Raw genomic sequence first — 57290 nt, 5'->3', positions numbered from 1 at the left:
CCCTCCACTGTCAGTCCCACGATCGGCCCGGCCTCCACGGTCTTGCGCAGCAGGCCGTAGATACCGAAGCTCGTTCCCAGCAGCAGGCTTAGCCAGAGCGTCGTGAAAGCCCCCGTTGCCAGCGCCGCTACCCCCACAGCTGCCAGCCCCACCGCCAGCCACTGCACCCGCGTCAGCCGCTCGCCCAGGAACAGCATCCCCAGCAGCATCATGTTGAGCGGCAGGATGTAATAGCCGAGGCTGGCGGCATAGACATTGCCGTTCTGGATCGCCCAGACATAGAAATACCAGTTGATCGCGATCATCGCCGAACTCGCCACCAAGGTGCGCAAGGCGCGCGGATTGCGCATGCATGCGCGGAGCTGGTCGAACTGGCCGAGTCGCCAAATGAACAACAGGCACAGCGGCAGCGTGAACAGCGTGCGCCAGGCGACATATTCCAGCGCCGGAACCTTATCCACCAGGATCAGGTAGAGCGGCATCGAGCCCCAGACGCAGTGGCACATCAGCGCATAAAGCAGCGCCCTGCCGCGCCCGGTTTGCCTGCCATCCATGCCGGCCCCGCTAGTCGCTCGGCGGCTTAGCGGCAAGCTTTCGGAACAGTTGTGCGGGGTTCAGCCTGACGGCGCTAAACTAGGGGTAAATCTCCGCAGAAGAGAGAAACAATGCCGAATTACGGCTCCGGGCGGCCTCCCCCTGTTGGGCCGCCACGGCAGCGCGGCCCCTTCGGGTCGTGTAAGTGAGGGGTCGCGCCAGGGCGTTCGTGCTTAGCGGCACGGACGCCCTGAAACGTTTAACTGCCCGTAAACCCAACGCCCACGCTCGCGCGCGGTTGCACCACCTCGGTGCTGGTAACCGGATAGGCGCAGTAATCCGCCGCGTAGAAGGCCGCCGGGCGATGGTTGCCCGAATAACCGATCCCGCCGAACGGCGCGGCGGAAGATGCGCCATTGGTCGGGCGGTTCCAGTTGACGATCCCGGCGCGGATATTGGCCCAGAAGCGGTTGTACTGCTGCGGCGTGCCGCCGATCAGCGATGCCGACAGGCCGAACCGGGTGGCATTGGCTTCGGCAATCGCGGCGTCGAAATCGTCCACCTTGATGACCTGCAACAGCGGTCCGAACAGCTCGACATCGGGGCGGTCGGCCATGGCAGTAGTGTCGATGATCGCCGGGGTCAGGAACGGCAGGTCGTCCTGCAAGCGGCGCATATGCTTGATCGCCTTGCCGCCATGCGAGAGCAGGTAGACGAAGCTTTCGGTCAACTGGTCGGCGGTGCGGTTGTCGATCACCGGGCCCATGAACGGGGCGGGCTCGTCAAACGGCGCGCCGACGATGATGCGGTCGGCCAGCTTGCGCACTTCGGCGACTACTTCGTCGTACATGCTCGCCTTGACGATCATCCGCCGCGCGGCAGTGCAACGCTGCCCGGCGGTGGTGAAGGCGCTCTGCACCACCAATGTGGCAGCATCGACGATACTCGGCGTGTCCCACACCACGATCGGATTGTTGCCGCCCATTTCCAGCGCCAGGATCTTGCCCGGATCGCTGGCCAGCTTCTTGTTGATCGCAATGCCGACCTGCGCCGAGCCGGTGAACAGCACGCCGTTGATGTCGTCGTGCGCGACCAGCGCCTTGCCTTCTTCCGGCCCGCCGATCAGCAACTGGACCACACCTTCGGGGATACCCGCGCGGTTGAACAGTTCCACCAGCCGTTCGCCCACCGCCGGGGTCTTTTCCGATGGCTTGAGAATTACCGCATTGCCTGCGAGCAGGGCCGGAACCATGTGGCCGTTGGGCAGGTGCGCGGGGAAATTGTAAGGGCCAAGCACGGCCATCACCCCATGCGGCTTGTGCCGCAATGCGCTCGTTCCTTGGAGGGCGCTGTCCAGCTTGCGCTGGCCGGTGCGTTCGGCATAGGCGCTGATGGAGATATCCACCTTGGCCATTACCGCTTCCACCTCGGTACGCGCTTCCCAAAGCGGCTTGCCGGTCTCGCGCGCGATCAGCTTCGCAAAGTCTTCCTGATCGGCACGCACTTCGTTGACGAAGCGTCGGAGCAGCTCCATCCGGTTGGCGAGCGGTAGGGCCGCCCATTGCGGCCAGGCTTCGCGTGCGCGGGCCACGATCCGGTTCACACTACCATGCGCTCCGCGCCACAATTCGGCGCCGGTCGCGGGTTCGAACGAGATCAGTTCCTGCGTGGCTGGCAATGTAAGTCCGCTTTCGTCAGATGGGTTGCGGCTCCTTAGAGCCTGTTGCGCGCGGGTGCAAAGTTACGTTTGTGACCATGCGCGTCAGTCGCCGCGATGGCCCGCCGGGGTGGGCGGCTCGCCCAAGGCGTGCCCCATCTTCCGGATCGCGGTGATCTTCACTTCGAGGGGCTGCCAGTCGTCACCTTGGGCTATTGCATCCCACAGCGTTTCGACCTCGTCTATCAGCATGGTTACGGGCAGACTCTCTTGCCAATAGGGGTCCTCCCCGGCGGTCGGCGCAAAGCCATCCAGCGCCTCGGCCAGCTTGCCCTCCGCCGCGCGGCCGCCACGGTGCCTGTAAAAGAATGCATCAGGGCCGATGCCGGCTTCGCGCATGGTCACTTCCGCCGCGCCGACCAGCGCCGAATCGCTTTCCGGCCCGCGCTGCTCCACCCCCAGCCTCCAGCAGAACCGCCGCATCATCGCTTCCCCGTAGAGAGGCCCGAACCGTTCGAGCGCGGCGATCAGCGGAGCGGAATCGGCTAGCGGGCGCAGCGCAATGGCAAGTTGCCCCAGGTTCCAGCGGATCGCCTCAGGCTGGCGGCCGAAGGCATAGAGCCCGTTCTGGTCGAAATAGGCGGCGGTGAAGGCCGGGTCCCATTCGGGCAGCCAGCGCCATGGCCCGTAATCGAAACTTTCCCCGGTGATATTGATGTTGTCGGTGTTGAGCACGCCGTGGACGAACCCGGCCACCATGTAGCTGGCGGCCAGATCGGCCAGCCGCTCGGTCACCTGATGCAGCAGGATCACTGCCGGCTCATTCCGCCCCGGAGCATCTGGGGGCGGAGGCGGACCGGGATAGGTGGCGAGGCAGTAATCGACCAGCTGGGCCAGCGCGGCGTGTTCCTCCAGCGCCATCAACCGCTGGAAGCTGCCGATGCGGATGTGGCCGTGGCTCAATCGCACCATCACGGCAGAGCGGGTGGGCGAAGGTTCGTCCCCGCGCCACAGTTCCTCGCCCGTCTCGATCACCGAGAATGTCTTGGAGGTGTAAACGCCTAGGGCCTCGAGCATTTCGGTGGCAAGAATTTCCCGAACCGCGCCCTTCAGTGTCAGCCGCCCGTCCGCCGTGCGGCTGTAGGGCGTGGTGCCGCTGCCCTTGGTACCGCAATCGAGCAGGCGACCCGCTCCGTCGCGCAACTGCGCAAACATGAACCCGCGCCCGTCGCCGATTTCCGGATTGTACACCCGGAACTGGTGGCCGTGATAGCGCAGCGCCAGCGGCTGCGGCAGGTTGCCAGGCAGCGGCTGGAACTGGCCGAAATGCTCCGCCCATTTCGCATCGGTGAGACTTTCGAGCCCCACCGCCTTGTCCCAGCGGCGGTTGCGGAAGCGCAATTCGTGGCGCGGAAACTCCGCTGCCACCACCGGATCGGCGATGAAATGCGCGATTTCGGCGATTTTCGGGTCCGGGCGATAGGGTGCAGGTTGCGGTTCGTTGCGCATCCTAGCATTAGTGGCCATCGACACCGCTCACCGCAAGGTGACGGCAATTTTCAGGAGCATCTGTGGTCGCAATTCCCTATCGGGACGGGAGCTGGAAAAGCGGTGACGGCTTGACGCTGCATTATCGTGACTATGCAGGCCGCGATGATCGCCCGCCGATCCTGTGCATACCCGGCCTGACCCGCAACGCCCGCGATTTCGAACCGGTTGCTGATGCCTTCGCGGGCGAATGGCGGGTGATCTGCGCCGACCTGCGCGGGCGGGGGGACAGCGACTACGCCAAGGATTCCGCCAGCTATACGCCTGCGAACTATGTCAGCGATATCGCTGCGCTGTTCGAGCAGGTTGGGCTGGAGAAAGTGGTGGTGATGGGCACGTCGCTGGGCGGGATCGTCACGATGCTGCTCGCCGCGCAGGATCCAGGCCGGTTCGCCGGAGTGGTCCTGAACGATATCGGCCCGGATATCGAGGAGTCGGGGCTGGAGCGGATTCGCGATTACGTGGGGCAGGGGCGCAGCTTCCCGACCTGGATGCACGCCGCGCGCTCGCTCAAGGATACCAGTGCGCTTGCCTATCCCGATTTCACGATGCCCGACTGGCTCAGGCTCGCCAAGCGGCTGATGGTGGTGGGCGGCAGCGGGCGCATCGCCTTCGACTACGACATGCACATCGCAGATCCCTTTGCCCATGCCGGGCCGGTGGAAGGCGAGGCGGCAGGGGCGAATATGTGGCCTGCGTTCGAAGCACTGGCGGGCCGGCCGGTGCTCGCTCTGCGTGGCGAGCTGTCGGATATTCTTTCTGCTGCCACCCACAGCCGGATGGCCGCTACCTTGCCCGACTGCGAAGCCGTAACCGTGCCCCGCGTGGGCCACACGCCGACGCTGGAGGAGCCCGAAGCGCAGTCAGCCATCGCCCGGCTGCTGGGGAGGGTCGCATGACCAAGGCGAAACCGCCCAAGATACTCCACCTGCATTCGACCTTCGATGCGGGCGGCAAGGAACTGCGCAATGTCCGCCTGATCAACGCCTGGGGGCGCGAGGTCGATCATGCGATCGTTTCGGGCGATCTGGAGAAGCGCGGCGCGGCGCGGTTGATCGGCAGCAAGCCGCGCGTTAGCTGGCCCAAGTTCCCGCTGCTTTCGGGCAATCCCACGCCCGGACGGCTGGCCAAGCTGGCCAAGGCGATGGCGGGGTACGACCTGATCTGCACCTACAACTGGGGCGCGATCGACGCGGTGATAGCGCACACGGTGTTCGCCGATGCCTTCAAGCTGCCGCCGCTGGTCCACCATGAGGATGGCTTCAACGAGGACGAGGCACAGCGGCTCAAGAAGCGCCGCAATTGGTATCGCCGCATTGCGCTCGGTCGCGCGGCGGCGCTGGTGGTGCCGTCCACGACGCTGGAGGATGTCGCGCTCAACGTCTGGGACCAGCCGCGCACCCGCGTGCGGCGCATTCCCAACGGTATCGACACCCGCGCCTGCGCCGCTCCGCCCAAGCGCGACATCCTGCCGCGCCTGCTCAAGCACAAGGGCGAATACTGGATCGGTTCGCTGGCCGGTCTGCGCAAGGTCAAGCAACTCGAAGTGCTGATCCGCGCCATGCCTTCGCTGCCGGAGGAGTGGCAACTGGTGATCGCGGGCGAAGGGCCGGAACGCGAATTCCTGCTGGCCGAAGCCGAACGGCTGGGGCTGGAAGACCGCGTGCATCTGCCCGGCTTCGTTGCCGAACCGCACAAGCTGATCGGCCATTTCGATATTTTCGCGCTGTCCAGCCAGTCCGAACAGTTTCCCATCTCGGTGGTAGAAGCGATGGCGGCGGGCCTGCCGGTGGTGGCCCCGCGCGTGGGCGATGTCGGCAGCATGGTGGCAAGCGCCAACGGGCCGCTGCTGGTCGATGCGGGGGACGCCGACGGGCTGGCGCGGTCGCTGGCCCGGCTCGCGGGTGACGCCGAGGAACGCCACCGGATCGGCACCGCCAACAAGGCGAAGGCGCGCGAGGAATTTGACGAGGCAAAGATGATCGAACGCTATCGTGCGCTCTACTGGGGCCTGATGGCGAAGTATCCGCGCCCCGCCACGTAATCACCTGCTTCATCCACCATTCACCGCAACGGGGACAGGTGTGCCTCTTCGATTGAAAAGGGCAGGCTTGCGCCCTAAGAGCGCAGCCTGTTCGATCGAAACCAGAAACAAGATATAGACATTGGCCCTACCTCCTACTCCGATAGACCCGTCCGCACCGGACAAAGTTGCCCCCCGCCGCGATGCCGAGCAGGACATGCTCATGCGCGAAGTGGACGAGGCGGTGCGGCAGGACCAGGCTGCCAGTTTCGCCAAGCGCTATGGCGTGCCGATCGGCGGCGCGGTTGTGCTGGCATTGGCGGCATTCGGCGGATTTCTCTGGTGGCAGGAAAGTCGCGAGAACGCGCTGGAAGAGCAGTCCGAAGCGCTGGTGCAGGCGATGGACGAACTCGATGCGGGCAATGTGACCACAGCTGACGAGGAACTGGCCGCGCTTTCGGAAGGCACTGATGGCGCAGCTGCTGTTGCGGCCATGCTCCGTGCGGGGATCGCTTTACAGCAGGATCGCCCGGCCGATGCCGTCGTTCTGTTCGACAGGGTGGCGAACAATGCCGAGCTACCGCAGGAACTGCGCGATGTCGCCGCAATCCGCTCGGTCAGCGCGCAATATGACGATCTCGATCCGCAGGCGGTGATTGATCGGCTTGGCCCGCTGGCGCAGGCGGACAGCCCTTATTTCGGCAGCGCGGGCGAACTCGTGGCCCACGCTTACCTGGCGCAGGGCAAGAACGACCAGGCCGGGCCGTTGCTGGTGGCGATCGCCCGCAGCGAGGACGTTCCGCAATCGATCCGCGGGCGCACCCGGCAACTGGCCGGGCTGCTCGGTTTCGATGCGATCGAGGATGTCGACGCCGCGCTGGCGGAAATTACCGGCGAAGAACCGCAGGATGCGGCAGTCGAGCTGGCGGAATGAAGGCGAACGGACCGAATATGAGCAAGACCAACTTCCGCATGAAACCGCGCTTCCGCCTCGCCGCTACCCTGCTTGCAGGCGCGCTGGCGCTGGCCGGATGCGAAACGCTGGGCATAGGCGGCGGCGGCAGCGACGAGGATGAGACGCCTACGGTCGGCAATCGCCAGCCGATCCTCTCGCGCATTGCCACCGAGATCGTCGCCGATCCGCAGCTCGCCAATGTCGCGGTGGTCGTGCCTCCGGCGCAGCCCAATACCGACTGGCCGCAGGGTGGCGGGAACGCTGCCAAGGTTTCCGGCCACGTCACGCTTTCGGCCACCCCGTCGCAGGTCTGGACCGCTTCGATCGCCGGGACGACAAACACCCGCCGCCTCGCTTCCGCACCCGTGGTGGGCAACGGGCTGGTTTATGCGGTCGATACCTCTGCTGTGATCCACGCTTTCGATGCCGCCACCGGCGCGCGCCGGTGGGAGCATCGCATTGCCGTTTCGCGCAATCTTGAGGATGCGACCTTCGGCGGCGGCGTGAGCTTCGATGCGGGGCGCGTCTATGCCACCAACGGTGTTGGCGATGTCGTCGCGCTCGACGCTGCCACCGGCACCCAGATCTGGCGCGTCACCCCCGCAGGCCCGCTGCGCGGCGCGCCGACCGTGGCCTTCAACACCGTGTTCGTGATGACGCAGGACAACCAGATCTTCGCGCTCGATTCGGCCACTGGCGAAGTGAACTGGCAGAAGGCCGCCGCTTCGGGCCAGCAGGGCGTGTTCGGCGTGGCCGCTCCCGCAGCCGGGCAGGGCACCGTGCTGGCGGGCTTCTCCAGCGGTGAGCTGGTCGCCTATCGCTATGAGAACGGCCGCGAATTGTGGTCCGACGCGCTCGCGCGCACCTCGATCTCCACGCAGGTCGGCACGCTGAACGATGTCGACGCCGATCCGATCATCGATCAGGGCCGCGTCTATGCGCTGGGGCAGGGCGGGCGCATGGCCGCCTACGAATTGCTCACCGGCCAACGCATCTGGGAACTGACGGTGGCGGGGATTTCCTCCCCCACAATTTCCGGCGAGTGGATTTTTACCCTGACCGACGATGCCCGCCTGCTGGCAATCCAGCGCAACACCGGGCGGATTCGCTGGATGACCCAGCTCGAACAATGGCGTGAGCCGGAAGACCGCGAAGGGCCGATCTTCTGGACCGGCCCGGTGCTCGCCAGCAACCGGCTGTGGATCGCCAGCTCGCGCGGAGCAGTGCGCTCGGTTGACGTGATGACCGGTGAAGCGACCGATTTCACCCGGCTCGATGCAGGTGTCTCGCTGCCGCCGGTGGTGGCGAACAACACCATGTATATCCTCGACGATCGCGGACAACTGACCGCCTGGCGTTAACAACTTTCCACTTCAGTCAGCCCGGACCTGTTCCGGGCCAGTGCTTCCTTTTTCCTTCCACTGAGAAGAAAAGCACCGGGCCCGGAACAAGTCCGGGCTGACAAGAGGGAGAGGGCCGCGCGTTTCCTTGGCTTTAACCCTCAAGGGTTATGCAAGGAGGGCAATGAGCGCCGATCAAATCCGGTCGCGGCCCCCCGCCAGCGACGTTTCCCCGTGGGTAGGCGTGGTGGGCCTTGTCACCCTGCTCGCCTACGTGCTGTTCGCGCGTTCCTTTCCGGAGCTTTCCGCCGCGCTCGGCTACCCCAACGATTTCGGGCGCCTCTCCGGCCCGCACTCCGCCTTGCTGGCAATGGTGCTGACCGGCGCGGCGATGGCGGCGTGGTCGGTGCTGGTGGACAAGGTTCACCGCAATCCCACCACCGGGATCGACTGGGACAAGCCCCGCAAGTGGGGCGAGATGACCGATGTCTCGATCACCAAGCTGGCGGGCCTCTGGGCGACCTGGTTCCTGATCGGCGGGCTGTACTGCCTCGGGCGCTGGTACTGGGACGGCAATTACCTGTTCGCCATGCAGGTGCTCGGCGCCTGCGCGGTGCCGCTGGTGGTGCTTTCCGTCCCCTATGTGCTGTGGTTGGACCGGGTGCTGGTCAACCCGCGCGATCAGGCGTGGCACTTCGGTGCAATGCTGATCGGGCGGGATGCCTATGATCTGGAGCAGGTGAAGAAGCACTGGCGCGCGTGGATCATCAAGGGGTTCTTCACCGCCTTCATGATCTCGATCCTGCCGATCGGCTTCGCCACCGTGGTGAATGCCGATGTAACTGACATCCTGAACGACCCCGTGCGGCTGGGCGTGTTCCTGTTCGAAGTGCTGTTCGTGATCGACGTGCAGGTGGGCACGGTGGGATACCTGCTCACCATGCGCCCGCTCGATGCGCATATCCGCAGCGGTAATCCCTATCTCGCGGGCTGGCTGGCGGCCTTCGCCTGCTATCCGCCGCTGGCATGGGGCGTGCTCGGCAATATCCTGCAATACGAAGTGAACACGGCCGACTGGGCCTTCTGGTTCGCCGACTTTCCCGCGCTGCTGTGGCTCTGGGCGGCCTGGCTGGTGTTCCTCACCGCGATCTACGCCTGGGCGACCATGGCCTTCGGCATCCGCTTTTCCAACCTCACCTATCGCGGGGTGCTGACGAACGGCCCGTACCGCTTCACCCGCCACCCGGCCTATGTGGCGAAAAACCTGTTCTGGTGGTGCTCCACCCTGCCGTTCCTCGTCACCAGCCATTCGCCGGTGGACATGATCCGCAATACGGCGTTTCTGGGGGTGGTGAGCGCGATCTACTACTGGCGCGCGCGGACCGAGGAAGCGCACCTGCTGGCCGAGGACGCGAAGTATCGCGAATACTACGACTGGATGGAAGAGCACGGCCTGCTGACATCGCGCCTCTCGCGCCTGCTGCGTTGGGCGAACCCGCGCAAGGGCCGGGCGATGGAACCGCAAGCGGCGGAGTAAGTCACTTCTCCCCTCCTCTTCAGAGGAGGGGCCGGGGGTGGTGGGCGAGCGAAGCGAGCCTCACTCTGTCGGGCAGGTGCGACCTACCGGTCGCAATACCACCCCCAACCCCTCCCTTGAAAAGGAGGGGGGTTCGACTTCCCGCTTTCCTACTGCACCAGCCTTGGCCTAGCGCTGCTGCGCCTGTCCGCTCGGTGGTTCGGGCCTGCTCTTTCTCCTCGTCGATCTCCGCCTGCAACAGGCGATAGTTGGTGGCCAAAAACGCAATCCGAGATTTCCTTCGCTTGCCAGTGGGCTACGGGGAAATCGCCTTGTTGCGTCAGCTTTCGGGATAACATTCGCATTCCGCCAATGGCCGACTTTGGGGTGGAAAGCTGACTCGGCGGTTACAGACTTTGAACGTCTAAGTAAGACGCTAGATCCGCTGCGTTGAGGAAAGCGCAGCTCTCCGAGGATTGCGCATTGTTGATCTCCGGCGTTACGCTTTACTCGACACGGGAACCCGCCCAGAGCTTCCTGCATGAATGGCCTGCGCGATCCGATTCGTCTGATACCGGTCCTGTTCTTGTGTGCGATCGGGATTGGCACCCTTTTCCTGAGCTTGCCAATTGCGACAGCGGAGGGGGTTCGCGCGCCCGTCCTTACCGCGCTTTTCACCTCGGCGTCTGCTGTATCGGTCACCGGCCTGATTGTCGTTGACACCCCCACCTACTGGTCTTTTTTTGGACAAGTCACGATCCTGTTGCTGTTTCAGATCGGCGGCTTCGGGATCATGACTGCCGCCACGTTGTTCGGCTTGATGGCGGGGCGCGGCTTCGGCCTTCGTGAGCGGATGGCGACCCAGGTCGAACGCAGCAGGTTGGAAACAGGTGATGCGGCCTCGGTCCTCAAGCTGGTTCTGAAAATCACCATTGCAGTGGAAGTGGTAGTCGCACTTGTGCTCACAGTCCGTATGATGACCTTCTACGATATGCCGCCGGGAGAAGCGATTTGGCATGGAGTTTTCCACGCGGTCAGCGCTTTCAACAATGCAGGCTTTTCGTCTCATTCTGACAGCGTAATGGGATACCAGACCGATCCGGTAATTCTCATCCCGATCATGCTGGCAGTGATCCTTACGGCGCTTGGGTTTCCGGTCATGCAGGATATTCGCGCCAATCGCTTACGCTGGCGACGATGGTCTCTCCACACGAAGGTAACGCTGGGCGGCACCGGCGGGCTGCTAATGGTTGGCTTCTTCGCAATGCTGGCCATGGAGTGGCAGAACCCGGCAACGCTTGGACCTATGGATTTTGGGGCCAAACTTCTCAATGCCGCTTTCCATTCAGTGATGCCTCGCACGGCGGGCTTTAACAGTCTGGACGTAGGAGCATTCCACGATCAGACGCTGATGACGAATTATATACTCATGTTCATCGGCGGCGGCAGCGCGGGAACTGCCGGAGGAATCAAGGTAACCACCTTTTTCGTCCTGTTCGCCATCGTTCTTTCCGAAATTCTGGGGCGTCGCGACGCAGGGCTTTTCCAGAGGCGGTTTGGTCGTGCAGTCGAACGACAGGCGTTGTCGGTTGCAGTGCTGGCTGCGACGATGATCATTGTGGCAACCATGTATATCGCGTCGATAACGACCTTGCCGCTTGAAGAAATTCTCTTCGAGACGATTTCTGCGTTTTCGACCGTTGGTCTTTCGACCGGCATTACCGCCGATCTGCCCCCTACCGGTCAACTCGTTATCGTCGCGTTGATGTTCGTCGGGCGGGTCGGAACGATAACCGTTGCCACTGCACTTGCATTAGGTGGTCGCGAGCGACCTTATCGCTATCCAGAGGAGAACCTCATTGTCGGCTAAGAAACGCAGGCCCGTAATCGTCATTGGCCTCGGTCGCTTCGGCGGTGCCATAGCCCACACGCTCGAGCGCATGGGCCATGAAGTGCTTGGTGCCGATACCGATCCCCGAATAGTCCATGAATTTGCCCCGGGCCTTACCAGAGTGGTTGAAGCTGATTGCACAGACACAACGACCCTTGAGAAGTTGGGGATAGCCGACTTTGAAGCTGCCGTGGTTGCGATCGGCACAGATATTGAAGCCAGCGTTTTGACTGTGCTGGCTTTGGCCGATCTTGGAATTACGAATATTTGGGCCAAAGCGACAAACGAGAAACACGCGCGAATCCTTGAGCGCACTGGTGCGCACCATGTCGTCTTTCCCGAACAGCGAATGGGTGAACGTGTCGCGCACATGCTCAATGAGCGGTTGCTCGATTTCATCTCCTTTGGCGACGAATTTGCCATCGCTCGATTGGCGGCCCCGGAGGTAATTGTTGGGCTACCATTGGTAACAAGCGAGTGCCGCAGAAAGTTCAGCGTGACCGTTGTCGGAGTGAAGCGTGAGGGCGAGGATTTTATTCATGCGGTGCCCGACACGATCATTTTCCCGAACGACGAGCTGGTGGTGTCTGGACGGATTGCCGATATTGAGAAGTTCTCGGCTATCTGACTTATCAGTATGGCTGCGCCTGCGTCCTGCTTTGCAGGTGGTGTGAACGGCAAGTAGGGGGTCGCTAGCCGAATGGCGGCTTTTACCGCCGAAACCACCATAGCTGCCTCAGGATTTTACGGCCATCGCGTCTGCACAGCGAGAAATTGCCCAATTTTTCGACGGCCTGAGAACTCCCTGTCCAGCAAGGGCGCAAAACGGCGAACGCGATTTTGGTGTCACCTTTGTGTAAACTTTCACCCTGCACCGCCGCCAGCCACCCCCAGCTTCCCGACCCTCAACTCCCCGCATTCCCCACAATAAAGCACGCCGCCGCCACCAGCGCCCCGGCAAAGCGGTTCGAACGGAACCGCGCCAGCGGATTGGCTCCATCGGCCGGATCGAGGCTCACCACCTGCCAGGCCAGATGCAGCGCCGCCGGAACCAGCGCCAGCAGCGCCAGCAGGTCGCTCCGCAGCAGCCAGAAGGCCAGCGCCCACAGCGCCACTGCCAGCGCATAGAACAGCGCCACCCCGCCGCGCACATGGCTGCCGAGCCGCAGCGCGGAACTCTTGATGCCGACCAGCGCGTCATCCTCGCGGTCCTGCAGCGCATAGATCGTGTCGTAGCCCATGCACCAGAAGAACGCCCCGCCCCACAGCGCGAACATCACGTCGAGATTGTCGGGCCGCAGCGCCGTCCACCCCACCAGCGCGCCCCAGGTGAACACCAGCCCCAGCCACGCCTGCGGCCACCAGGTGATCCGCTTCATGAAGGGGTAGGCGGCCACCAGCCCGAGGCTCCCTAGCGCCACATATTGCGAGAGGCGCGAAGGCAGCGCGAGCAGCACTGCCAGCCCGGCGAGGCACAGCAGCACCAGCCACACCCACGCCGCCGTGCGGCTCACCCGCCCGCTGGCGACCGGGCGCGCCGCGGTGCGCGCCACCTTCCGATCCAGATCGGCATCGACGATGTCGTTGTAAACGCATCCCGCGCCGCGCATCGCCACGCTGCCGAGCAGCAGCAGCAGGACCAGTTGCCACTGCAATCCCGCGCCGGTCAGCCAGACGCCCCAGGCGCAGGGCCAGAACAGCAGCCACCAGCCGATGGGCCGATCGAACCGCGCCAGCAGCGCATAGTCGCGCAGCGGTTGCGGCAGGCGTTCGGCGAGGCTGCGGTGTTCGGTGTCCGGGGTAAGCGTTTCGGCGGTCATGACTTGCCTGTTAGCCTCCACTGGCCCTAGTGGAAAGCCATGCCCGCAACCCCCGCCTGGCCCCCGCGCTCCGCCCCGCGCCTGTTTGTCGAGCAGGAGCTTTCAGCCGAGGCGCAGATCGTCCTTGAAGGCCCGCAGGCGCACTATCTCGGCCGGGTGATGCGGGCAGGGCAGGGCGATGTGGTCCTGCTCTGTGATGACCTGACCGGCGAATGGGCCGCCGAGGTGGTCGAAGCGGGCAAGCGGTCCGTCGTGTTGCGCGTGGTCGAGCACCTGCGCCCGCGCGAGCAGGTGCCCGATCTCTGGCTGGTCCCCGCGTTGCTCAAGAAGGACCGCTTCGACTGGGTGCTGGAAAAGGCGACCGAACTTGGCGCGGCGCGGATCGCCCCCGTCATCACCCGCCGCTGCGTGGCCGACAAGCTGAATGCCGAACGCGCCCGGAGCATTGTCACCGAAGCCGCCGAACAATGCGCCCGCACCGCGCTGCCTGAAGTGGCCGAGCCGGCGAAACTCGACACCCTGCTGCGCGACTGGCCCGCAGACCGCACCCTGTTCTTCGCCGACGAACTGGGCGGAGAGCCCGCCGCGCAGGCCTTCACCGCCCATCCGCCGCCCGCCGCGATCCTGATCGGCCCCGAAGGCGGCTTCGACGACAGCGAACGCGAACTGATCCGCGCACACCCGGCGGCGAAACCGGTCACCCTCGGCCCGCGAATCCTGCGCGGAGAGACCGCCGCCGTGGCCGCACTGGCGCTATGGATGGGCACGGCAGGCGATTGGCGCAAACAAGATTGATCCGCACCATTTATGGTGATGGGGGCACAAGCTTTTTTACAGGTGGCAGCTTGCAACCCATCGGCTAAAGCGCGGCGACTAAGGGAGAGACTATGAGCACGCGCAAGGCATCGGCGGCAGACCTGATCCGCATCGAGAGTCGCGACCAGCTGGTCGAGCCGATGCAGCGCGGCGAAAAGCCGGAGAGCCAGTGGCGCATCGGCACCGAGCACGAAAAGCTGGTCTACAAGACCGACGATCACCGCGCTCCGTCGTATCACGAAGAAGGCGGCATCCGTGACATCCTGATGGCGATGCGCCAGTTCGGCTGGGAACCCGTCGAAGAGGCAGGCCCGGACGGCCTGGTGGACGTGATCGCGATGTCGGGCGAGGACGGCACGATCAGCCTCGAACCCGCGGGGCAGCTGGAGCTTTCGGGCGCGGCGGTGGAAACCCTGCACCAGACCTGCGCCGAAACCGGGCGGCATCTGACGCAGTGCAAGACCGTGGGCGAGAGCTGCGATGTAGGCTTCCTCGGCCTCGGCATGTGGCCGGACAAGACCCGCGCCGAACTGCCAGTGATGCCCAAGCAGCGCTATGCGATCATGATGCGGCATATGCCGCGCGTCGGCACGATGGGGCTGGACATGATGCTGCGGACTTGTACCATCCAGGTTAATCTCGATTACTCATCTCAAGCGGATATGGTGAAGAAGTTCCGTACCGGCCTCGCGCTGCAGCCGCTCGCGACTGCGCTGTTCGCCAATTCTCCGTTTACCGAGGGCAAGCCCAACGGCTTCCTCTCCTATCGCAGCCACATCTGGTCGGACACCGATCCGCAGCGCACCGGGATGCTGCCCTTCGTGTTCGACGGGGAGTTCGGCTACGAACGCTATGTCGACTACATGCTCGATGTGCCGATGTACTTCGTCTATCGCGACGGCTTGTACATCGACGCCGCCGGGCAGAGCTTCCGCGATTTCATGCGCGGGGAACTGCCCGCGCTCCCCGGCGAACTGCCCACGGCGAGCGACTGGCAGGATCACCTCTCCACCGCCTTCCCCGAAGTGCGGCTCAAGAGCTTTCTCGAAATGCGCGGTGCCGATGGCGGGCCGTGGAACCGCATCTGCGCGCTGCCCGCGCTGTGGGTGGGCCTGCTCTACGATCAGACCGCGCTCGATGCGGCTTGGGACCTGGTGAAGCACTGGACGATGGAAGAGCGCGAGGCGCTGCGCGATGCCGTGCCTGCGCAGGCGCTCGCCGCGCCGATCCCCGGCGGCGGGACGCTGCGCGATCTGGCGCGCGAAGTGCTCGATGTCGCTCACGCCGGCTTGGTCGCGCGCGGGCGGCTTAACAGCATGGGCGACAACGAGACGGGCTTCCTCAACCCGCTGCGACAGATTGTCGAGAGCGGCAAGGTTCCCGCGCAAGTTCTGCTCGACAAGTATCACGGCGAATGGGCCGGAGACATTTCGCGGGTCTATGAAGAGAGCTTCTAGGCCCCGACTAGCGTGTAGCTGACCACTTCGAACTCGATCCCATCCCAGTCGAAAAAGTAGAAGGTGCGCGGGCCGGGTTCGTAGGTGCCGTGGCTAAACGGTTCGAGGCCATGCGCCTTCACCACCGCTTCCGCCGCATCGAGATCGGCGACCTGCAGCCCCAGGTGATTGAGCGGCTGGCCCTTGCTGTAATCCCCCGCCACATCCTCGCGCGAATAGAGCGAGACGTAGCAATGGGCTGAACCGACATGCGCGGTTTCTCCGCCCAGATGGTGCGGCCCGCGCCAACGCACCTGCCAGCCGAGCATTTCGCACAGCAGTTTCGCCAGCCGATCGATCTGCGTGACCGACAAGTTGGCGTGTTCGAGTGTTCCTGAATTTTGCATTCCAAGCTCCTGTTTCAATGCGCATTTGCTCGCTCGGCCAGTCGCCCGCGAATCAACACGCTTGCCCCTTGTGCAACCTCAAGCTAAGTTGAGGTCAAGCAATTTGGGAAAAACTGTTCACAGGTAGGGGATTGGCCGTGGGGAAGTGGCGAGCATGACCGAGGCCCGCTTTGTTACTATTGGCGAATTGTCCCGCCGCACCGGAGTCGCGGTCTCGGCGCTGCGGTTCTACGAGGAGAAGGGCCTGCTCGATCCGGTCCGCACCGGGGGCAACCAGCGGCGCTTCCTGCGCGGCGATATCCGCCGGGTCAGCTTCATTCTGATCGCGCAGAAACTGGGGCTGGGGCTGGCCGAAATCGAGGAACAGCTCGCCGGCCTGCCGCACGGCCGAAATCCGACGCTGGCTGACTGGCAAAAGATCAGCCGCTCGATGCGCGCCTCGATCGACGCGAAGATCAAGCTGCTCAACCGCACCCGCAACCAGCTCGACCAGTGCATCGGCTGCGGCTGCCTGTCGCTGACCAAGTGCCAGCTCTACAACAAGGACGACAAGCTTGGGTTGAAAGGGCCGGGGCCGAGGGCGGTGCTGGATTGATCGAAAGCGGCTGGCGTCGAATTTGCGAACATTGGCGAATTGGTTGAAAATGCCTCGTATGAAACAGATCACCGAAGCCGAAGCACTTTCCGAGGCAGAGCGTCATTCTATAGGTAATCGTCACGAAATAGAGGTGAGCCGGTATGCCGGTTGCCTCTCATGTTGCGCTACGTTTGAAGCCAATGAGATTGTAAATTGGCGGGACGAATGGACTGAACCAGAGAAGCAGAACCGATTGAAGCGGTGGACCGCAAAGTGCCCAAGGTGCGAGCAGCCGACTGTCATAGGCAGTGCTTCAGGGCTCCTCGACAACCAAGCGTATCTTCCGATCGTGAGTGGAATGCTGGCGCGCATACCGAAGAAGAGGAGTTGAGGTCCACTCCCCACTCCAATCGGACGCTCCTTTCACTCCGCCACAGAACGTATCACTCCGCCGCCAGCGCCTCAGCCTCGCCCAGGTCCACGCTCACCAGCCGTGAGATCCCCTTCTCCACCATCGTTACGCCGAACAGGCGGTGCATCCGGCTCATGGTGACGGCATTGTGGGTGACGATGAGGTAGCGGGTCTGGGTTTCGCGGACCATTGAATCGAGCAGGTCGCAGAAGCGCTCGATATTGGCATCGTCGAGCGGCGCATCCACTTCGTCGAGCACGCAAATGGGTGCCGGATTCGTTAGGAACAGCGCGAAGATAAGTGCTGTTGCGGTTAATGCCTGTTCGCCCCCAGACAGCAAGCTCAGCGACTGCAACCTCTTCCCGGGCGGCTGCGCGTAAATCTCCAGTCCGGCTTCCAGCGGATCGTCCGAATCGACCAGCGCCAGATGCGCCTGCCCGCCTTCGAACAGCCGGGTGAACAGCCGCCGGAAATGCCCGTCGACTTCCTCGAACGCCGCGCGCAGCCGTTCGCGGCCTTCGCGATTGAGGTTGCCGATCGATCCCCGCAGCCGGTGCACGGCTTCTGCCAGTTCGGCCTGCTCCGCCGCGCTGGTGCCGTGGTCGGCCTCCATTTTCGCCAGTTCATCGGCGGCAACCAGATTGACCGGGCCGATCCGCTCGCGGCTGGCGGTGAGCGCGTCCATCGCCTCGGATTCCAGCCCCGCATTGCGCACGCCCTCGGCATCGAATTCGAATCGCGAGGGCAACAGGACCGGCGGGCACTGGAACCGTTCGCCCGAAATGCGCGCCATTTCCTCGCGCCGCTGCTCCTCGTTTTCGGCCCGCGCGGCAAGAGTCGCCCGCGCCTCACGGATCGTGGCGAGAGCCTCGTTTACCTCAGCCAGGGCGGAATCGGCACGCCGCGCTTCGTCCCCGGTCTCAGCCACCGCCGCTTCCGCCAAGGCCAGTTCGGCCCCCAATCGCGCGCGCACCGCTTCGCCGCCTTCGATCTCGCGCAGCAGGCCCGCTGGCTTCGCGGCGATCACCGCGCGTTCCTCGGCAATTTCGGCGAAGCGCGATTCCATCCCGGCGAGGCGATTGGCGGCATCGCCCGCGCGCGCCTGCCAGCCGCGGATATCGGCGCGCTGGGTCGCCACCCGCTCGCGCAGCACCGCCAGCGACTGGTCGTGCGCGGCGAGCCCGGCAGTCGCGGCCTGCAAGGCGGTGCGCGCTGCTTCATGCCGCGCCCGCGATGCTTCAAGCGCCGCGCGCCCCACTTCGGGATCGGGCAACGCCGCCAGCCGCGCCTGCGCCGCCTTGAGTTCGCCCGCCGCCAGTTCGCGCTGCCTGGACTGATCCGCCAGCGACGCCGCCAGTTCCTCGTGCCGCGTCGCCAGCCGCTCGCGCCGCGCCTCGGCCTGATCAAGCGCCCGCAATGCTGCACGCTCTAGCTCCGACGCTTCGCCCAAGGCCCGCTCGCGCGCCACCAGATCGCGTTGCAGCGCCCCGAGTGCTTCCTGCGCCACGCCCTGTTCGTTCTCCGCCGCTGCCGAAGCTGCACGCAAGGCAGGGAGCGAAGTCTCCAGTTCCTTCAGCCGGTTATCCGCCTCCAGCCGCGCCGCTTCCGCCGCGCCTTCGCCGCGAGCAACGAAACCGTCCCACCGGCGCAGGAAGCCCTCGCGCGTCACCAGCCATTCGCCCGGAGCCAGCGCCCGCCCGTCATCGGCATCGGCAACGTGCACCAGCGCCAGCCGAGCGGCCAATTGCGGCGGGCAATCGCGCACGTGCTTTCCCAGACTGTCCGCCACAGGGGAGGGGGCGGGTGATCCGGTCCAGAACCGTCCCTCCGCCTTGCCTTCCGGCGCACCCAAGGGGGACTTGGCATCGCGCCCCAGCACCGCTGCCAGCGCGCGCTCGTACCCCGGTTCCGCCGCCACCCGGTCGAGCGCGGCGGGCAGGCCGTGCTTGTTCGCCTGTTGCCGCGCGCGCGCCTGCCGGTCGCGGTCGAGCGCGAGGAACTCGCGTTCCACTCCGGCGAGCTCGGCCTTGGCGGTGGAATGCGCCGCCGCAGCCGCATCGCGCGCTTCGGCCAGCGCATCCTTACGCGCGCGTTCGGAGTCCAGCGCGGCGCGAAGCTCAGCCAGCCGCGACTGCGCCGCGCCAACCGCCGCCTGTGCCGCCAGCACATCCGTCTCGGGATCGCTCTCTCCCACCAGAGCCGCCTGCGCCGCCACGGTCCGCCGCGCCTCGCCCTCCAACCGCTCCAGCCGCGCCTGCGCCTGCGCTATTTCGGACTGCGCCACGCGCCAGTCGGCTTCCACCCCGGCATGGTCCGCCGTCGCCCGCGCCAGTGCCAGTTCCGCCGCGCGACCGGCACGTTCGGCATCCTCCGTGCGGGCGTGGAGCGCAGGCCGCGCCGCTTCGTCCGCCGCCAGTGCCTTCTCACCAGACGCAAGCGCGCTTTCGAGGTCCTGCAAGGCCTTTGCCGCGTCCTGCGTCATCCGGTCGGCTTCGAAGCGATCCTCTTCCAGCCGCGCCTTCTGCCGGTCGAGATCGCGCAGCCTTTGCTCTGCCGCTTCAAGCTGGGTGGCGAGCGAGGCCATGCGGTGGCCATGCGCGCTGGCATCGTCGCGCCGGTCGGCGAGGTCATCGCGCAGTTCAGCAAGCTTGGCGGCCAGTTCGTGCTGCGCCTTCTGTGCCAGCCTGGCTGCTTCCTGCGCCGCGCCGACCTGAGCGTCGGCCACCTTGGCCTCCTCGCGCGCCTTCTCCGCCGCCGCCGCCGCATCGCGCCAGCGGGCAAACAGCAGCCGCGCTTCGGCGACACGAATCTGGTCGGACAGCGCGCGATACCGTTCGGCCTGCTTGGCCTGCCGCCGCAGGCTGGCGATCTGCGTATCGAGCCCCGCCATCAGGTCCTGCAACCGTTCGAGGTTCTTCTCGGTCGAGCGCAGCTTTGCCTCGGCATCCCGGCGACGGACGTGCAGGCCCGCGATCCCCGCCGCTTCCTCCAGCATCATCCGCCTCTCGGTGGGGCGGGCAGCGATTACCTGCGCGATCTTGCCCTGGCTCACCAATGCGGGCGAATGAGCGCCGGTGGCGGCATCGGCGAAGATCAGCGAGACGTCCTTCGCGCGCACATCGCGACCGTTCAGGCGGTAGGCACTGCCCGCGCCGCGCTCGATCCGGCGGACGACATCGAGCTCCTCGCCCTCGTCATCGCGGGCGTAGAGCACCACTTCGGCGAAGTCGCGCGGCGGGCGGGTGGCGGTGCCCGCGAAGATCACGTCCTCCATCCCGCCCGAACGCATCGATTTGGGCGAGTTTTCGCCCATCACCCAGCGGATCGCTTCGAGCAGGTTGCTCTTGCCGCAGCCGTTGGGGCCGACAACACCCGTCAGCCCCGGCTCAATGCGCAGTTCGCTTGGCTCGACGAAGCTCTTGAAGCCGCTCAGCCTGAGCTTGCGAAACTCCATTCTGCCTCGCCCCCAGCCCTGACTTTACTCGGTCCGCGCGCCGGCGCGTTGCAGCACCGGTTCGAGATCTTCCCAGTTGATCCCGTCCACTTTGGTGCCGTTGACGAAGAAGGTGGGCGTCCCGGTAACCTCGAATTCCTCACTTTGCTGGTCCGAACGGTCGCCGATCGCATCGACCGAAGCGGCATCCGCAAGGCAAGTGGCGGCCTGATCGCGGCTAATCCCGCGCGCGGCGAAGAAATCGTAGAAGCCGGATGCCTCGGCCACCAGCGGATAGAGCTGTTCGGGCGGCAGGCCCTCCGCCCCTTGCAAGGCCTGACTGCCAGCCTGCATCTGCTGCTGCAACGGGGCGAGGTTCAGCCACACCTGCTGCGATAACGGGTGGAAGCTTTCGGGGGCACCGCAGCGCACCAGCCGCGCTAGCGTGAGGTCGAACACGTTGTGCACCTGGTTACGCAGCTCGAAGGAGACGACGCCGGTGCTGACATATTCTTCCTTCAGCGGATCGGCACCGGTCTGCGCAAATGCCGCGCAGGCAGGGCAGGTGAGCGAGGCATATTCGACCACCTTGATCGGCGCTTCGGGATTGCCGAGCACGTAGCCGTCATACTCGCTGACGGCGACCGTCTCGGTCCAGCTGCTGCCTTCGGGCGCAGCGATCGCGGCGATCGGTTCGCTTTCAGCGACTTCGCCTTCCCCGCCGTTGCAGGCGGCAAGCGCCAGCGGCGCGGCGAGAGCGAAAAGAGCGAGGCGGGGCGAAATGGTCATGTCAGCAAGATTCCCGGTAGAAGGCGAAACCCGAGGTTAGACGTGTGTGGGGGAGCGGGCAAAGCGCCGGGGTTCGCGAAACGGCGCTTTTGCACAGGCTTTCCCCCTATTGGCCCCCTATTGTGTGGACTCGACGGGCATTTCCCGCGCGGCGGATAGGATCGGCTGCAGTGCAGACCAGCTGTGCACTTCCGGCAGCAGCGCGCCGTTGAGCGCGAAGCTGGGCGTGCCCGGCACGCCGAATTCCTGTCCGCTGGCGTTGGAAGCGGCGACAATCGCCTCGGCGCGCGCCTGATCGGAAAGGCAGGCGTCGAGTTCGGTGACCGAATAGCCCTGCGGCTCCATCAGCTCGTAAAAGTCGAGATCGCTGGCAATGGCGCGCAGCCGCTGGGGTATCCCCCCGGCGTTCCAGCGCGCCTGCTGCTCGGGCGACATTTCCTGCGCGCGGGTGAGCCAGGTGTCCTGCGAATGCAGCAGCACGCGGTGGTTGGCGAAGAAGTTCTCCTCCGGCCCGCATTCGGCCACCAGCGTTGCGGCGATATCGACTATGTTGCGGATGAACGGTCGCACTTCGCGTGCGGCGCGGCCTTCATGGACGTAGACGTAGCGCAGCTCGGCCTCGGCCTCCTGCTCGAAATGGGCGCAATGCGGGCAGGTGTAGCTGATGAATTCAATCAGTTGCAGCGGTGCTTCGGGATTGCCGACGCGGTGGCCGCTTTCGGTGGCGACATATTCGGCGTTCCAGTCCTGTGCCAGGGCGGGCGCAATGGGCAGGGCGAGTGCGGCGAGCGCAGCAGCCAAAGCCAGTCGTTTCATCACTCGTTTTCCTCCTTGTTCGCCACGCTGCGGGCGAGCGATTCCAGCACCGCGCGCAATTCCGGATCGCCGATATCGCGCAAGCCTTCGCCAAGGTCCATCGGAATGGGCTTGAGCGAGGGCGGAATGCCGCGCTTCTCTCCAGCAGGGGGTGGCTTAACCGCGCCTTGCCGCATCTTGATTTTCGCCACGGCCTTGTAGCCGAAAAAGCGGTTCACCCGCTCGATGATTTCGGGGATCACGTGCTGGATCAGCGGCGCGTGGGCCGGCAGCACTACCAGTTCGAGAATGCCGTCGGTCTTTTCGCCCATCGGGAAGCGGATGCATTCGGGCGCGCAGACCTTGGCGTGGTGCGGGCCGACGATCTCGGGCCAGCGGGTGACGACGCTCGACTGCACGAAGCCGAAGCGGCGGAAAGCGGCACGGCCGATCTGCGGCACGAGGTCCGCCACCGCCTTCGCCGGACCACCGCGGGGGCGCTCGTAAGGTTTGGCAGTGCGGCGCGGGCGGGCGGGGCTGCTGTTCCCCGGTTTCGGTGTGTCATCGCGTGGCATGGGAGGACGCTCCATGCCATAGGCGGGGCGTGTCCGCCACAGAGTCTTCAATCTCGTCATTGCTGCTGGAATGGTACGACGCCCATGCGCGCCGCTTGCCGTGGCGGGCTGCGCCGGGGGCAGCGCTGCCCGATCCCTACCGCGTGTGGCTGTCCGAAGTGATGCTGCAACAGACCACCGTGGCTGCGGTTGCGCCCTACTTTGGCACATTCGTGGGACGCTGGCCGACCGTTCAGACGCTCGCTGCGGCGCCGGAGGAAGAGGTGATGGCCGCCTGGGCGGGGCTGGGCTACTATTCGCGGGCGCGAAACCTTGTGCGCTGTGCGCGCGAGGTGGTGGATCTGGGGGGATTTCCATCCAGTGAGGCGGAACTGCGCAAGCTGCCAGGTCTGGGCGATTACACGGCGGCGGCGGTGGCCGCGATTGCCTTCGGCCAGCGCGCGGTGGTGGTGGACGCCAATGTCGAGCGGGTGGTCGCGCGATTGTTCGCCATTGCCGAGCCGTTGCCCGGCGCGCGCAAGGCGATCCGCGCGAAAGCCGATTCGATCACGCCGGAGACCCGCGCGGGCGATTTTGCCCAGGCCATGATGGATCTCGGCGCAACCATCTGCACCGCGCGCGACGCGAGGTGCCTGCTGTGCCCCGTGAGCACCCACTGCCGGGGGCGGGCGAGCGGCGATCCGCTGTGCCTGCCGGTGAAGGCCGCGAAAAAGGCCAAGCCAAGCCGGGTCGGCACCGCCTTCTGGATCGAGCGCGATGGCAAGGTCTGGCTGGTGCAGCGGGCAGGCAAGGGAATGCTCGGCGGAATGCGCGCCCTGCCAGATGACGGCTGGTCTGCCCGAGGCGACGGCCACGGCGATGCGCCCCTGAGCGGCGGCTGGAAAGGCGCGGGCGTGGTACGCCACAGCTTCACCCACTTCGATCTCGAACTGGGAGTGGCGGTCTTCGCCGGCGCTGCTGCTGCGCCGGAAGGCCAGGGCGAATGGTGGCCGCTGGACCGGCTGGAGGAGGCAGGCCTGCCGACGCTGTTTGCGAAAGCGGCGCGACAGGTGCTCGCCCATCGGCCTGACTAGGTGAAAGTACCTATTCGGTCCTGAGGCTTTTGCACCGGTGCTTCGGGCATGTGGACGGAAAGGTCCCATGTGGAAGGCACTGGTTTGACAATGTTGAAACGGGTCGCACTCTCCGAGCTGGAAACCGGCATGTACGTCCACAAGATGCTGGGCGGCTGGCTGGATCATCCATTCTGGAAAGCCAAATTCCTGATTGGCGACGCCAACCGGCTTGAGACGCTTCGCGCGAGCAGGCTCGAAGGCGTCATCATCGACACGGCGAAGGGCAAGGACATAAGGCTCGCAGACGAAGCGACGCCTGCGGCGGCAGTGCGCACTGGCTCGAAGGCCGCGCCCGGCAGGATCGGCGCGCTCCGGCAGCGCAAGTCGATCGAGCCGCCGCCGATCATGCCGACCAGCACCGCGCAGGAAGTGCAGGCGGCGGAGCATATTGCGGGCGCGGCGCAGAAATCGCTCTCTCGCGCATTCCTCGCAGCGCGGCTCGGCAAGGCCCTAAACGTGCGCGCGGTGGAACCGGTAGTCCGGGATGTCTACGATTCGGTCCGCCGCAATCCGCAGGCATTCAGCGGGCTGATGCGCTGCAAGCTGAGCAACGAGTTCGTCTATCGGCATGCGCTGGCCGTCAGCGCGCTGATGGTCTCGCTCGCGGCGAGAATGAAGCTGTCCGATCACGAAACCTATCAGGCCGGAATGGCCGGGCTGTTCCTCGATATCGGTACCAATTACCTGCCGAAGGAAATCGCGCCTGCCAATGGCGACTACCGCAATGCGGGTGCCAAGATCTGGGAGCAGCACGTCGTCCTGGGTCACAGGGCACTGGAAAACGAAGGCACAGTCCCGCGCCCGGTGCTGGAGGCCTGCCTGCACCATCACGAGCGGATGGACGGCACTGGCTTTCCGAAGGGGCTGAAGGCCGACGATATCGGCCAGCTCGCCCGTATGGCGGCGCTCTGTGACAGCTTCGATTACATGCTCACCGACAGCGCCGGTTCCAGCCCGCTCGACCCGGCGCAGGCCGTGCGTAAGCTGGTCGAGATGGAGGGCGCGTTCGATCCTGTGATTCTCCGCCAGTTCATCGAATCGGTCGGACTCTATCCGGTGGGTTCGTTCGTGCGGTTGCGCAGCGAACGGATCGCAATGGTGATAGACGAAGACAAGGAGGCCAATGCCAAACCCGTCGTGCAGGCCTTCTATTCGCTCGCCACAGGCAAGAAAATGAAGCCGCTGCGAATTATCCTCGCCGATAGTGACGAGGAAGACGAAATCGTTGATATTGCCGATCTATCGGGGCTCGATCTGGAAGCGCAGGAACGTCTGCGAGAAGTGCTGTTCCTCGGCGCACACAGCAGCGGCTGAGCCGCGCGTCGGATCGGCTACAGCAACCCGCCGCCCAGCATCAGCCGGATCACTGCAATGGCGAAGACCACCAGGCAGAAATTCCGCCCGCCGTTGCTGCTCGACAGCTGGCCCAGAATGATGCCCACCACCACGAAGGGGAGGGCGATCCAGTTGGCCCAGCCGAGCAGGGGAATTTGTGCGGGGATGACGATGATCAGCGAGAGCAGGCCTCAGGATCGAGGCGATGTTCAGCATGCGTTATAGATAGACAATACACCTCGCCATTGCAACCTTGCCGTGCCGGTTTCTGCCGCTAGGTTCACCCCCGAATCCTCATTGGCGAGTACACCATGACCAGCGAAATCCTGTTTTCCACCTTCTCCCGCCGGGCTGCCCTGCGCGGCGGAGCCATGCTCGGCGCGGGCGCTGCCTTTGCGGGGCTGCCGTTCTCCTCCTTCGCTTTCGGCCAGAGCGCCGATACTGCCAGTCGCTGGCCGGGAGTCGCACAGTTCGTTCGTTCCTACGTCGATGAGCGCAAGGTTTCCGGCATGGTCGCCGCGCTCGGCTGGGGGCAGAACGCGCCCGATTTCCTCGCCGCCGGGGATCGTACTTTCGGCGGGGCCAGCGCGGTCGGGCCGGATACGCTGTACCGCATCTATTCGATGACCAAGCCGATCACCGGCATGGCGACGATGATGTGCATCGATGAGGGGCTGATCGCGCTCGACCAGCCGTTGCACGAAATTCTCCCGGCCTTCCGCAACATGCAGGTGCAGAAGACCTATGACGGGGCGATCACGGCGGACAATCTGGAACCCGCCGTCCGCCCGATCACCATCCGCCACCTGCTGACGCACACCGCAGGTTTGGGTTATTCCATCGTCCAGCAGGGGCCGCTCAAAGCCGCCTACGAAGCGCGCGGATTGATCCCCGGCGCGATCAGCCGACTGGAAATGGCGCAGACGATTTTCGGCGGTGAGGCGACGCACAGCCTGGAAGATTTCGCCGACGGCCTCGCGGAAATGCCGCTGGTCTACCAGCCGGGCACCCGCTGGAGCTATTCGGTCAGCCTCGACCTGCTGGGCCGGGTGATTGAAGTAGCGAGCGGGCAGGCCTTCGATGCGTTCCTGCAAAGCCGGATTTTCGATCCCTGCGGCATGGCCTCCACCGGCTTCCGCGTGGCGCGGGAGGATGCCGGGCGGCTTGCGGCGAATTACTTCCTGCTCGGCGGAGTGCCGGTGCCGGTCGACCTGCCCAACAGTTCGGTGTTCCTCGATGAGCCAGCGTTCCCGTTCGGTGGGGCGGGGCTGGTTTCCTCGGCGCGCGATTATGACCGCTTCCTGCAAATGCTTGCAGGTTCGGGCGCGATCGACGGGCAGCAGGTGATGAGCGAGGCGGCGGTGCGGCTCGGTACCTCCGATCTGATGCCCGATACGCTGGCGGCCGATGGTGCCTTTTCCTTCGGCGAGCGCGCGTTCGGCTATGGCGCGGGCGGTCTGGTGGGACAGGGCGATGCGGCGGGGCTGTTCGGCTGGTTCGGCGCAGCGGGCACGGCGGGGCTGGTGAACACCAATTACGGCCTGAGGCACACGCTGATGACGCAATATATGCCCGCGCAGGAGTACGACGTGCAGGGCCGCTTCCCGCTGGTGGTGGCGCAGGATGCGGTGCGGATGCTGGCGAACTGATGGCATTCCCCATAGCGGCGATCACCGGCCACGGGATGGACCGGGATGATCGCACCCGTGCAGATCCCATGCTGCTCGCCGCGATGCGCGCGCGTGCCGATGCACGGGTGATGCGGCTCGACGGGCTGGTGCCGGTGGTGGAGGGCAATGCCCTGACCTTCGCACCGCTCGACACGCTGGCGCAGGATGCCGAACTGGTGTTCCTCGGCCTGCGAGACGGCGCGCCGCTGTTCGCCCCGGTCGCGCCCGAAGGCGATCTGCGACCCGCCTATGAAATGCGCGAAGGGCGGGCGATCATCATGTCGCTCGCCCCGCGCGATCTGGCAATCTACGCAGGCGCGCGCAGTCTGGTCGATTGGCACGCGCGGCACCGCTTCTGCGCCAATTGCGGCCAGCCGACCGCGATGAGCAAGGGCGGCTGGCAGCGCGATTGCGGTTCCTGCAAGGCGCAGCACTTCCCGCGCACCGATCCGGTGGCGATCATGCTGGTCGAACATGAGGGCGCGCTCTTGCTTGGCCGGAGCAACCGCTTTCCGCCGCGCAGCTATTCCGCGCTGGCGGGGTTTATCGAGCCCGGCGAAAGCGTGGAGGAAGCGGTGGCGCGCGAAGTGCTGGAGGAAGCGGGCGTGGTGGTGCGCGATGTGCGCTATGTCGCCAGCCAGCCATGGCCGTTCCCATCGCAATTGATGCTGGGTTGCCACGCGATTGCGGACAGCCGCGAGCTGGCGATCGATACGACCGAACTGGAAGACGCGCGCTGGTTCAGCCGCGCCGAAGTGGCCGAGGCGCTGGCCAAGGGGCGCGACGCGGAAAGCTTCGTCGCCCCGCCGCCCGAGGCTATCGCGCATACCTTGCTGGCATGGTGGCTGGAGGAGGGACAGTGAACACGCTCGATGTGGATATCTGGTCCGATGTTTCGTGCCCGTGGTGCGCCATCGGCTACGCCCAGTTCGCCAGGGCGCTCGAACTGGTGGCGGACGATGTGGCGGTGACGGTGCGGTGGATGCCGTTCGAACTCGCACCCGACCTGCCGCCCGAAGGTCGTTCGCAGGCAGAGCATCTGGGTGAAGTCTACGGTCGCACGCCCGAAGAGGTGGCGGCAGTGCGCGAGGAGATCGAGGCGAAGGCAGAGGCGGCAGGATCCCCGCTCGCCTTCGCAGGCGATGACGAGTTGCCTACTGCGATGATGTGGAACACCAACGCCGCGCACCGGCTGCTGCGCTGGGCGCTGGCGTGGAAAGGCCCGGAAGTGCAGACCGCGCTCAAGCTGGCGCTGTTCGACGCGCATTTCCGCCACCGCCGCAACATTTCCGATCCAGCCGTGCTGGCCGAGATCGCCGGGTCGATCCCCGAACTCTGGGCCGAGGGCGCGCTGGATGCGCTGGCCGACGAAACCCTCACCATGGCAGTGAAGTTCGAGGAAAAGCGCGGGCGCGACAGCGGTGTCAACGCCGTGCCGACGTTCGTAGTGGCGAACAAGTACGTGCTGCAAGGCGCGCAGGAGCCTGAGCAATTTGCCAAGGCGCTGGTGCAGATCGCGCAGCTGTAAGCGGCGGCCTAAGGCTCAGGACTTGTTTCGCTTGTCCTGGATTTCGGCGCGGGTTTTCGGCCCCTTTTTCGCATCCTCTTCCGGATTGTCGCTGCCGATGACGGGTTCGCGGTTATCGGGGTCGGTCGCACGGTTCAGTTCGCCGCGCGTGCCGACGTCTCGCGCAACGTTCCCGCCGCCGCGGCTCTGCTGGCTGGGCGTGGAACCGTCCTGCATTTCATCGATCAACTTGTTATCGGGATGGCGGCTCTGGCGTTCGGGCATCTGATTGTCTCCTTTCCTTGCCAACGGGCAAGCAGGGCCAGTCGTTCCGCATACATTTCGCGTTCATCTCTGCTGCCGTCCAAAGTTGCGCATCGCAACAAGACGGGATTCAAGGCTCATGCGCCGCCTCTTCACCCTCGCCGCCATGTTCGCCCTTCCTGCTGCAGCGCAGGCGCAACGGGTCGATCTTGAAGAGACCGAACTGGTCGTCAACGCGGGCGGACCGGTGGGCGTGACAATCAACGATCACCCGGTGCGCCTCCTGATTGCGCCAGATGCCGTGTCGGCCGTCGCGGTAAATGCCGATACGGCGGCGCGGCTGGGGCTGGAGCCGAGCATGGTCGGCTTCATCTTCGTGATCGGCAGCACTCGCTTGCCGTTCAATACCGATACGGTCCGCTATCAGATGCATGGCGGCAGCTTCCGCCGCCGCACGGCCTATAGCGATGCGCAAATCGTCGATGGCGCGGACGGGGTGGTGGCACCGGGGCACCTGCCGCAGCAGCGTGTGGTGCTCAACTTGCGGGCCGGTGCGCCCGAAGACCGGGCGCTGGTCTTCCCGCTGGAACGGATGGGGCGTAGCCTCGTCGGCACAGTGCTCGATGTCGGCGGTGTGCCGATCCATGTCGCCTTCAGCTTCGACCGGCCCGAAAGCCTTGTCACCGCCACCGGCGGCCGGATGATCGCCGACGATCTCGGCGGTTACTTCACCGGCGAGGCGCGGGATATGACCGTGCTCTATCGCGTCAGCCGCCCGGTGCGCCCGCTGGCGCTGCGGCAGCCGCTGATGCTCGGCGAACTCGAAGTCCGCAATCTGGCGGTGCGGGTGGGTGACCACGGCAATGCCGAAGGGATCGACGAGGCTGCCCCGCAGCAGGGCGATCCGGACGAAATCGTCGTTACCGCCAACACCGGCGATATGCCCCGCCAGCGACTCTATCTCGGCATGGACACGATCGGCCACTGCGCCAGCCTCACCTATGACTTCGCGGCAGAGACGCTCACCCTGATGTGCCCGCCACAGCCGCCAGCAGGCTAGATCAGCCCCAGCCGGGTCAGCTTGCCCGCCAGCTTGCCGGGAATGATCTCGCCGATGTCCTCGCCCTCGTCCAAGTCGCGCGGCGGCGTGCCCTTGAGGTAGCGCCATCCTTGATGCGCGCGCTTTGGGCGCGGCATGACCGCCACCAGCTTGGGTTCGATCATGATCCACCAGCGCCCGTCGGGCTGTTGTTCGTAAGAGAGGATCTGCGAACGGGCGACAATGTTGTGTTCGTGAATCCAGTACAGCGAACCGCCGATGGTTTCCTCCCACCGCGTCGGGCGATAGCGGGTGTGGACGCCGAAATGGGTGCGGTTGGCGTACCACTCGGCAATATCGGCGAACGACTTCGCGCCGAAAGCGATCTTGGTGAGATTGAGCGGTTGTTTGGCAGCCATCATGCCAAGATAGACCTTCGCCAGCCCCTCTCAAGGCTTGCCAGCCCGCCATCCCCGGCGCAGTCTGCGGCCAAAGAGACAAGGGGAGAATTTATGCGGAAATGGATTGCCATCACTGCATTGGCGCTGGCGCCTTGCCAGCCAGTTTGGGCGCAGGAAGCGGCCGAGTCCGAAACCGAAGCGTCGCAGTTCGCGGACACCCCCGATGTCGGCTCCATCGCCAATATCACCCCGGAGATGGTGCGCGGCGCGGCGGAGCTAGTGACCGAAGGCAAGGTCTATCGCCTCGGGATCGTCAGCGGGCGCGACACGCCGGTGTGGGGCCCGCGCGAATACGATATCGAGATTATCGATCTGGGGGTCAACGGCCCCAACCGGGTGACCGGCCATGACGACCGGGTCAGCACCCACATGGGCATCGGCACCCAGATCGACGGGCTGGGCCATATCGGGCTGGACGGCGTGCATTACGGCGGCGTCCCCGCCAGCGAGATCATGCGGCCGGACGGGCTGGTGCGCTACGGTGCGGAGAACCTGCCGCCGATCGTCACCCGCGGGGTGCTGATAAACATGGCGGCCCACGCCGGGGTGGAGGTTCTCGAACCGCTGGCGAGCTTCGGCGCGGCGGAGATCCAGGCAGCGGCAGCGGCGCAGGGCGTGACGGTGCGGCGCGGTGACGTGGTGCTGTTCCACACCGGCTGGCTGAGCCGCATCGGCGAGCGCGAGGTCTTCGTCAACCAGGCTCCCGGCCTCAACGAGAATGGCGCGCAATGGCTCGTGGAGCAGGGCGTTGTCGCCGTCGGGCATGACACGGCCTCGGGCGAAACCAACGCCCCGTCACCGGACGGGCGCATACTGACCGTCCACGCGCTGCTAATCGCGCAGCACGGGGTGTATATATTGGAGACGGTGGACACCCGCGAACTGGCGGCGGACGGGGTGCACGAATTCCTGTTTGTGCTCGGTGCGCCGAGACTCGAGGGCAACGTGCAGGCGATCGTCAATCCGGTGGCGATCCGCTGACGTTGGGGGGCGAGCGATTGCCCGCCCCTCTTGTCGATCACATTCCTTCGACAGCCTTGCTGACGAGGATGTTCACCGAAACGCGCCGGTTCTGCGCCCGGCCGGCGGCGCTTTCGTTATCCGCTGCCGGATCGGCTTCGGCCATGCCGGTGGGGGTCAGCATCCGCCAAGGCGCCCAGCCGCATTCCTGCTGCAGATGGTTGACCACGCGGCCTGCGCGGCGTTCGCTAAGGGTCTGGTTGTATTCCTGATCTCCGACGGAATCAGTGTAGCCGACCACCAGCAGCAGCGCGTTGTCGGTCGCTTCGGCCTGTGCCGCCGTGGCGCACAGTTCGCTTCGCGCGGCGGGGGACAATTCCCAGCGTCCGGTATCGAAATAGGCATTGGTGCTGGCCAGCACATTGTACTGGTCGATATTGGCCACCCGCCCGCGCAGGGCCTCGGTTGCGGCAGCGTTCACTTCGATGGCCGCTTCGTTCATGCCGAAGCGCTGTTCAGTGCCAGTGCGGATCATCGTGGCGGTTTCGAGATCGTTATCGCTTAGGCGAATGCGCCGCGCGAGCAAGCCGTTCTCCCATTGCACCGTTTCCACCGTCACCGGCAGGCCATTGAGCAGCTGGTTTGCTGCCAACGTGGTGCGGTTGAGGCCAAGGAAGCCACCGCGAGCGCGGATTTCGGTGGCGGGGGCCAGCGCAATGGTGGAGACGGTGCCATCGGTGGCGGTGATTTCCACTTCGCTGCCGTTGCGTGCGGAAATGAAGCCTTCGATGTCCGGACCTTCGGTCAGTTCGGAGAGGTCGCCCGGCGGTGTGCCATAGACATTGATGTCAGTCTCGCTCGTGGCGCTTGCATCGGGCAATTCCTGCGCAATGCCCGCGCTCCACGCCGGCACGGCCATGGCGGCAAACAGAATGGCGGCCAGCGGCCGGTTCGAAATCTTACGCATAAATCTGCTCCTTCAGTCCCATTTCGCAAGGCCGCGCGGCGCACGACCGATTGTCCGGCCGCCAGCGACTGGCGAACCGGTTAAACCCGATAAACATTCCCCCGCTGATCTGTTCGACGTGCAGGATTTCCTGGACGCCCCCGCGAACCGAGTGTTCCCGCCAATCTTTCGCGCTGATGAACGGAATCGCCGGCAAATCCGATTGTCCGGATGATCGGGGCGCGTTGTGCGACGAAGCGAAGCGAGGCTCGCGCGCCTCGTCACCTCACATCGTGGCGAGGCCTGCCGCCACGGCCAGCCCGAGGAAGGCGAAAAAGCCCATTGAATCGGTAATCATGGTGACGAACACGCTCGATGCGACTGCCGGGTCCTGATTCAGCCGCTCGAAGGCGACCGGCACCAGGACCCCCGCCATTCCCGAAACGATGATGTTGACGATCATCGCCGCGGCAATCACGCCGCCGAGCTGCGGGCTGAACAGCAACGCCGTCGCAATGCCGATCAGCACGGCGATAGTCGCCCCGTTCATCAGCGCCACTTTCAACTCGCGGATGAGAATGCGCTTCGTGTTGGAACGGGTAAGCTGGTTCATCGCGATGGCGCGCACCGTGACGGCCATCGTTTGCGTGCCGGCATTGCCGCCGATGCTGGCGACGATGGGCATGAGGATGGCGAGCGCCACCAGTTGCTCGATCGCCGCCCCGAACGCGGCAATGATTGCGCTGGCCACCACGGCCGTGCCCAGATTGGCGATCAGCCAGCGCACTCGCGCCGAATAGGCATCGCGCAGCGGTTCGTTGATGTCGCCATCGCCCGCCCCGCTCATCAGCAACGCGTCCTCGCCCGCTTCTTCCTGGATGATGTGGACGATATCGTCGACCGTCAACTGGCCCACCAGCCGCCCGTCATCATCGACTACGGCGGCAGAGATCAGCGCGTATTTCTGGAACCGTAGCGCCACTTCTTCCTGGTCCATATCGACCGGGATCAGCGTCTGGTCGCGCTTCATCACATCGGAAAGGGCAATGCTGCGCGGAGTGCGCAGTATCCAGCTAAGCTGGCACGAACCGACCGGGTGGTAGCGGTGGTCGACAACGAACACTTCCCAGAACTCGGTCGGCAATTCGTCGTTGCTGCGCAGGTAATCGATCAGATCGCCGACGGTCATGCTTTCAGGCACGGCCACCAGCTCGCGCTGCATCAGCCGCCCGGCGGTCTCCTCGTCGTAAGCCAGCGCACTTTCGATGGCCGCGCGATCTTCGGGTTCGATCTCCGCGAGGATAGCCCGGCGGTCGTCGAGATCGAGATCCTCGATCAGCTGCACCGCATCGTCGGTGTCGAGCTGTTCGACGATTTCGGCCACCAATGCGGCGGGCAGGTCTTCGACCATGTCCTCGCGCACGTAATCGTTGAGCTCGGCGATCACCTCGCTGCTCATCAGATCGGTGATGGCGGCGGCCAGATCGCGGCGTTCGTCCCGCTCCAGCAGCTCGAGCAGGTCGGCGATGTCGGCGGGGTGGAGCGGTTCGACGAGATCGTAGACGCTGTCTTCTATGTCGTCATACAGCGCGTCGCGCACCTTTCGGACGAACTGCGGAGTCAGCCGGTTTTCCTCGTCAAACTGCTCGCCTTCACCCTGCACCGGGGTTTCGGTTTCATGTTCGCGAAGATCGGTCTCGGCCATGCGCGCCGGTCTATTGCGCTGTGCTGCAAAAGCAAGCGCGCCTGCCCCGCCAAGGGTGACAATCCGTGCGTTACCCCTATATGGGCGCGAACCAATCCTAGGAGACTAACCAAATGGCCGACGAAAAGCTCACCTTCACCCTCGATTGCGGCGACGGGAAGGGCGGGGATGTGGTGATCAAGCTGCGCCCCGATCTCGCCCCCGGCCACGTGGCCAGGATCACCGAACTGGCGAAGGACGGCTTTTACGATGGCGTGGTGTTTCACCGCGTGATCCCCGGCTTCATGGCGCAGGGCGGCGATCCTACCGGCACCGGCATGAGCGGTTCCGACAAGCCGAACCTGAAGCAGGAATTCAACGACCTTCCGCACGTTCGCGGCGTCTGCTCGATGGCGCGGACGCAGAATCCGGATACGGCGAACAGCCAGTTCTTCATCTGCCTCGATGACGCACGCTTCCTCGACCGGCAGTATACCGCCTGGGGCGAAGTCGAGAGCGGCATGGAACATGTCGACGCACTGCCCAAGGGCGAACCGCCCGCAAGCCCCGGCAAGATCGTCAAGGCGACGGTGGCTTAAGCAAGACCCCGCCCAGCAGATCGAAAAGGGGCACTCGCAACGGTGCCCCTTTTTCGTTTGTAGTCCCTACCCTTCGGTTGGCACCACGTTGCGGCTCTGGATCAGCCAATCCCCATCCACCCGCACCACATCGTCCACCCCGCGGCCGCCGGCGGCAATCCTCGGGGGGTTGGCGAGATCGTTGCCCGCGAACATCGTCTGCCAGTAATAATGCACCCGCGCGTGATCGGCAGTGACGAACTCGATCGTCTGGTTGGCCATCACATGGTACATGTTGCCGCTCAGCGTCCCCTCGGCGCGGCGCTGCGCTTGGCCTTCGGCCATCCCTGCGATCATCCCGTGCAGCGCCTCGCGCCCGGCGACATTGTTAAACCGCCCGTCCTCGGTGAACACGCTCGCATAGGCCTCGGGATCGAGCGTGTCGGCGGCGCGGACGTAGCGCCACATCAGGCTTTCGATTGCCACGCGGTCCGCCATCTGCTGTTCTGGGGCCGAAGCGGGGGAGGGCGCGGCGGCCTGCGGCGGCGTGCGCACCGGCAGTGTGGCCGGATCCCAGTGGACATCGGCCTTGCCGTCGACAAACCGCCAGGTGTCAAACCAGGTGGTGGTGTAGCTCTCCGCCGGATTGTCGGTATAGGGAATCTCGCGACGGATCAGCACTGTCACCAGATCGCCTTCGGCCACGACAGCGACAATCGGGCTAGTCAACTCTCCGCAGTCGTCATCCCGCCGTACCTGCGCAATCTCGGTGAAGTAATAGACCACACCTTCCAGCCCTGAGGCCGCGAGCGGGTTGTGCTGGATATAACGATCGGTCAGCCATTCCCCGGCGCGGTCCCACTGGTTGCACTGGAGCAGTTCGCGCATGATGTGCAGCGCCGCCTGCTTGTTGCGATGCAGCTCGGGATCGTCGCTGGTAAACAGGCTTTCGGGATCGGGATGGGCAACCACCGGATCGTTCAAGGCCCGCATCTGTGCAGCGGCGGGTGTGGAGAAGGCAAGCGTGGCGGTAGCGGCGAACAGAGCGGCGGCGAATTTCATCAGGCAGTCCTCCCAGATTGACTTTGCCCGATTGTGCCGCATTTCGCTGCGTATGGCTAGGGGGTGCGCATTAGAGCCCGGCGTTCACCAGCCATTCGTGAAATATCTTCACCGGCCGCGCTTCCAGATCGGCCGGGCGGCACATGAACCAGTAGGAATAGGGGCTGGCCACTTTCACCTCGAAAAGCCGCGCCAGTCTGGGATCCTTGTTTCGTGCCAAGTGGTCGTCGTGCATGATGGCGATACCAATACGCTGGGCGGCGGCTTCCATGATGAGCTGGCCAGAATCGTAGTGATCGATGGCGGAGGGCTGGAGTCGTTCGAGACCCAACGCCGCCTTCCATGCTTCGAAGCTCAAAGGCATGTCGGTGTGGACAAGAAAGGTCTGCTTCTCGAGCGCCGCCGCATCGGGCTTCGGCCCCAGCGCCTTGGCGACATCGACATTGGCGATGGCGTGAATGGTGTTCTGGTCCAACTGCACGCCGTAAAGCCCTTCGGGTGGCTTCGTTGTCAGCGTGATCGCGGCGTCGAGCGTATCGCCCACCCGGTCGATCAGATGCGGCCCGGTGTCGATGTCGAGATGCAGGCGCGGGTGCCGTTCACGCAGTTCGACCAGTCGCGGAAAAAGCCTCTGGGTGCCGAACAGCGGCATCACGCCGAGCCGCAGCCGCATCAGTTGCAGGTTCTCGCTCTGCGATTCGACCGCCGCTGCCAACGCTTCGAGGTGCGGGGCCACCATTTCGTAAAAGGCCCGGCCCTCGTCGGTCAGTCGCATCGTCTGCCCTGAGCGGGAGAAAAGCTTCCGCCCGGTAAAGCTTTCCAAATTGCTGATTCGGCGGGACAAGGCCGAAGGGCTTAGCCCGAGTTCATTTGCCGCCGAGCGCGCCGATCCCAGCCGCACCACGCGGATGAACGCCTCGAGGGCGCGCAGAGGGGGGAGGCGGCGCATCGACCATATGTCGCCACAGTGAAGCCGCCTGTCGAGAGGCAATTGCCGCGACGTAGCAATTTTCTGCTGCACCGCACCAACGGCTGGTCCCCCGAACGGGTTCAGCCGTCGTCGGTTACTTCCTCCCGTTCCGGCCGGTGCAGGCGCAGACGGGTAACATGAGTTTCGTCGCCTTCTGTCACCTCGATCCGCCACCCTGCAGGATGATCCAGCATGGTGCCGGGTTGGGGCACTTCACCCGCCAGGACGAAAGCCAGCCCGCCCAGCGTATCGACCGCTTCGTCGATCTCTGCCAGCGCCGGATCGCCCACCTTTTCGGCGACGTCATCCAGCTCGGCGCGGGCATCGGCGTCCCACATACCGGGGCTGATCTCGATCACCTGCTCAATCGGTTCCTCGTCGTGCTCGTCCTCGATTTCGCCAATGATTTCCTCGACCAGGTCTTCGATAGTGATGATCCCGTCGGTGCCGGAAAACTCGTCGACCACGATGGCGAGGTGTGTGCGGCGCTGGCGCATGTCGGCCAGCACGTCCAGCGCACCGCGCGCCTGCGGCACGTAGAGCGGCTGGCGCATCAGCGTGGACCAGTCCTCCGGCGGTTGCTGTCCGCGCGCGAGATAGACGAACACATCCTTGATGTGCATCATCCCGATCACGTCATCCAGTTGCCCGCGATAGACCGGCATCCGCGAAATGCCGTGTTCGGCGAAGGCTTCGACCATTTCTTCCCACGAGGCATTGGCATCCACCGCGATGATCTCGCCGCGCGGAATCGCCATGTCGTCGGCATCGTGCTCGCTGAAATGCAGCAGGTTGCGCAACATGGTGAGTTCGAAGGGCGAGAGATCGCCCTTGGCCTTCTCGTCCCCGCCGTTGCGGCTGGCCTCGTCCTCGTGCTCGTCGATGGCTTCTTCGAGCTGTTCGCGCAGCGTGGTTTCGCTCTCGCCATCGAACAGGCCGCGTATTACGCTCCAAAGTCCGCCGCCCGATCCGCTGCCAGCATTGTTCTGGCTGGAGCTGCTACTGTCCGCGTCTCCATTTGCGGAGCCGTCCGGTTTGTCACTTTCGGGCATTGCCCTGTCTCTTTCCCCTAATGTGGCCCGCTGCCGGGCAATGGCGGCGTATATGGGTCGGCAATGCCCAGAAGTGCAAGCATCTTCACTTCCAGCGCTTCCATTTCCTCTGCATTGGCCTCGCCGGTTTCGTGATCGTAGCCTGCCAGGTGAAGCAGGCCGTGGACGATCAAGTGGGTGGCGTGATGGGCGAGGGGCACACATTTCTCGGCGGCTTCGCGGGCGCAGGTTTCGTAGGCGAGGGCTATGTCGCCGAGCATTTCCGGCGGGCCTTCCGCTGGGTCGAGATGCACCAGATCGGTGCGTTCGAGCATCGGGAAACTGAGGACATTGGTGGGCTTGTCGCGGTTCCGCCATTCGCGGTTGAGCGCGTGGACTTCGGTGTCGGAGGTGAACAGCAGGCTGGCGATCAGGCGCGGGTTCGCCAGTTCGGGCGCAACCTGCCCGGCGGCACCGGCGGCGCGCTCGGCCAGCGCTTCCCACTCGCCCTCCGGCCAATCCTCAATGTCGATATCGAGCTGCACTAAATACCCCCCTCCTTTTCAAAGGAGGGGCTGGGGGTGGTATTGCGACCGCAAGGTCGCACCGGTGCGAGGATAAAAAGGCTCGCTGCGCTCGCCCACCACCCCCCGGCCCCCTCCTCTGAAGAGGAGTGGGGGTAGGTTTCAAGGCAACGCATTCTCACCCTCGTAAGCCTCGACGATCCGCCCGACGATCGGGTGCCGCACTACGTCCGCCACGGTGAATCGCGTCACTCCGATGCCTTCGACGCCTTCCAGCCGCGTTACCGCATCGGCGAGGCCACTCATGCCGACGCCGCCGGGAATATCGACCTGCCGTGGATCGCCGCAGACCACCATCCGGCTGCCCTGGCCGAAGCGGGTAAGGAACATCTTCATCTGTTCGCGGGTGGTGTTCTGCGCTTCGTCGAGGATGATGAAACTGTCCGCCAGTGTCCGCCCGCGCATGAAGGCAATCGGCGCGATCTCGATCTCGCCGCTCGCCAGCCGCCGCTCGACCTGTTCGGGCGGCATCGTATCGTACAGCGCATCGTAAAGCGGGCGCAGGTAGGGATCGACCTTCTCCTTCATGTCGCCCGGCAGGAAGCCGAGCTTTTCGCCCGCCTCCACCGCCGGACGCGAGAGGATCAGCCGCTGCACGCTTCCGGTGATCAGCTGGCTGACCGCCTGCGCCACAGCCAGGTAGGTCTTGCCGGTGCCCGCCGGGCCGAGCGCGAAGATCACGTCGCGGCTGGCGAGCTGGCGCATGTAGTCGGCCTGCATCGCGCTGCGCGGGGCGATGGTCTTCTTGCGGGTGCGGATGGCGATGGGGGGCAGGGCTGTATCGCCATCGATGATGCCTTCGAGCACCGGCTCGTCCGCCATCGCGATCATCGCGTCGATCGCGCCTGCATCCAGCTCCTCGCCGGTCAGCAGCTTTTCGTGCATTTTCAGCAGCACATCGCGGGCGCGGGCGACGTTGTCCTGCGATCCCTCGATCACCACCCGGTCTCCGCGCGCGCCGATATAGACGCCCAGCCGGTTCTCGATCTGCACCAGGTTGGCATCGAACTGCCCGAACAGTGCGCCCAGCTTGGCCTGTCCGTCAAACACCACCTCAATCCGGGCGCGACGCGCGGCATCGCGATTGTCTTCGGGGTGGGCGAAGTCCGAGCGGTCAAACTCGGCGCGGGTCGTCTTGCGGGCCATCGATTCCTTTCGGGCTGATGGTGCGAATGTAGGCGGTGGGGGCGGAGTGGCAAGCGGGGTGCGGTGGATGGACGGTGGAAAGTAGTCGTTCGGTCATAAATGGGCGTTCAGGCCGTGACACTCTCTATCACCCGCCCCAGCAACGAATTCGGCCCCGCCTGGTGCAGTTCCACCCGCACCATATCGCCAATTGCCAAATCACCCTCCACCAGCACCGATTGCAACCACGGTGACTTGCCAAGCCACTGCCCGGCGAACTTGCCCCGCCGTTCGACCAGCACCTCGCAGGTCTTGCCCACGCTGGCCTGGTTGAAGGCGAACTGGTCGCGGTTGAGCGCGGCTTGCAGGCGTTGGAGCCGTTCGTCCATCACTTCCGGCGCGATCTGGCCGTCCATCGTCGCGGCGGGAGTGCCGGGGCGGGGGGAGTACTTGAAACTGAAGGCCTGCGCGTAACCCACCGCATCGACCAGCGCCAAAGTCTCGGCGAATTCGGCTTTGCTCTCGCCGGGAAAGCCGACGATGAAATCGCCGCTCAGCGCGATGTCCGGGCGCACGGCGCGAAAGCGGTCGAGCAGGGCGAGGTAGCTTTCCACCGTGTGGCTCCGGTTCATCGCCTTGAGCACCCGGTTGCTGCCGCTCTGCACCGGTAGGTGCAAGTAGGGCATCAGTTTGGGATTGTCGCCATGCGCGGCGATCAGGCCCTCGGTCATGTCGTTGGGGTGGCTGGTGGTGTAGCGAATCCGCTGCAATTCCGGCAGCTTGGCCAGCTCGCTTGCCAAGCCGTCGAGACCCACTTCGCGCCCCGCATGGTCCGCGCCGCGCCACGCATTGACGTTCTGCCCCAGCAGCGTGATCTCGCGCGCCCCGGCTTCTACCAGTCGCTTAGCTTCGTCCACCAGATCGCTGAACGGGCGCGATATTTCCGCGCCGCGGGTGTAGGGCACCACGCAATAGGTGCAGAACTTGTCGCAGCCTTCCTGCACGGTGAGGAAGGCCGATGGACCGACCCGCCGCCGCCCCGGCAGCGCGCCGAACTTGGCGATTTCGGGCATGTCGGTATCTGTGCCGCGCACGCCCAAGGCCGCCTTGGCCACCATTTCGCCCAGCCGGTGATAGGCCTGCGGGCCGACCACCACGCCCACCGCCGGAGCGCGCGCCATGATCTCCTCGCCCTCCGCCTGCGCCACGCAGCCTGCCACCGCGATCATCGGTGCCTTGCCGCTGATCCGCCCGGCCTTCACCAGCCGCCCGACATCGGAATAGACCTTCTCGGTCGCCTTTTCGCGGATGTGGCAGGTGTTGAGCACCACCAGCTCCGCCTCCTCGCCCTCAGGCGCGGGGGCAATGCCCTGCGCTTCGAGCAATTCGCCCATCCGCTCGCCATCGTAGACGTTCATCTGGCAGCCGAAGCTCTTGACCCGGTAGGTCTTTGGGGGAGGGGTGGGTTTCATGGTGGTGGCGCGCTTAGGGCAAAACGTCCGCGCTTTAAAGAGCGTCGCCGCGCATCGCCCCCTCAATCGCCGCCCTTGCCGCCGCGCTCATCGTCTTGCGGTCCGTCAGTTCCGCGCCCGACAGCGGCGGAAGGAAGTGCACTTCGAGCCGCACTGGTCGCAGTCGGGCGAGAATGCGTTTGAAGTTGTCCATCCCAGGCTCCTCGCCCACCCAGGCCATTCCCGGCACGTCTTCGTAGGCGAGCAGCACCGGCTGGATCACCGCGCCTTTAGGCAAGGGCTCCAGCGCGCCGAGCAGCGAGCTTTTGAATGGCAGCAGCCCGGTGCCGTCGCTGGTGGTGCCTTCGGGAAACAGTGTCAGCGTGCCGCCGTGGTCCATCGCTGCGCGGATGTCGTCCGCCTGTTTTGAAACATCGGCGCGGCGGTGGCGGGCGATGAACACCGTCTCGTTCATCGTGCACAGCCACTTTAGGAAGCCGAACTGCGCCAGCCCGTCATGCGCAACAAAGGCGCTGTTGGCGGCGTGCGCGAGCGCAGGGATATCGAGCCAGCTGACATGGTTCGCCAGTAGCAGCGCGCCCGGCACCCGCTTGCCACGCCGCTTGAGATGAAGGCCCGCCGCCATGCCGACCCCGGCGAGGAACAGGCGCGGCCACATCCGGTCCAGCCCCAGCAGCCGCCACAGGTAATGCAGCGGCACGCAGACCGCGAGCAGCAGCACCATCAGCAGTACGCGAAAGAGGATCAGGAGATAGGCGGCGGGGGCGATCTGCCGCCGGTCTACTACGGGGGCCAGCGCTTCGACCACCCGGTGGGCCTCAGCCCTTTTCTTCGCGGTCGAGCCGGACGGCGTAAAGCTCCATCCGATGATCGACCAGCCGATAGCCCAGCTTCTCGGCGATCTGGCGCTGCAAGGCTTCGAGTTCGGGATCGACGAATTCCACCACCTTGCCGGTTTCGACGTCGATCAGGTGATCGTGATGTGCCTCGGGGGCGGCTTCGTACCGCGCGCGGCCATCGCCGAAATCGTGGCGGTCGAGAATCCCCGCCTCCTCGAACAGGCGGACGGTGCGGTAAACGGTGGCGATCGAGATCTTCGGATCGATCGCAGAGGCGCGCTCGTGAAGCTTCTCGACATCGGGGTGATCGTCGCTTTCGGACAGCACCCGCGCGATGATCCGTCGCTGGTCCGTAATCCGCAGGCCGCGTTCGGCGCACAGGGCTTCAAGGTCGATCGTCTGGGTCAAATTTCTGCCTGCCTGAATTCTGCACTCGCCAAAAAGCAAAGCGCCCCGCAAGCCATAGTGGCACGGGGCGCTTCACTCAAGCACGGGCTGAAAAGCCGGTGCGGGATGGATCAGGCCGCGACGGCCTTTTTGCGGCCGCGCTTCTGGCCAGGCTTGCGGCCCAGGCCGATCTTCTTCGCCAGTTCGCGGCGCTTTTCGGCATAGTCGGGGGCGACCATGGGATAGTCGGAACCCAGGCCCCAACGCTCACGATATTCGTCCGGGGTCATGCCGTGATCGGTCATCAGGTGCCGCTTCAGCATCTTCATCTTCTTGCCATCTTCGAGGCAGACGATGTGATCGTTCTTTACCGAAGCGCGCACCGAAACGGCGGGTTCAGGGCGTTCGACCACAGCTTCGGTCGTGCCAAGGCCGGCGAGCGCGCCGTAAACGTTCTGGATCAAGCTGGGAAGCGTATCGACATCGACATTGTTATTGGCGACATGCGCGGTGATGATGTCCGCCGTCAGCGTAATCAGCATTTCATTCGTATCAGATTGGAGAGTATCCATATGTACCTCTGTGCTTGCGTACCCGTTGTTTTCGCCGAGACTCGTTTAGCGGAACCGGCTCGGCTCGCCCTTTGCGCTCAATGTTTTGGCACTTCAAGGGTATTTGCGCAATTATGAGGGGAGTTTTCGACCAATTACATATTGGGAAGCGCAATTATACGCAGTCTAAAGTCATCCAAGGTCGAGCGCGAAAGTAATCGCGTCGATCGGGCCGCCCAGAGCCCCGCGATAGTAGCCGCGCCGCAAGCCGACCTGGACAAAGCCCGCCTTGCGATAGAGATGTTCGGCGCGATTTCCGCAGCGCATTTCGAGGAAGATCTTGATCGTGCCCCGTTCGCGCGCTTCGGCAATGAAATCGGCGAGCAATTGCCGCCCCACTCCGGTGCCGCGAAATTGTGGACGCACTGCGATCAGTAGCAGTTCTTCCTCGTCTAGCGCTTGGCGGGAGAGGGCGAAGCCTGTCGCCTTGGCGGGATCGCATTCTGCGCCGTCGCCCCAGCCGGAGATCATGAAATGCGTGTTGGGCGTCAGCAACGCGTCGGCTACCTGCCGTTCGGTCCATGCCTCGCCGTACCTGCTGTCGAAGGCTTCGCGCATGACCACCATGATCGCTTCGACCGGATTTCCCATCAAACTGCCCCCGGTAACCGCGCGTCGGGCGGGCGCCCGTAGATCGGGCTGAGGGCAGGGGTGAGGAGTGCGGGCGGCAGCAAGTGGGCGCAGCGGGCATCGGGGAGGATGTCGAGTGCGATCGCTTCTGCGCCACTATTTGCCAAAAGGTCGCCGGCCCTGCTTCCCGCGACTATCGAATTGCGAAGGGAGCGCTTCGCTGCTTCAGGCGTCTGGGAAATCACTTCGGCCAGCGGCAGGCCAACGGCACCGAACTCCTGCACGAACCATTCGCCATGCCCGCCAGTCGTGCACACAGTCAGCGGTCTGTCAGGATGCTCTTCCTGCGCCATCGCCGCCACCAGAGCCATGGTCGGATAGCCGAACACTTCCGCACCCCAGGCCAGCCCCAGCGCGCGCGCCGCCGCCAGCCCGATCCGCACGCCGGTAAAGCTGCCGGGGCCGAGGGAGACGAGAATGCGATCTGCTCGGCCCTTGTCCGGCAGTTCGGCGATCATCGGCACCAGCCGTTCGGCGTGGCCGCGATGCAGCAGTTCGAACCGGCCATCGACCAGCGCTCCGCCGTCGAACAGCGCCGCCGAACAGGCCTCGGTCGCACAGTCTATCGCCAATATCCGCATCATCTGCGGCTATGCGCGATCAGATCAGTTTGTTGAAGGTGGCAAATTCCGGGCGCGGGCTGCGGTCGAAAATGGTGGTCTTGTCGCCATAGCCGATCGAGCACAGCCAGTCGGCGCGGTAACGCGGCTGGTCGGCGAAGAATTCCTTCGTCACCCCGTCCTGGTCGAAGCCCGACATCGGCCCGCAATCAAGGCCGAGCGATCGCGCCGCCAGCATCAGGTATGCGCCTTGCAGCACCGAATTGCGGAACGCGCTTTCCTTGCGGGATTCCTCGCTGCCGGTGAACCAGCTTTTGGCATCAGTGTGCGGGAACAGCCACGGCAACTGCTCATGGAAATCGAGATCGTAACCGATCACGACGCAGACCGGCGCGGTGAGGATCTTCTTCTTGTTGCCTTCAGAGGCATGGGCCGCCAGCCGCTCCCGCGACTCCTGCGATTTGCACCAGACAAATCGGCCCGGCTGCTGGTTGGCCGATGTCGGCCCCATCTTGGTCAATTCGTAAATCGCGTGGATCTGTTCGTCGCTCACCGGCTGGTCGAGCCAGCCGTTGAAGCTGCGAGCTTCGCGGAAGAGCTGGTCGAGCGCGGCGTCGGAAAGGGTTTCGGTCACGGCGAGGGGTCTCCGTTGCGGGATGATGGGGATGGGTTCACTGCCACGAACGCGGCAAGCGCAGGATGGTTCACGCGAGACCGCTTAGGCTGCGCGGACTTCCTTCACTTCGGGAACGTAATGCTTCAGCAGCCCCTCGATGCCGTGCTTGAGCGTGGCAGCGGAACTGGGGCAGCCCGAGCAGGCACCCTGCATCTGCAGGAACACCACCCCGTCCCGGAACCCGCGATAGCGAATGTCGCCGCCATCGCTGGCAACCGCGGGGCGGACGCGGGTTTCGATCAGCTCGTTGATCTGGGCGACAATATCCTCGGTGCCATCGTCATTGCCGAAATCGCTGGCGTCGTCTTCCGCCGGAACCGCGAAGCCGCTGGCGTCGCCCCCTGCGAAAAGCGGAGCTTCGGAAACGAAGTGATCGAGCAGTACCGCGACGACCTGCGGCTTGAGGTCGCTCCACGAGGTGCCGGGCGCGGCAGTGACGGAAACGAAATCGCTGCCGAAAAACACCCCGGTCACTTCGCCGGTATCGAACAGCGCCTGCGCCAGTGGGCTGGCCTCGGCATCTTCGGGCGTGGCGAAATCGCGGGTGCCCGATGGCATCACTGCCCGACCGGGCAGGAACTTGAGCGTCGCGGGGTTGGGCGTGGTTTCGGTCTCGATGAACATATGTGGGATGTAGGCGCGCGAAGGCGCTGCGGCAAGGCGGGGCCTAAGGGAGGCTGGCGCAAGCAATTCTTCGGGCCTATTCACCGGACCTTCATTCATCGCCCAGCAATTGGAGCGCCATGACTTTTCTTTCCCGCGCCACTCGCGCTTTCCTCCCGCTTGCGCTGCTCGCGCCGCTGGCCGCGCCGATTCCTGTATTCGCGCAGGATTGCATCATCCGCGCCACTGCCGACGACCAGCCGCAATATGCGATGCCCGACGATCCATGGATCTATCGCGGCACGGATATCCCGGTGGACGAGCAGTGGCTGTTCGGCGAAATGCCCAACGGTGTGCGCTATGCAGTGCGGCAGAACGACGTGCCGCCGTGCCAGGCCAGTCTGCGGGTCCGCATCGATGCCGGTTCGCTGCACGAGGAAGACAGCGAGCGCGGCTTTGCCCACCTGCTCGAACACATGGTGTTCCGCGAAAGCTCCACTTTCGGTCCCGGCGAGGCGATTGCGCATTTCCAGCGGCTCGGCGCGAGCTTCGGTTTCGATACCAATGCCAGCACCAGCCCCACGGCGACGACCTACAACCTCAACCTGCCCAACGCCAATCGCACCACGCTCGACGACAGCGTGCGGCGCTTTGCCGGGATGGTAATCTCGCCCCGGCTCTCGGCGGAGAATCTCGCAGCTGATGTGCCGATCGTGCTCAGCGAACGGCGCGAGCAGGCCGGGCCGCAGCGGCGGGTGGCCGAAGAGACGACCGGTACTTTCTTTGCCGGGCAATTGCTGGCCGAGCGCAGCCCCATCGGCACGGTGGAGACGTTGCAGGGTGCCACTGCGCAGGCCGTGCAGGCCTTCCACCAGCGCTGGTACCGCCCCGAAAACGCCGTGGTCGTGCTGGTCGGCGATGCCGATCCGCGCGTGCTGGCATCTATCGTGGAGGAACACTTCGCCGGGTGGCAGGGCAACGGTCCCTTCGTCCCCGCGCCTGATTTCGGCGATCCGGTCGCACCCGCCGGTGCCGATCCGGACTATCCGGTGGGCGAGGTCAATGTGATCGTCGAACCCGGCCAGCCGCGCGGCGTTACCTATGCGGTGATGCGCCCGTGGGTCGAAGTGGTGGACAACCTCGAATACAACCGCCGCAACCTGCTGGGGCAGGTCGCCGCAGCAGTGGTCAACCGGCGGCTGGAAAACCGCGCCCGCGCCGGGGGCAGCTTTCTGTTCGCCGGGGTTGGCCGGGAAAAGATCAGCCGCTCGGTCGATGGCACTTTCATCACCTTCGCGCCGCTGACCGACGACTGGGAAACCGCGCTGGACGATGTCCGCAGCGTGATCGCCGATGCGCTTGCCGAAGCGCCCGCGCAGTCGGAGATCGATCAGGCGGTGGCGCAGTTCGATGTCGCCTTTGTCGACATGGTTGAGCAATCGCGCATCCAGGCGGGGTCCTCGCTCGCCGACCAGATCGTGCAGGCGGTGGACATTCGCGAAGCCGTGGCGAGCCCGGAAACCTTCCTCGAAGTGTTCCGCTCGATCGCCCCGCGTTTCACGCCTGCCGACGTGCTCGGCGCGACGCAGGAACTGTTCGAAGGTGAGGTGATCCGCTCGGTCATGCTCACGCCCGCTCCGGGCGAAGCGACCGAAGCGCAACTGGCGGCCGCGCTCGCCGAACCGGTCGTGGCGAGCAATGTTGCCCGTGACGCTGCCGAAGCCATCAATTTCGCCGATCTGCCTGCAATCGGCGCGCCGACGATGCCAACCAGTCGCGAACCGATTGGCGTACTTGGCGTCGAGCGGCTCACCTTTCCCAACGGCGTGCGCGCACTGCTGATGGATACCGATAACGAACCCGGCCGCGTGACAGTACGGGTGCGGTTCGGCGGCGGCTGGCGCGCATTCGAAGATGACGAAGCGGTTTACGCTGCGCTTGGCCCGCTCGCGCTGGTCAATTCGGGCATCGGCCCGCTTCGCCAGAACGATCTCGATCGCATTGCGGCGGATCGCAAGCTGTCATTCGACTTTACCATCGACGATGGCACCTTCCAGTTTCAGGGACTCACCCGGCAGGAAGATCTGGAGCAGCAACTCTATCTGTTCGCCGCCAAGCTCGCCAATCCGAGCTGGGACCCGAACCCGGTGGAGCGGGCGCGGGCATCGGCACTGATCGCCTACGACAGCTACGGGCGTGATCCTAACGGCGTGCTCAACCGCGATCTTGACTGGCTGCTGCGCGATGACGACCCGCGTTTTGCCACGCCTACCCCCGCACAGATGCAGGCGGCCACGCCCGAAGGCTTCCGCGAAGTCTGGGAGCGACTGCTGGCACAAGGGACGGTGGAAGTCGCGGTATTCGGCGACATTGACCGTGACAACACCATCGCCGCGCTCGGCCGCACATTTGGTGCCATGCCTGCGCGCAATCCGCTGCCCGCCGAAATGGAGGCGCGCGGGGTGGAATTCCCCGAGGCGGATTCGGAACCGCGTACGCTGACCCACGCGGGCGATGCCGATCAGGCGGCGGCCGTGATTGCCTGGCCGCTTGGCGGTGGCTCCGAGGGCATCGTCCAGAGCCGCAAGCTCGACCTGCTGTCGCAGATCTTCTCCAACCGCCTGCTCGATGCCCTGCGTGAACGCGCCGGAGCCGCCTATTCGCCGTTCGTGGCTGCCGACTGGCCGCTCGATGTCGATAGCGGCGGGGTGATGTTCGCGTTGGTGCAGATCGAGCCGGAACTGCTGCCCACGTTCTTCGACATGGCGCAGCAGATCGCCCGCGATCTGGCTACCACCGGCCCCACGCCGGACGAGCTGGAGCGCGCGGTGGAACCCTCGCGGCAGTTCCTGCTGCGCGCGCAGACCGGGCACACCTTCTGGCTTAACCAGTTGCAGGGCGCGGGCTTCGATCCCAACCGCATCGCCTATCTGCCGACGATTTACTCCGACTATGACCAGGCGACGGTGGATGAAATGCAGGAACTGGCTAAGCGCTACCTGGCCCGGCCCGGCTGGCGCTTGCAGGTGCTGCCCGAAGCGGGTGGAGCCGGGGCGACGTCGGCGGTGGCCGGGCGCTGAGGTCCGCATTCCCCTCGCAAAGGTATCGCAAGTAACCTTTGCGCCCTCGCGCCGCCGATTGTAGGGACCGCCGCATCCCCGCACCATTGGCCTGTTGCGTCCCGCCGGGGATGGGCGCTGTATGAACGAGTTGAACCAAGTGGCACAGAATTGGAATCCCGCAAGCTGGAGGCAGGACAACTTCACCGCGAAGCACCTGCCCGCCTATGATGACGCGCAGGCGCTGGCCGATGCCACGCAAGTGCTCGCCGGGTTTCCGCCCCTGGTCTTTGCCGGGGAAGCGCGCAAGCTGAAGGCAGAACTGGGCACGGTCGCCAATGGTGGGGCCTTCCTTCTCCAGGGCGGCGACTGCGCCGAAAGCTTTGCCGAATTCAGCGCCAACAATATCCGCGATACCTTCCGCGTGATCCTGCAAATGGCCGCCGTGCTAACCTTCGCCAGCAAGATGCCGGTGGTGAAAGTCGGGCGCATGGCCGGGCAATTCGCCAAGCCGCGCAGCTCCGATTTCGAAACCATCGGTGATGTGACCCTGCCGAGCTACTTCGGCGACAACGTCAACGGGATCGAGTTCACGCCCGAAACCCGCCGCAACGATCCGCAGCGGATGCTACGCGCCTATTCGCAGGCTGCGGCCACATTGAACCTGCTGCGCGCCTTTGCCGGCGGCGGCTATGCCAACCTGCGCGAAGTCCATCGCTGGACGCTCGATTTCATGGGCCGTAGTCCGTGGGCGGACCAGTTCCAGACCATCGCCGACCGGATCGGCGAAGCGCTCGATTTCATGGACGCCTGCGGGGTCGATATCGAGAACGATCCGAACCTCAAGGCGACCAGCTTCTACACCAGCCACGAAGCGCTGCTGCTGCCGTACGAAGAGGCGATGACGCGGCAGGATTCGCTCACCGGCGACTGGTATGACACCTCCGCGCACATGCTGTGGATCGGGGACCGTACGCGCTTTATCGACTCCGCCCATGTCGAATTCCTGCGCGGAGTGAACAACCCCATCGGCGTGAAATGCGGGCCGAGCCTTGAGCCGGACGCGCTGCTGCACATGCTCGATGTGCTCAATCCCGCGCGCGAGCCGGGGCGGATCACGCTGATCGCCCGCTTCGGGCATGACAAGGTGGAAAAGGGCTTGCCGCCGCTGGTCCGGGCAGTCACCCGCGCCGGGCATCCGGTGGTGTGGAGCTGCGATCCGATGCATGGCAATGTCATCAAGGCGGACAGCGGCTACAAGACGCGGCCCTTCGACCGCATCCTCGCCGAAGTGCGTGGTTTCTTTGCGGTCCACCGCGCGGAAGGCACCCATGCGGGGGGCATCCACCTGGAAATGACCGGGCAGGACGTGACCGAATGCACCGGCGGCGCGATTGCGATCACCGATGCCGGGCTGAATGACCGCTACCACACCCATTGCGATCCGCGCCTTAACGCCGCGCAATCGCTGGAACTGGCCTTCCTGCTGGCGGAAATGCTCAACCTGGAATTGAAGGATCGGGCGCGGGCAGCAGCGTAACTGCTCGCGCACTCGGCGCGTATTGGCGGGAACATGACCCATTGCCGAGGGTTCCCTTCGGCAAAGCCTTCGCCCATGTTGGGATGACGGAATCGATCACGCCGACAGGAGAGGGCCTTGCCCCCACCCAGCAGACACACTCGCCCCAGCGCGGATTTCGCCGCCCCGCCTTCGCTCGGCGCGCGTTTTCGCCGCACCCGAGCGCTGACCGAGAGCCTGCTCGCCGCGCTGAGCGAGGCCGACGCCACGGTGCAGTCGATGGACGACGCCTCGCCCGCGAAATGGCACGCGGCGCATACGACGTGGTTCTGGGAAACCTTCCTGCTACGCGATCACGCGTCCGGCTATCGCCTGCATGACGAGCGTTTTCCGTTCCTGTTCAATTCCTATTACGAGGCCGAGGGTGACCGGATCGCTCGCGCCAATCGCGGGCTGCTGTCGCGCCCCACGCTGGGCGAAGTGCTCGACTGGCGTGCCCATGTCGATGCAGCGATGGAAAGCTTGTTGGAAGATTCTGCCCACGCCGATCTGATCGCCCTGGGGATCGCCCATGAGGAGCAGCACATCGAACTGCTGCTTACCGACATCAAGCACGCCTTCAGCAAGAACCCGCTCGGCCCGGCGATGTGGCCGCACGACGCGAGTCCCCGCGAAGGCGGGGGTCTGCTCGAATTGTCCAACGAGGCCACACAAGACTCCCGCCTGCGCGGGAGTTCACAAAGCGACGAATGGCTTACCCACCCCGGCGGCATTGCACGCGTCGGCCATCAGGAAGGCGGCTTCGCGTTCGACAACGAAGGCCCCGCGCACCGGGTGCTGCTCGAACCCTTCGCCCTATCGCGCCGCCTCGTCACCAACGCCGAATGGGCGCAGTTCATCGCCGAAGGCGGCTATCGCGATGCCCGCCTGTGGCTGTCAGACGCCTGGGCTTGGGTCCAGCGGTGCAGCATTGGCGCGCCGCTCTACTGGCGCGCTCAAGACGAGGGCGACGAACAGTTCACCCATTCCGGCTGGCAGCCGCGCGATCCGCACGCGCCTGTCTGCCATATCTCCTATTACGAGGCCGATGCCTTCGCCACCTGGGCGGGCGCGCGGCTGCCGACTGAGTTCGAGTGGGAAGCCATCGCGCGCGGGCAGGACGTGGTGGGCAGCGAGCAGCGCTTCGATGCCGGCGCGGGCAACCAGCTCGACATTGCCGCGCCGCCGATTCCGGTCGGCACGGGCGAGCTGTTCGGCGATGTCTGGCAGTTCACCCGCTCCGCATATCTCCCCTATCCGCGCTTCAAGCCAGCCGACGGCGCGGTGGGCGAGTACAACGGCAAGTTCATGGCCGGGCAGTGGGTGCTCAAAGGCGCCAGCTGCGCGACGGTGCGCGGCCATTCGCGCGCCTCCTACCGCAATTTCTTCTACCCCCAGCAGCGTTGGCAGTTCACCGGCCTGCGCCTTGCAAAGGATCTGTGATGAGCGAACAAGCGGGCATTCGCCTCGTCGATCTGGACGCCGATGGTGTGGACCGCGCCTTCCGCGCCGACGTGCTGAAAGGCTTGGCGCAGGAGCAGAAAGCCATCCCGGCGCGATGGTTCTATGACGAGCGGGGTTCGCAGCTGTTCGAGGATATTACCGGCGTCCCCGAATATTACCCGACCCGTGCCGAAACCGAGATCCTTTCGAACAAGGGCGAGCAGTTCGCCAAGCTGATCGGGCCGGGACGGGCAGTGGTTGAATTCGGCTCCGGCTCTTCGGTCAAGACCCCGCTGCTGCTCTCTGCCATTGCGCCGGGTGCCTATGTGCCGCTCGATATCTCGGGCGATTTCCTGCGCGCCGCCGCTGCCGATCTGGCCGCCAAGTTCCCCGGCCTGCCGGTACATCCGGTCGAGGCTGATTTCACCAAGCGGGTGCAGTTGCCGGAAGAAGTGGCAGGCCTGCCCAAGCTCGGCTTCTTCCCCGGCTCTACCATTGGCAACATGGTGCCGCGCACGGCGGTCGACCTGCTGCGCGAAATGCGCGCCACCCTGGGCGACGGCTCGCTGCTGCTGATCGGGATGGACCTGATCAAGGACCGCAAGGTGCTCGAAGCTGCCTATGACGATGCCGCAGGCGTGACCGCCGCGTTCAACCGCAACCTCATCACCCGCATCAACCGCGAGCTTTCGGGCACCATCCCCGAAGACGCCTTCCGCCACGAAGCACGCTGGGTGGATATCTACGCCCGGATCGAGATGCACCTCGTCGCCACCCGCGACGTGCAGTTCACCGTTTCGGGCAAGGAATTCTCCATGCGGGCGGGCGAATCGATCCACACGGAAAACAGCCACAAGTTCGGCAAGCGCAGCGCCAATATGCTGCTGCTGGCCGGGCACTGGACTCCGGTAAAGCGGTGGACCGACAGCGCGGACCGCTTCTCGCTGGTGCTCGCCCAAGCCACGATCCCGCGCAGCGCGCCCTGATATGGACCGCGTAATGCTGTTCATCGCAATGCGAAAATCCCGCGCTATATAACGCAGATGGACCTCGCCCCGATCTTCGACCAGCTGGCGCATTCGATCCGCGAAATCCCGCGCTCGGGGTTGCTGCTGGCGGCAATGATCGCGATGCTTGCCGGTTTGATCGGTTCGCTCCTGATGGCGCGGGTGCCGCTACTAGGCAAACTGCTCCGGCTCGGCAGCACCGTTGCGCTGGTTGGCGTGTTGCTGCTGGTCGTGCTGCAATTGTCGCGGCTCGATCCGCGCTTTTCGATCGCAGTCCCCGAGATCGGCCTGCCCGAACAGGTGGTGGTAGGGACGGAAACCCGTGTGCCGATGCATGTTGACGGGCACTACTGGTTGGAGGCCGACGTGAACGGGCACCGCGCGGCCTTCCTTGTCGATACCGGAGCAACGCTGACGGCAGTGTCCGAAGATACCGCCCGTGCCGCCGGTCTGGAAGAGCGTGACGGCGGCCTGCCCATCCGCCTCAACACCGCGAATGGCACTGTTGCCGCCTACATGACCAATATCGACAGCCTACGCTTCGGCAATGTCGCCGCCAACGGGCTGGACGCGGTGATCGCGCCAGGGCTGGGCGGCACCAATGTCATCGGTATGAACCTGCTTTCGCGGCTGGCCTCTGTGCGGATCGAGGCAAACGAGTTGATCCTAACCCCCAATAATCCACAACCACCCTTGCCGCCTGCGCCCTAGGAACTGGCGTGAACGGCCGGGGGTAGCCGGACACAAGGCTTTTGCATTTGCGCACTGGCTGGGGCAGGGCAGGGGCATGATCCGCCGCGCTCTAACCAACACCGGCTGGCTGATGGGCGCGCGGGGCATCAATGCGGTGCTCAGCCTGGTTTATCTGGCGATCGCGACCCGCGTTTTGGGGCTGGACCGGTTCGGCCAGTTCGTGATCGCCTTCTCCTTCGCGCAGATCGTGGTCGGGTTCGCCAGTTTCCAGACCTGGCAATCGATCATCCGTTGGGGGCAGGATATCGAAGGACGCAAGACAGTTACCGGCTTCGCGCTCGCGCTTGATGCGGTGACTATTGTCGTCGGCACTACAGTCTCCGGACTGTTGCTCGCCTTCGCCGGAGACTGGCTGCCGATTCCGGAACCGCAACGGATGGCAACCTTCATCTTCACCGTCGTTTCGCTGGTCTCGATCCGTTCCACGCCGACAGGGCTGCTGCGGCTGCATGATCGCTACGCCCGCGCCGCGGCTGCCGATGCCACGACCAGCATGGTGCGGGTGATCGGGGCGCTGTTCATCACCGTTGTGACGCCTAGCATCCAGTCGTTCCTGATCGTCTGGGCGCTGGCGGAGCTGGCTACGGCAGCCATGTACTGGCGGATGGCCGCGACTACCGAGCCGATCCACTGGCGCCGCTTCAGCCTGACCCGCCTCCCAAGTGAACGGCGGGCAGCTGGCGAGAAATCGTGGAGCTTCGTGATCGGCACGAGCCTGACCGGAACGCTGACCGTGGCGAGCCGCCAATTGATGGTGTTGCTGGTGGGCACGCTCGGCGGCCCGGCGCTAGCAGGGATATACCGCGTCGCATCGCAGCTCGGCGAAGGATTGCTCAAGCTGGCGCAGGCGCTGCTGCGTGCGACTTACCCTGAACTGGTGCGAGAGCCTGACAAGGCCAAGGCCATTGCCGCGCAGATCACCCGCATCGCCATCATCACCGGTGCGGCTGTAATCGTCGTCGCGCTGTTGGCGGGGCAGTGGGTTATCATGGCCGTCGCAGGCGGTGCATATCTCGCGGCCTATATCCCGATGGTGCTTTTGGCTGCGGCGGCGGCGCTTGAACTGGCCGGAGCGAGTCTGGAAGCGCTGCTGGTGGCGCGTGGAAAGGCGATTACCAACTTCTTGCTCCGCGGCATTCCCACCTTCATCGCTATCGGCGCATTGCCGTGGCTGGTCGAATGGTGGGGCGCGACCGGTGCGGCGCTGGCGGTGCTGGCAGCGAGCGCGGTCAGCGTGACCGGCTTTGTCATCGCAACGCGCGAGTCCCAGAAAGAACAGAGTAATTAGCGAGGAATCCGGCACGTTCGACAATGGTGGAGCATCGCAGGCCTGATGAATTTGCATCAACGATAATGCAGGAGGCGAGCTTGCTGGACATGCCGCATTTTGCCTTTATCGCCGCCGGTATCGAACCGCGCTACGCGCGATATGGCCCTTTGGAGTCTTGCCGATGCAGCTATCCGACCTGATTCGCAGCCACTGCCTGATCGGCGGCGAATGGTGCGAAGCCGATGATGGGGCAACGCTGCCGGTGGAAGATCCGGCGAGCGGAGAGATCATCACAACCGTCCCGCGCATGGGGAAGGCAGAAACCGACCGCGCTATCGCCGCCGCTGCCGCCGCATTGCCCGCATGGCGCGTGCGCACGGCGGGCGATCGCGCGAAAGTACTGCGCCGCCTGTTCGATCTGATGATCGAAAACAAGCATTTGCTGGGCGAACTTCTGACGCGCGAGCAAGGCAAGCCGCTTGCCGAAGCGGAAGGCGAAATCGCCTATTCGGCCAGCTTCATCGAATGGTTCGCCGAGGAGGGGAAGCGCGCCTATGGCGAGGTTATCCCATCCCACGCGGCAGACCGGCGGATTGTCACACTGCGCCAGCCGATCGGGGTGGTGGGCGCGATTACGCCGTGGAATTTCCCTTCGGCGATGATCGGGCGCAAGCTCGGCCCGGCGCTTGCGGCGGGCTGTACGGTGGTGCTCAAGCCCGCTTCGCAGACCCCGCTTTCGGCGCTCGCCATCGGTGTTCTGGCCGAACAGGCGGGGCTTCCCGCGGGCGTTCTGAACATCGTCACCGGCAGCGCGAAGGATATCGGCGGGGCGATCACCGCCAGCCCGGTCGTGCGCAAGATCAGCTTTACCGGATCGACCGAGGTCGGTCGCGAACTGATGCGGCAGAGCGCGGACACGATCAAGAAGCTGTCGCTGGAACTCGGCGGCAACGCGCCTTTCATCGTGTTCGACGATGCCGATCTGGATGCGGCGGTGGAAGGCGCAGTGATTTCCAAGTTCCGCAACGGAGGGCAGACCTGTGTCTGCACCAACAGGTTCTATGTGCAGTCAGGGGTTTACGAAGAGTTCGCCCGCAAACTCACAGCGCGGGTGGCCGGATTGAAGCTGGGGTCCGGGATGGACAAGGGCGTTGATATCGGTCCGTTGATCGATGAGGCGGCGGTCGAGAAGGTGGAGGAACACCTCGCCGATGCCATAGCTGGCGGTGCGCAGGTCACAACCGGCGGCAAGCGCAGCGAACTGGGCCGCACATGGTTCGAACCCACCGTGCTCACCGGCGTGACACAGGACATGCAAGTGGCGCGCGAAGAGACCTTCGGGCCGCTGGCGGCGCTGGTGAAGTTCGAGGAGGAAGGTGATGCCATCGCTATGGCGAACGATACTGAATTCGGACTGGCGGGGTACTTCTACGCCCGCGATATCGGTCGGATCTGGCGCGTTGCCGAGGCAATGGAGACGGGGATCGTGGGAATCAATACAGGGCTGATCTCCACCGAAGTCGCGCCTTTTGGTGGTGTCAAGCAATCGGGGCTGGGACGCGAGGGATCGCGGCACGGGCTGGATGACTTCTTGGAAATCAAATACCTGTGCATGGGTCTTTAAGCGGGAGTTAGCAGAGCATGGCGGGCAGGTTCTTTGAAGAATGGCAGGTGGGGGACACCATCGCGCACGAAATCCGGCGCACGGTGACCGAGACCGACAATCTGCTGTTCTCCACCATGACCCACAATCCGCAGCCGCTGCACATTGATGCCGAAGCCGCGCGGGCGAGCGAGTTCGGTCAGATCCTCGTTAACGGGACTTTTACTTTCGCGCTGATGGTCGGCCTGTCGGTCAGCGAGACCACGCTGGGCACGCTGGTTGCCAATCTGGGCTATGACAAGCTGCTGCATCCCAAGCCGACGTTTCTGGGCGACACCCTGCGCGCCGAAACCGAGGTGGTGGAAAAGCGCGAAAGCAAGTCGCGGCCCGGTTCGGGGATCGTCACGTTCAAGCATCGTCTGCTCAACCAGCGTGACGAGGTGGCTTGCGAATGCCTGCGGATGGCGCTGATCCGGGGTCGTCAGGCCTGAGCTGTTCGGTCACCCTCCTGTCGCCTCGCTAGATAGGCATCGGCCAAATCAACTGGCCACTCGAACAAGATCGTGCGCAATTTCGGCTCACGGGCGGGCAGTGCGCGGGGAGATGGAAATGACCAAGAAGTTTGCACTGGCAGTGGCCTGTTCGATCATGGCGCTGACAGCCTGCGCTAGCACCCCGCAAGTGCCAGAGCCGCAAGTCAGCACTTCGCAGCCGGTAGCCGGAGACGTGCTACTCGCCGGCTTTCGCGATCCCCCCAACGCCGCGCGCCCGCGCGTCTGGTGGCACTGGATGAACGGCAATATCACGCAGGAGGGCATCGCGGCGGACCTTGCGTGGATGCAGCAGGTCGGCATCGGCGGGGTGCAGAATTTCGACGCCAATCTCGCCACGCCGCAGGTGGTCGATCAGCGGCTCATCTACATGGAACCCGCTTGGCAGGAAGCGTTCCGCTTCGCAGGCACGCGGGCCGAGGAATTGGGGCTGGAAATGGCGATTGCCGCTTCGCCCGGCTGGTCCGAAACCGGGGGGCCGTGGGTGCCGCCGGAAGACGGGCTGAAGAAGCTGGTGTGGAGCGAGACGATTGTCGAGGGCGGTGCGCCGTTCACCGGCACCCTGCCGCTGCCACCCAGCACTACAGGGCCGTTTCTCGACATCCCCAGACAGCCGAGCCTGTCCGAACTGATGGGTGGCGGATCGATGTTCCGCCCCGACGCCGATCCCGCGACCCCGCGTGCCTACGGCGATGTGCGGGTGATCGCTTTTCCTGCGCCGGCTGCCAGCGCGCTGGCCGCGCCGCGTGTGAGCATATCGAGCGGGGAATCCGTCGATCTGGCCCCGATCAGCGACGGAAGCCTCGCCACTGCTGTGACTATCGCGCGCCCGGCTGACGGCACACCGCTCACCCTGCGGTTCGACTATCCCGCGCCACAGACGGTCAGCGCAATCCGCTCTTTCGTTCCGGGCTCGGCGGCGATGTTCCTCGGTGCGATGTTTGCGCCCTATCTGGAAGCCAGCGACAACGGGACCGACTGGACCCGCGTTGCCGACCTGCAACTACTGCCGACGCAGACCACGGCCAGCTTTGCGCCTGTGAACGCGCAGCATTTCCGCGTCGTCTTCGCGCCGGGGGAATTCGGCATCGCATCGATGGCTCCTCCGGCTCCCGGCGCGATTGGCGGCGGACCGGCAGCCATCGGGGGGATGGTCGCCACCATGCCCATCAACATTGCCGAAATGGTGTTGCTGGATGAGCCGGTGATCGACCACTTCGAAGCCAAGGCCGGGTTCGAGATCGAACGCGATTACTACCACCTTGGCACCATCGATGACCAGGCCTCCGCCGTCGATCCCGCCAGCGTGATCGACTTGACAGCGCAGATGCGCCCCGATGGCACGCTCGACTGGGCCCCGCCTCCCGGTCGCTGGAAAGTGCTGCGGCTGGGTTGGTCGCTGCTGGGCACCAC

The 57290-nt window shown here is 64.7% G+C and carries 53 protein-coding genes and 1 pseudogene (2 of these 54 running past the window's edge); 27 read left to right on the top strand and 27 right to left on the bottom strand.

The features are described from left to right. The 3 genes from rarD to JY451_01400 form a co-directional block, all read right to left on the bottom strand. Positions 1–554, bottom strand: the 5' portion of a protein-coding gene (gene rarD / locus JY451_01410) for an EamA family transporter RarD (protein ID QZH75315.1). Its footprint begins 364 nt before the window's first position; only the first 554 of its 918 coding nucleotides appear in the window; it begins with the start codon at positions 552–554; its stop codon lies off the left edge, out of view. Between the two features lie 239 nt (positions 555–793). Beyond that, positions 794–2191, bottom strand: coding sequence for a succinylglutamate-semialdehyde dehydrogenase (astD, locus tag JY451_01405; GenBank protein ID QZH76491.1), 1398 nt, complete (start codon positions 2189–2191; stop codon positions 794–796). A 105-nt stretch (positions 2192–2296) separates the two neighbouring features. Further along, the gene (locus JY451_01400; protein ID QZH75314.1) at positions 2297–3700 is read right to left on the bottom strand and encodes a YdiU family protein; all 1404 of its coding nucleotides are present in this window, start codon (positions 3698–3700) and stop codon (positions 2297–2299) included. 62 nt (positions 3701–3762) lie between these two features. On the opposite strand from JY451_01400, the gene JY451_01395 reads away from it, so the two are divergent. From JY451_01395 to JY451_01365, 7 genes are all read left to right on the top strand, one after another. Next, on the top strand, positions 3763–4638 hold the full coding sequence (locus tag JY451_01395; protein ID QZH75313.1) for an alpha/beta hydrolase: 876 nt from the start codon (positions 3763–3765) through the stop codon (positions 4636–4638). Then, positions 4635–5783, top strand: coding sequence for a glycosyltransferase family 4 protein (locus JY451_01390; GenBank protein ID QZH75312.1), 1149 nt, complete (start codon positions 4635–4637; stop codon positions 5781–5783). The genes JY451_01395 and JY451_01390 overlap by 4 nt, the downstream gene beginning before the upstream one ends. 202 nt (positions 5784–5985) lie before the next feature. Next, positions 5986–6696, top strand: coding sequence for a tetratricopeptide repeat protein (locus tag JY451_01385; GenBank protein QZH75311.1), 711 nt, complete (start codon positions 5986–5988; stop codon positions 6694–6696). Continuing rightward, on the top strand, positions 6693–8078 hold the full coding sequence (locus JY451_01380; GenBank protein QZH75310.1) for a PQQ-binding-like beta-propeller repeat protein: 1386 nt from the start codon (positions 6693–6695) through the stop codon (positions 8076–8078). The genes JY451_01385 and JY451_01380 overlap by 4 nt, the downstream gene beginning before the upstream one ends. Positions 8079–8241: 163 nt before the next feature. Next, positions 8242–9594, top strand: a complete 1353-nt coding sequence (locus tag JY451_01375) for a protein-S-isoprenylcysteine methyltransferase (GenBank protein QZH75309.1) — start codon at positions 8242–8244, stop codon at positions 9592–9594. A gap of 520 nt (positions 9595–10114) precedes the next feature. Then, positions 10115–11443: a TrkH family potassium uptake protein gene (locus JY451_01370; GenBank protein QZH75308.1), complete on the top strand. Its 1329-nt coding sequence runs from the start codon at positions 10115–10117 to the stop codon at positions 11441–11443. A 16-nt stretch (positions 11444–11459) separates the two neighbouring features. Further along, positions 11460–12092, top strand: coding sequence for a TrkA family potassium uptake protein (locus JY451_01365; GenBank protein QZH76490.1), 633 nt, complete (start codon positions 11460–11462; stop codon positions 12090–12092). Positions 12093–12369: 277 nt separating this feature from the next. Here JY451_01365 and JY451_01360 read toward each other — a convergent pair whose 3' ends face one another. Continuing rightward, a complete protein-coding gene (locus tag JY451_01360) occupies positions 12370–13284 on the bottom strand; it encodes a 4-hydroxybenzoate octaprenyltransferase (GenBank protein ID QZH75307.1) in 915 nt (304 codons plus the stop codon). A gap of 39 nt (positions 13285–13323) precedes the next feature. On the opposite strand from JY451_01360, the gene JY451_01355 reads away from it, so the two are divergent. Further along, a complete protein-coding gene (locus JY451_01355) occupies positions 13324–14079 on the top strand; it encodes a 16S rRNA (uracil(1498)-N(3))-methyltransferase (GenBank protein QZH75306.1) in 756 nt (251 codons plus the stop codon). A 92-nt stretch (positions 14080–14171) separates the two neighbouring features. Continuing rightward, entirely contained in the window at positions 14172–15557 is a 1386-nt protein-coding gene (locus JY451_01350) for a glutamate--cysteine ligase (GenBank protein QZH75305.1), read from the top strand. Here JY451_01350 and JY451_01345 read toward each other — a convergent pair. Further along, positions 15554–15943, bottom strand: coding sequence for a VOC family protein (locus JY451_01345; protein ID QZH75304.1), 390 nt, complete (start codon positions 15941–15943; stop codon positions 15554–15556). The two genes, JY451_01350 and JY451_01345, sit on opposite strands and share 4 nt — an antisense overlap. Positions 15944–16097: 154 nt before the next feature. Between JY451_01345 and soxR the strand changes: the two genes are divergently transcribed. Beyond that, positions 16098–16538: a redox-sensitive transcriptional activator SoxR gene (gene soxR / locus JY451_01340; protein ID QZH75303.1), complete on the top strand. Its 441-nt coding sequence runs from the start codon at positions 16098–16100 to the stop codon at positions 16536–16538. A 425-nt stretch (positions 16539–16963) separates the two neighbouring features. On the opposite strand, the gene smc is transcribed toward soxR, so the two are convergent. From smc to JY451_01320, 4 genes are all read right to left on the bottom strand, one after another. Further along, complete coding sequence (smc, locus tag JY451_01335; GenBank protein ID QZH75302.1) at positions 16964–20386, bottom strand: chromosome segregation protein SMC; 3423 nt, start codon at positions 20384–20386, stop codon at positions 16964–16966. 24 nt (positions 20387–20410) lie between these two features. Then, the gene (locus JY451_01330; GenBank protein QZH75301.1) at positions 20411–21154 is read right to left on the bottom strand and encodes a thioredoxin domain-containing protein; all 744 of its coding nucleotides are present in this window, start codon (positions 21152–21154) and stop codon (positions 20411–20413) included. 117 nt (positions 21155–21271) lie between these two features. Beyond that, the gene (locus JY451_01325; GenBank protein QZH75300.1) at positions 21272–21973 is read right to left on the bottom strand and encodes a thioredoxin domain-containing protein; all 702 of its coding nucleotides are present in this window, start codon (positions 21971–21973) and stop codon (positions 21272–21274) included. Then, entirely contained in the window at positions 21970–22524 is a 555-nt protein-coding gene (locus JY451_01320; protein ID QZH76489.1) for a DUF721 domain-containing protein, read from the bottom strand. Before JY451_01320 ends, JY451_01325 begins: the two co-directional genes overlap by 4 nt. A gap of 29 nt (positions 22525–22553) precedes the next feature. Here JY451_01320 and JY451_01315 point away from each other — a divergent pair, with 29 nt between their 5' ends. Then, positions 22554–23597: an A/G-specific adenine glycosylase gene (locus tag JY451_01315; GenBank protein ID QZH75299.1), complete on the top strand. Its 1044-nt coding sequence runs from the start codon at positions 22554–22556 to the stop codon at positions 23595–23597. A 90-nt stretch (positions 23598–23687) separates the two neighbouring features. Beyond that, on the top strand, positions 23688–24953 hold the full coding sequence (locus JY451_01310) for a DUF3391 domain-containing protein (GenBank protein QZH75298.1): 1266 nt from the start codon (positions 23688–23690) through the stop codon (positions 24951–24953). A gap of 17 nt (positions 24954–24970) precedes the next feature. Here JY451_01310 and JY451_01305 read toward each other — a convergent pair. After that, positions 24971–25190: pseudogene (locus tag JY451_01305) on the bottom strand (hypothetical protein). Between the two features lie 95 nt (positions 25191–25285). Between JY451_01305 and JY451_01300 the strand changes: the two are divergent. From JY451_01300 to JY451_01290, 3 genes are read left to right on the top strand one after another with little or no spacing between them, the layout of a single operon-like run. Beyond that, complete coding sequence (locus tag JY451_01300; protein QZH75297.1) at positions 25286–26623, top strand: beta-lactamase family protein; 1338 nt, start codon at positions 25286–25288, stop codon at positions 26621–26623. Continuing rightward, positions 26623–27507, top strand: coding sequence for an NAD(+) diphosphatase (nudC, locus tag JY451_01295; GenBank protein QZH75296.1), 885 nt, complete (start codon positions 26623–26625; stop codon positions 27505–27507). The genes JY451_01300 and nudC overlap by 1 nt, the downstream gene beginning before the upstream one ends. Then, complete coding sequence (locus JY451_01290) at positions 27483–28172, top strand: DsbA family oxidoreductase (protein QZH75295.1); 690 nt, start codon at positions 27483–27485, stop codon at positions 28170–28172. Before nudC ends, JY451_01290 begins: the two co-directional genes overlap by 25 nt. Before the next feature lie 15 nt (positions 28173–28187). Here JY451_01290 and JY451_01285 read toward each other — a convergent pair whose 3' ends face one another. Beyond that, on the bottom strand, positions 28188–28436 hold the full coding sequence (locus JY451_01285; GenBank protein QZH75294.1) for a hypothetical protein: 249 nt from the start codon (positions 28434–28436) through the stop codon (positions 28188–28190). Positions 28437–28554: 118 nt separating this feature from the next. On the opposite strand from JY451_01285, the gene JY451_01280 reads away from it, so the two are divergent. Then, the gene (locus JY451_01280; protein QZH75293.1) at positions 28555–29475 is read left to right on the top strand and encodes a hypothetical protein; all 921 of its coding nucleotides are present in this window, start codon (positions 28555–28557) and stop codon (positions 29473–29475) included. On the opposite strand, the gene JY451_01275 is transcribed toward JY451_01280, so the two are convergent. Continuing rightward, positions 29472–29873 (bottom strand): DUF1489 domain-containing protein, encoded by a 402-nt coding sequence (locus JY451_01275; GenBank protein ID QZH76488.1) that lies wholly within the window; start codon positions 29871–29873, stop codon positions 29472–29474. The two genes, JY451_01280 and JY451_01275, sit on opposite strands and share 4 nt — an antisense overlap. Before the next feature lie 93 nt (positions 29874–29966). On the opposite strand from JY451_01275, the gene JY451_01270 reads away from it, so the two are divergent. Next, entirely contained in the window at positions 29967–30896 is a 930-nt protein-coding gene (locus JY451_01270) for a cyclase family protein (GenBank protein ID QZH75292.1), read from the top strand. A gap of 37 nt (positions 30897–30933) precedes the next feature. On the opposite strand, the gene JY451_01265 is transcribed toward JY451_01270, so the two are convergent. Together JY451_01265 and mgtE are read right to left on the bottom strand one after the other, a co-directional pair. Then, entirely contained in the window at positions 30934–31842 is a 909-nt protein-coding gene (locus JY451_01265; GenBank protein QZH75291.1) for an OmpA family protein, read from the bottom strand. Positions 31843–32107: 265 nt separating this feature from the next. Continuing rightward, on the bottom strand, positions 32108–33526 hold the full coding sequence (gene mgtE / locus JY451_01260; GenBank protein ID QZH75290.1) for a magnesium transporter: 1419 nt from the start codon (positions 33524–33526) through the stop codon (positions 32108–32110). A gap of 113 nt (positions 33527–33639) precedes the next feature. Between mgtE and JY451_01255 the strand changes: the two genes are divergently transcribed. After that, a complete protein-coding gene (locus JY451_01255; GenBank protein QZH75289.1) occupies positions 33640–34104 on the top strand; it encodes a peptidylprolyl isomerase in 465 nt (154 codons plus the stop codon). 66 nt (positions 34105–34170) lie between these two features. Here the strand turns inward: JY451_01255 and JY451_01250 are convergent, their stop codons facing one another. The 13 genes from JY451_01250 to JY451_01190 all read right to left on the bottom strand — a co-directional run bounded on the left by JY451_01250 (position 34171) and on the right by JY451_01190 (position 44654). Then, positions 34171–35145: a nuclear transport factor 2 family protein gene (locus JY451_01250; GenBank protein ID QZH75288.1), complete on the bottom strand. Its 975-nt coding sequence runs from the start codon at positions 35143–35145 to the stop codon at positions 34171–34173. Between the two features lie 70 nt (positions 35146–35215). Next, entirely contained in the window at positions 35216–36094 is an 879-nt protein-coding gene (locus JY451_01245) for a LysR family transcriptional regulator (protein QZH75287.1), read from the bottom strand. 101 nt (positions 36095–36195) lie between these two features. Next, positions 36196–37167 (bottom strand): HlyC/CorC family transporter, encoded by a 972-nt coding sequence (locus JY451_01240; protein ID QZH75286.1) that lies wholly within the window; start codon positions 37165–37167, stop codon positions 36196–36198. A 17-nt stretch (positions 37168–37184) separates the two neighbouring features. Further along, entirely contained in the window at positions 37185–37691 is a 507-nt protein-coding gene (gene ybeY, locus JY451_01235) for an rRNA maturation RNase YbeY (GenBank protein ID QZH75285.1), read from the bottom strand. Between the two features lie 141 nt (positions 37692–37832). Then, positions 37833–38876, bottom strand: a complete 1044-nt coding sequence (locus JY451_01230; protein ID QZH75284.1) for a PhoH family protein — start codon at positions 38874–38876, stop codon at positions 37833–37835. 107 nt (positions 38877–38983) lie between these two features. Continuing rightward, positions 38984–40327, bottom strand: coding sequence for a tRNA (N6-isopentenyl adenosine(37)-C2)-methylthiotransferase MiaB (miaB, locus tag JY451_01225; protein ID QZH75283.1), 1344 nt, complete (start codon positions 40325–40327; stop codon positions 38984–38986). A 34-nt stretch (positions 40328–40361) separates the two neighbouring features. Next, the gene (locus JY451_01220) at positions 40362–41051 is read right to left on the bottom strand and encodes a 1-acyl-sn-glycerol-3-phosphate acyltransferase (protein ID QZH76487.1); all 690 of its coding nucleotides are present in this window, start codon (positions 41049–41051) and stop codon (positions 40362–40364) included. Positions 41052–41145: 94 nt separating this feature from the next. Continuing rightward, a complete protein-coding gene (locus JY451_01215; protein ID QZH75282.1) occupies positions 41146–41574 on the bottom strand; it encodes a transcriptional repressor in 429 nt (142 codons plus the stop codon). 110 nt (positions 41575–41684) lie between these two features. Further along, complete coding sequence (locus JY451_01210) at positions 41685–42125, bottom strand: MucR family transcriptional regulator (GenBank protein ID QZH75281.1); 441 nt, start codon at positions 42123–42125, stop codon at positions 41685–41687. A gap of 171 nt (positions 42126–42296) precedes the next feature. Further along, complete coding sequence (locus JY451_01205; protein QZH76486.1) at positions 42297–42731, bottom strand: GNAT family N-acetyltransferase; 435 nt, start codon at positions 42729–42731, stop codon at positions 42297–42299. A 23-nt stretch (positions 42732–42754) separates the two neighbouring features. Next, a complete protein-coding gene (gene tsaB / locus JY451_01200; GenBank protein QZH76485.1) occupies positions 42755–43375 on the bottom strand; it encodes a tRNA (adenosine(37)-N6)-threonylcarbamoyltransferase complex dimerization subunit type 1 TsaB in 621 nt (206 codons plus the stop codon). Positions 43376–43394: 19 nt separating this feature from the next. Then, complete coding sequence (locus tag JY451_01195) at positions 43395–43988, bottom strand: malonic semialdehyde reductase (protein ID QZH75280.1); 594 nt, start codon at positions 43986–43988, stop codon at positions 43395–43397. 84 nt (positions 43989–44072) lie between these two features. Beyond that, positions 44073–44654 (bottom strand): NifU family protein, encoded by a 582-nt coding sequence (locus JY451_01190; protein QZH75279.1) that lies wholly within the window; start codon positions 44652–44654, stop codon positions 44073–44075. Positions 44655–44773: 119 nt separating this feature from the next. Here JY451_01190 and JY451_01185 point away from each other — a divergent pair, with 119 nt between their 5' ends. From JY451_01185 to JY451_01145, 9 genes are all read left to right on the top strand, one after another. Beyond that, positions 44774–47713 (top strand): insulinase family protein, encoded by a 2940-nt coding sequence (locus JY451_01185; protein ID QZH75278.1) that lies wholly within the window; start codon positions 44774–44776, stop codon positions 47711–47713. A 121-nt stretch (positions 47714–47834) separates the two neighbouring features. Next, positions 47835–49232 (top strand): 3-deoxy-7-phosphoheptulonate synthase class II, encoded by a 1398-nt coding sequence (locus JY451_01180; protein QZH75277.1) that lies wholly within the window; start codon positions 47835–47837, stop codon positions 49230–49232. 117 nt (positions 49233–49349) lie between these two features. Beyond that, the gene (gene egtB, locus JY451_01175) at positions 49350–50693 is read left to right on the top strand and encodes an ergothioneine biosynthesis protein EgtB (protein QZH75276.1); all 1344 of its coding nucleotides are present in this window, start codon (positions 49350–49352) and stop codon (positions 50691–50693) included. Further along, positions 50693–51679 (top strand): L-histidine N(alpha)-methyltransferase, encoded by a 987-nt coding sequence (gene egtD, locus JY451_01170; protein QZH75275.1) that lies wholly within the window; start codon positions 50693–50695, stop codon positions 51677–51679. Before egtB ends, egtD begins: the two co-directional genes overlap by 1 nt. 57 nt (positions 51680–51736) lie before the next feature. Then, complete coding sequence (locus tag JY451_01165; protein QZH75274.1) at positions 51737–52411, top strand: TIGR02281 family clan AA aspartic protease; 675 nt, start codon at positions 51737–51739, stop codon at positions 52409–52411. Between the two features lie 76 nt (positions 52412–52487). Continuing rightward, positions 52488–53741 (top strand): lipopolysaccharide biosynthesis protein, encoded by a 1254-nt coding sequence (locus tag JY451_01160; GenBank protein ID QZH75273.1) that lies wholly within the window; start codon positions 52488–52490, stop codon positions 53739–53741. A gap of 157 nt (positions 53742–53898) precedes the next feature. Continuing rightward, positions 53899–55347, top strand: a complete 1449-nt coding sequence (locus JY451_01155; GenBank protein ID QZH75272.1) for an NAD-dependent succinate-semialdehyde dehydrogenase — start codon at positions 53899–53901, stop codon at positions 55345–55347. A 17-nt stretch (positions 55348–55364) separates the two neighbouring features. After that, positions 55365–55817, top strand: coding sequence for a MaoC family dehydratase (locus tag JY451_01150; GenBank protein ID QZH75271.1), 453 nt, complete (start codon positions 55365–55367; stop codon positions 55815–55817). 118 nt (positions 55818–55935) lie between these two features. Beyond that, positions 55936–57290, top strand: the 5' end (the start) of a protein-coding gene (locus JY451_01145) for a glycoside hydrolase (protein QZH75270.1). 2056 nt of this gene lie beyond the right edge of the window; 1355 of the gene's 3411 nt are visible here — the first part of the coding sequence; its start codon is at positions 55936–55938; the stop codon falls past the right edge of the window.

It is taken from the genome of Erythrobacter sp., from assembly GCA_019739335.1.
GTDB lineage: Bacteria > Pseudomonadota > Alphaproteobacteria > Sphingomonadales > Sphingomonadaceae > Alteraurantiacibacter.
This window is presented reverse-complemented; position numbering and strand designations above follow the sequence as displayed.

Coding starts and splice junctions, on each gene's coding strand:
- JY451_01400 (QZH75314.1), bottom strand. CDS start 3,700: ATGCGCAACGAACCGCAACCTGCACCCTATCGCCCGGACCCGAAAATC.
- JY451_01390 (QZH75312.1), top strand. CDS start 4,635: ATGACCAAGGCGAAACCGCCCAAGATACTCCACCTGCATTCGACCTTC.
- JY451_01385 (QZH75311.1), top strand. CDS start 5,986: ATGCGCGAAGTGGACGAGGCGGTGCGGCAGGACCAGGCTGCCAGTTTC.
- JY451_01380 (QZH75310.1), top strand. CDS start 6,693: ATGAAGGCGAACGGACCGAATATGAGCAAGACCAACTTCCGCATGAAA.
- JY451_01375 (QZH75309.1), top strand. CDS start 8,242: ATGAGCGCCGATCAAATCCGGTCGCGGCCCCCCGCCAGCGACGTTTCC.
- JY451_01370 (QZH75308.1), top strand. CDS start 10,115: ATGAATGGCCTGCGCGATCCGATTCGTCTGATACCGGTCCTGTTCTTG.
- JY451_01360 (QZH75307.1), bottom strand. CDS start 13,284: ATGACCGCCGAAACGCTTACCCCGGACACCGAACACCGCAGCCTCGCC.
- JY451_01355 (QZH75306.1), top strand. CDS start 13,324: ATGCCCGCAACCCCCGCCTGGCCCCCGCGCTCCGCCCCGCGCCTGTTT.
- JY451_01350 (QZH75305.1), top strand. CDS start 14,172: ATGAGCACGCGCAAGGCATCGGCGGCAGACCTGATCCGCATCGAGAGT.
- JY451_01345 (QZH75304.1), bottom strand. CDS start 15,943: ATGCAAAATTCAGGAACACTCGAACACGCCAACTTGTCGGTCACGCAG.
- soxR (QZH75303.1), top strand. CDS start 16,098: ATGACCGAGGCCCGCTTTGTTACTATTGGCGAATTGTCCCGCCGCACC.
- smc (QZH75302.1), bottom strand. CDS start 20,386: ATGGAGTTTCGCAAGCTCAGGCTGAGCGGCTTCAAGAGCTTCGTCGAG.
- JY451_01330 (QZH75301.1), bottom strand. CDS start 21,154: ATGACCATTTCGCCCCGCCTCGCTCTTTTCGCTCTCGCCGCGCCGCTG.
- JY451_01320 (QZH76489.1), bottom strand. CDS start 22,524: ATGCCACGCGATGACACACCGAAACCGGGGAACAGCAGCCCCGCCCGC.
- JY451_01310 (QZH75298.1), top strand. CDS start 23,688: ATGTTGAAACGGGTCGCACTCTCCGAGCTGGAAACCGGCATGTACGTC.
- JY451_01300 (QZH75297.1), top strand. CDS start 25,286: ATGACCAGCGAAATCCTGTTTTCCACCTTCTCCCGCCGGGCTGCCCTG.
- nudC (QZH75296.1), top strand. CDS start 26,623: ATGGCATTCCCCATAGCGGCGATCACCGGCCACGGGATGGACCGGGAT.
- JY451_01290 (QZH75295.1), top strand. CDS start 27,483: ATGGTGGCTGGAGGAGGGACAGTGAACACGCTCGATGTGGATATCTGG.
- JY451_01285 (QZH75294.1), bottom strand. CDS start 28,436: ATGCCCGAACGCCAGAGCCGCCATCCCGATAACAAGTTGATCGATGAA.
- JY451_01280 (QZH75293.1), top strand. CDS start 28,555: ATGCGCCGCCTCTTCACCCTCGCCGCCATGTTCGCCCTTCCTGCTGCA.
- JY451_01275 (QZH76488.1), bottom strand. CDS start 29,873: ATGGCTGCCAAACAACCGCTCAATCTCACCAAGATCGCTTTCGGCGCG.
- JY451_01270 (QZH75292.1), top strand. CDS start 29,967: ATGCGGAAATGGATTGCCATCACTGCATTGGCGCTGGCGCCTTGCCAG.
- JY451_01265 (QZH75291.1), bottom strand. CDS start 31,842: ATGCGTAAGATTTCGAACCGGCCGCTGGCCGCCATTCTGTTTGCCGCC.
- mgtE (QZH75290.1), bottom strand. CDS start 33,526: ATGGCCGAGACCGATCTTCGCGAACATGAAACCGAAACCCCGGTGCAG.
- JY451_01255 (QZH75289.1), top strand. CDS start 33,640: ATGGCCGACGAAAAGCTCACCTTCACCCTCGATTGCGGCGACGGGAAG.
- JY451_01250 (QZH75288.1), bottom strand. CDS start 35,145: ATGAAATTCGCCGCCGCTCTGTTCGCCGCTACCGCCACGCTTGCCTTC.
- JY451_01245 (QZH75287.1), bottom strand. CDS start 36,094: ATGCGCCGCCTCCCCCCTCTGCGCGCCCTCGAGGCGTTCATCCGCGTG.
- JY451_01240 (QZH75286.1), bottom strand. CDS start 37,167: ATGCCCGAAAGTGACAAACCGGACGGCTCCGCAAATGGAGACGCGGAC.
- JY451_01230 (QZH75284.1), bottom strand. CDS start 38,876: ATGGCCCGCAAGACGACCCGCGCCGAGTTTGACCGCTCGGACTTCGCC.
- miaB (QZH75283.1), bottom strand. CDS start 40,327: ATGAAACCCACCCCTCCCCCAAAGACCTACCGGGTCAAGAGCTTCGGC.
- JY451_01220 (QZH76487.1), bottom strand. CDS start 41,051: ATGGTGCTGCTGCTCGCGGTCTGCGTGCCGCTGCATTACCTGTGGCGG.
- JY451_01210 (QZH75281.1), bottom strand. CDS start 42,125: ATGGATACTCTCCAATCTGATACGAATGAAATGCTGATTACGCTGACG.
- JY451_01205 (QZH76486.1), bottom strand. CDS start 42,731: ATGGTGGTCATGCGCGAAGCCTTCGACAGCAGGTACGGCGAGGCATGG.
- tsaB (QZH76485.1), bottom strand. CDS start 43,375: ATGCGGATATTGGCGATAGACTGTGCGACCGAGGCCTGTTCGGCGGCG.
- JY451_01190 (QZH75279.1), bottom strand. CDS start 44,654: ATGTTCATCGAGACCGAAACCACGCCCAACCCCGCGACGCTCAAGTTC.
- JY451_01185 (QZH75278.1), top strand. CDS start 44,774: ATGACTTTTCTTTCCCGCGCCACTCGCGCTTTCCTCCCGCTTGCGCTG.
- JY451_01180 (QZH75277.1), top strand. CDS start 47,835: ATGAACGAGTTGAACCAAGTGGCACAGAATTGGAATCCCGCAAGCTGG.
- egtD (QZH75275.1), top strand. CDS start 50,693: ATGAGCGAACAAGCGGGCATTCGCCTCGTCGATCTGGACGCCGATGGT.
- JY451_01165 (QZH75274.1), top strand. CDS start 51,737: ATGGACCTCGCCCCGATCTTCGACCAGCTGGCGCATTCGATCCGCGAA.
- JY451_01160 (QZH75273.1), top strand. CDS start 52,488: ATGATCCGCCGCGCTCTAACCAACACCGGCTGGCTGATGGGCGCGCGG.
- JY451_01150 (QZH75271.1), top strand. CDS start 55,365: ATGGCGGGCAGGTTCTTTGAAGAATGGCAGGTGGGGGACACCATCGCG.